Source organism: Variovorax sp. RO1 (assembly GCF_002849325.1).
In the GTDB taxonomy this organism is placed as follows: Bacteria; Pseudomonadota; Gammaproteobacteria; order Burkholderiales; family Burkholderiaceae_C; genus Variovorax.
On record NZ_PKMT01000010.1, the window covers coordinates 55,664 to 111,552 of the forward strand.

Below are 55,889 nucleotides of genomic sequence, written 5' to 3' on the forward strand. Positions count from 1 at the left end.
CGAAATCGACCACGCAGGCGTTGCGGGCGTCGAGGTGGCGCTGCTGCACCGAGGCCATGTCATGCGTGTATTCGACCTTGTGGGTCGCGATGTCGAACACGCGCCGCACCTGCAGGTCGGTGACCATGAGCGTCAGCGCGTGGACCATGCCTTCTTCGATCTCGGCCAGCGGGTCGTCGCTGCCGCCGGGCGCCTCACTCTTGGGCGGCGTTTCCAGAGGCAGGATCACGCGCTCCATCATGGCGTTGAACAGGTCAGCCTTGTCCTTGAAGTGCCAATAGATGGCACCCCGGGTCGCGCCGGCCTGCTGCGCAATCTGCTGCAGCGTGGTCTGCGACACACCTTGCGCCTGAAACAACAGCTCCGCGGCATCGAGCAATCGATGCCGCGTTGCCAGTGCTTCTTCCTTCGTACGACGTGCCACCAAGTCTCCTGATTTGTAAAGCGAACGGCCTTTGCGTATCGTGGGGCCATTGCATGGCTGTCACTATACATCCATGAATGTATGTAAACTAGCGCGCTTCTCGGATGGCCCACCTGCCCGTGCTGGTTTACGGATCTCTCCCGCAAAAGCGCCATCTCCCGTCTTCGCACCAAAGGAATCACATGCCTCTTCTGCATGTCTCGCGTCAACCGTCCTTGTCGTTTTCGCCGCGTCTCGCGACCGTGGCCTTCGTCTCCCTCCTGTTCCTGGCCGCTTGCGGCAAGGGCGAGGCCCCGGCCGGACCGGGCGGCGGTGGCGGTGGCGCCCGTCCGGCGCCTGAGGTCGGCGTGGTGGTGGTCAAGCCCACCGACGTGGGCCTCGTGACCGAGCTGCCCGGCCGCCTCGAAGCCTCGCGCATCGCCCAGGTGCGCGCCCGCACGCCGGGCATCCTGCTCAAGCGCGAGTTCCGCGAAGGCAGCGACGTGAAGGCCGGCCAGCTGCTGTTCCGCATCGACCCCGCACCGCTGGTGGCCGCGACGCAGAACGCCCAGGCCGCACTGGCCCGCGCCGAAGCCAACGCCGTGCAGGCCAAGGCACTGGCCGACCGCTACAAGCCGCTGGTCGAGGCCAACGCGGTGAGCAAGCAGGAATACGCGACGGCCGTGGCCTCCGCCAAGACGGCCGAAGCCGACGTGGCCGCCAACCGCGCGCTGTTGCAGACCGCCAAGATCAACCAGGGCTACGCCGATGTCACGTCGCCCATCGCGGGCCGCATCGGCCGCGCGCTGGTCACCGAAGGCGCACTGGTCGGCCAGGGCGATGCCACCGAGCTGGCCGTGGTGCAGCAGATCAACCCGCTGTACGTGAACTTCACGCAGTCGGCCTCCGACGTGCTCAAGCTGCGCCGCGCCGTGGCCGCCGGCCAGTACAAGCGTGCCAGCGGCGAAGAAGCCGCGAGCATCCGCGTGGTGCTCGAAGACGGCACCGACTACGGGCAGGACGGCAAGCTGCTGTTCTCCGACCTCACGGTCGACCCGACCACGGGCCAGGTCACGCTGCGCGCCGAAATTCCGAACCCCAAGGGCGAGCTGCTGCCCGGCCTGTACGTGCGCGTGAAGCTCGAGCAGGCCCAGGTGACGAACGCCATCACGGTGCCGCAACAGGCCGTCACGCGCACCCAGCAGGGTGACCACGTGACGGTGGTCGCCGCCGACGGCAAGCTGAGCCAGCGCACCGTGAAGATCAGCGCCGCCAAGGACAACCAGTGGGTGGTGCTCGACGGCCTGAAGGCCGGCGAACAGGTGATGGTCGACGGCTTCCAGCGCCTGCAGATGATGCCGCCCGGCACGCCCGTGAAGGCAGTGCCTTGGCAGAAGCCGGCGCCGAACGGCGCGGCTGCACCAGCGGCTGCTGCACCCGCGGCACCGGCAGCGTCTGCTGCCGCGGCACCCGCCGCCAGCCCGGCTTCGGCCCCGGCTGACAAGAAGTAATCAGGAGCGCCTCGCATGGCCAAATTCTTTATCGACCGACCGATCTTCGCGTGGGTGATCGCACTGTTCATCATCGTGGTGGGCGGTGTCGCCATCACGCAGTTGCCGATCTCGCAGTACCCGCCGGTGGCCCCACCGGCCATCGTGATCAACGTCGCCTACCCCGGTGCGTCCGCGCAAACGCTCGAGGACAGCGTGCTGTCCGTGATCGAGCGCGAAATGAACGGTTCGCCCGGCCTGATCTACATGGAATCGGTGGCCCAGGCCGACGGCACCGGCGCCATCACCATCAGCTTCGAGGCCGGCACCAACGAAGACCTCGCGCAGGTGGACGTGCAGAACCGGCTCTCGCGCGCCACGCCGCGGCTGCCCTCGGCCGTGACGCAGCAGGGCGTGCGCGTCGACAAGTCGCGCAACAACTTCCTGCTGTTCGCGATGCTGTCTTCGGACAACCCCGACTTCGACCCGGTGGCGCTCGGTGACTACGCCGCGCGCAACATCGTGCCGGAACTGCAGCGGATCGACGGCGTGGGCCAGGCCCAGCTGTTCGGCTCCGAGAACGCGATGCGCATCTGGATCGACCCGGCGAAGCTGCAAGGCTTCAACCTGTCGTCCAACGACGTCAACACCGCGATCCGCGCGCAGAACGCCCAGGTGGCTTCGGGCACGCTCGGCGACCTGCCGAACATTCCCGGCCAGGCGATCTCCGCCACGGTGACGGTGAACGGCCAGCTCAACAGCGTCGAGCAGTTCCAGAACATCGTGCTGCGCGCCAACACCGACGGCTCGACCGTGCGCCTGAAAGACGTGGCGCGCGTCGAACTCGGCGGCCAGAACTACGCCACCTCGGCGCGCCTGAACGGCGTGCCGGCGGTCGGTATCGGCGTGCAGCCCACGCCGACCGGCAATGCGCTGAAGTCGGCCAAGGCCGTGCGCGCCAAGATGGCCGAGCTGGAGCGCTACTTCCCCAAGGGCGTGAAGTGGGACATTCCGTACGACAGCTCGCGCTTCGTGCAGATCTCGATCACCGAAGTGGTGAAGACGCTGTTCGAAGCCATCGCGCTGGTGTTCCTGGTGATGTTCCTGTTCCTGCAGAACTGGCGCTACACGATCATCCCGACGATCGTGGTGCCGATTGCGCTGCTGGGCACCTTTGCCACGCTGCTCGCGCTGGGCTTCTCGATCAACGTGCTCACCATGTTCGGCATGGTGCTGGTGATCGGTATCGTGGTGGACGATGCCATCGTGGTGGTGGAGAACGTCGAGCGCATCATGAGCGAAGAGGGGCTGTCGCCGCTCGACGCCACGCGCAAGGCGATGCAGCAGATCTCGGGCGCCATCATCGGCGTGACCGTGGTGCTGATCTCGGTGTTCGTGCCGCTCGCGTTCTTCGCGGGTTCGACCGGCAACATCTACCGCCAGTTCTCGGCGGTGATGGTGGCCTCGATCGGCTTCTCGGCCTTCATGGCGCTGTCGCTCACGCCGGCGCTGTGCGCCACGTTGCTCAAGCCGGTGGAAGCCGGCCACCACCATGAGAAGCGCGGCTTCTTCGGCTGGTTCAACCGCGGTTTCTCGCGCACGGCCAAGGGCTACGAAGGCTTTGTCGCGCGCATCCTGCGCCGCGCCGCTCGCTACCTCGTGATCTACGCCGCGATCATCGGCGCCGTTGCGTACTTCTACACGCACCTGCCGAGCTCGTTCCTGCCCGAGGAAGACCAGGGCAACATCATCGTGAACGTGCAACTGCCCCCGGGCGCGACGCAAGAGCGCTCGCTGTCGGTGATGCAGCAGGTCGAAGGCTTCATCCTGAAGCAGCCTGAAGTGCAGAGCATCGTGAGCGTGATGGGCTTCAGCTTCTCGGGCCAGGGCCAGAACGCAGGCCTCGCCTTCGTGACGCTGAAGGACTGGGAAGAGCGCAAGGACCCGGCCCACTCGGCCAGCGCGCTGGCCGGTCGTGCCTTCGGTGCGCTGTCGGGCATCCGCGACGCCTTCATCTACCCACTGAGCCCGCCGCCGATTCCCGAGCTGGGCAACGCCAGCGGCTTCAGCTTCCGGCTGCAAGACCGTGCAGGCGCAGGCCACGAGGCGCTGATCAATGCGCGCAACCAGCTGCTCGGCATGGCCGGGCAGAGCAAGATCCTCGCGCAGGTGCGCCCTGACGGCCTGGAAGACGCGCCGCAGCTCGAGATCGACATCGACCGCGACAAGGCCAACGCCCTGGGCGTGAGCTTCGACGCGATCAACAGTGCGCTGTCGACCTCGCTGGGTTCGAGCTACATCAACGACTTCCCGAACCGCGGTCGCCTGCAGCGCGTGGTGGTGCAGGCCGATGCGCCGGCACGGATGCAGCCGGACGACCTGCTGCGCCTGAACGCCGTCAACACCAAGGGCCAACCGGTGCCGCTGTCGGCTTTTGCGACCACCAAGTGGGTCTCGGGTGCCACGCAGACCGTGCGCTACAACGGCTACCCCGCCATCCGCATCAGCGGTGACGCGGCGCCGGGCCAGAGCACGGGTGCCGCCATGGCCGAGATGGAAAAGCTCGCCGGCCAACTGCCGCAAGGCTTCGGCTTCGAGTGGACCGGCCAGTCGCGTGAAGAAAAGCTCGCCGGCTCGCAGGCCATGATCCTGTACGGCTTCGCGATCCTGGCGGTGTTCCTCTGCCTGGCCGCGCTGTACGAGAGCTGGTCGATCCCGCTGTCGGTGATCCTGGTGGTGCCGCTGGGCGTGCTGGGCGTGCTGGTGGCGACGATGCTGCGCGCCTATTCCAACGACGTGTACTTCCAGGTGGGCCTGATCACGATCATCGGCTTGTCCGCGAAGAACGCGATTCTGATCATCGAGTTCGCGAAAGACCTGCAGGCGCAGGGCCGTGGCGTGGTCGAGGCCGCGCTCGAGGCCGCGCACCTGCGGTTCCGTCCCATCATCATGACCTCGCTGGCCTTCGGCCTGGGCGTGCTGCCGCTGGTCCTGGCTTCGGGCGCAGGCTCGGCAAGCCAGCGTGCCATCGGCACCGGCGTGCTCGGCGGCATGGTGACCGGCACGGTCCTGGCCGTGATCTTCGTTCCGGTGTTCTTCGTGGTGGTGCGCACGCTGTTCAAGGGCAGCGCGCGCCAACGCGAAGCCGACAAGCGGCATGCGGCCGCAGCCGGCATCACGGGAGACCAAACACATGACTAAGAAACCTCTGATTCCTACCGTGCTGGCAGCCGCGATGCTGCTGGCGGGCTGCTCGCTGATTCCGACCTACGAGCGCCCCGCGGCGCCGGTGCCGACCACCTTCCCGGGCGACCCGGCGCAGCCGTCGGGCCAGGCCGCGGCCGCCCTGCCCTGGCAGGACTTCTTCACCGACCCGCGGCTGGCGGGCCTGATCCAGACGGCGCTGGCGAACAACCGCGACCTGCGCGTGTCGGTGCTCAACATCGAGCAGGCACGTGCGCAGTTCCAGATCGAACGCTCGGCGCTGTTCCCGGCGCTCGGCCTCACGGGATCGGGCTCTCGCTCGAGCCCCAACGCCTACCAGGCAATCGATCCGACGCAGGGCAGCGTGGCCTCGCAGTACAGCGTCAACTTCGGCTTCACGGCCTGGGAGCTCGACTTCTTCGGCCGCATCCGCGCGCTGAAGGACCAGGCGCTGTCGCAGTACCTGGCCACCGAAGAGTCGCGCAAGGCCGCGCAGATCAGCCTGATCGCAGCGGTCGCCAACGGCTGGCTCACGCTGCTGGCCGACGACGAGCTGCTCGAGATCACGCGCCAGACCATGGTCACGCGCGACGAGTCGGTGCGCCTGACCAAGCTGCGCTTCGACAACGGCGTCTCGTCCGAGATCGACTTCCAGGCCGCGAATTCGCAGGCCGAGACCGCGCGCGCCGCCTATGCGCAGCAGCAGCGCGCCCGCCTGCAGGACGAGAACGCACTCGCCCTGCTGCTGGGTGCCCCGGTGCCGGCCGAGGCCACTGCCGGTGGTGCCAAGGGACTCGCGGGCATCCGCCCGATGGCCGACGTGCCGGCCGGCCTGCCCTCCGACCTGCTGACCGAGCGGCCCGACATCCGCGCGGCCGAGCAGCAGCTGATTGCGGCCAACGCCAACATCGGCGCGGCGCGCGCGAACTTCTTCCCGCGCGTGTCGCTGACGAGTTCCATCGGCACCGCGAGCAGCGAGTTCTCGAACCTGTTCGATCGCGGCACCAAGGCCTGGAGCTTCGCGCCCACGGTCACGCTGCCGATCTTCGATGCGGGGCGCAACATCGCGGGGCTCAACTCGGCCAAGGCCGGGCGCGAGATCGCCGTGGCGCAGTACGAGAAGTCGGTCCAGACCGCCTTCCGCGAAGTGGCCGATGCACTCGCGGGCCGCGCCACGCTGGGCGAGCAGGCACGTGCGCAAACCGCGCAGGCCGACGCCGAGGCGGTGCGCTACAAGCTCTCCGACCTGCGTTATCGCAACGGCATCGCCAGCGCGCTCGACCTGCTCGACGCGCAGCGCTCGCTGTTCACGGCGCAGCAATCGGCCGTGGCCACACGCCTGCTGCAGCTGCAGAACCAGGTCACGCTGTACAAGACGCTGGGTGGCGGCTGGGCCACACGCAACAACGGTTGAGACACCTGCGCGTCCGATATGGAGAGGTCAATTGCCCGCGCGGGCAAAGGGCCTCTCTATAATCGCCGGTTGGTTAGAAAAAGCCCCCGACGAGCCCCCCGTTATTGAGGACGCCATGAGCGCAGACCCGCACAACCAGGCCACAGAAGAAGCCCACACCGGCCCGATCAAGAACCCGAAGCAACTGCTGCTCGCGGTATTTTTCTCTTTCATCATTCCGATCCTGATCATCGTGGGCCTCGTGTCCTATGTGGTCTCGGGCACCAAGCCCGCCGGTACCGCGGAGGGCGACAACATGTCGCTCTACGGCGTGACCAAGGAATCGCGCGACCGTGAAGTGGCCGAGCGACTGAAGAAGGTCGGCTCCATCGAGATCCGTGACGCCAACCGGCCGCTGGCCGCCGGCGACGCCGTGTTCAAAGCCCAGTGCGTGGCCTGCCACGGCGCTCCCGGCATCCCCGGCGCCCCGCACCTGAACGATGCCGCAGCCTGGGGCCCGCGCATCGGCCAGGGCTACGCAACGCTGCTCGAGCACGCGCTCAAGGGCAAGGGCGCGATGCCCGCCCAGGGCGGTGGCGACTTCGAAGACATCGAAATCGGCCGTGCCGTGGTGTACCTGGCCAACGCCGGTGGCGCCAAGTTCCCGGTGCCGGACCGTCCGGCAGCGGCTGCCGCGCCGGCCGAAGGTGCTTCGGCTGCGGCCAGCGCGCCTGCCAAGTAAGCAATCGACGGCGCCCTGCGCCCATGAAAAAACCGGCCTGCAAGCCGGTTTTTTTACGCCCGGACGATCCGGAATGCTATCTTTTCAATAGCTACGCAGCCGCGCCGTCATGGCGCTCCGCCGGGCTCAGCACATGGCCGAAGCGCCCCGGCAGGTCGGCCGCCTGCACCGGCTCCGGCGTCCAGAGTCCTTGCTCGATCGCTTCGGCGGCGATGCCCACGTCCTGCGTGTGCACCAGCCCGAGCCCCGCCGGCGCGACCAGATAGAGCCGGCCCTCCTCGTCGAGCAGGCAACCGGTCACCTCGGCCGGCGCGCCCGTGTGGGCCGCGACCGAGAAGCCGCCGGCCGCCTCTTGCGCCACGCGCCACACCAGCGGCGCCGCCTCCAGCTCGACATACACGCGCTGCGGTCCGTTCTGGAAGAACCACTGGCCGTCGGCGTCGTGCTCGTAGTTGCGGTGAATGAAGTCGATCAGCTTGTCGTGCCGCAGCATCGAGCCCTTGGCGCTGCGAAACGGGCCCTGCGCCTGCGTGCGGTCGTCGCGCATGTACCAGTTGCCGCGCGCGTCCAGGCCCAGCCAGCCGTAGCAGTGCGGCACGTTCGGCCATTTGGCCAAGGCTTGTTTGACGATGTCATCCATGGGTCGTATTTTGCGCGCGCACCGACGAGAGGTGGTAGGCCAGCCACCCGCCGACGCTCTCGGGCATCCCGCCCACATGCCCCGGCGGCAGGCCGAGCGGAAAACCCACATGCCCGCCGCCCGCGGGCTGCCACAGCGTGACGTGCGAGCCGACCTCGTTCGGCCCCGGCAGGCTGCGGGCCGGAATGAAGGGATCGTTGCGGGCGTTCACCACCAGCGCGGGCACGCGGATCGCGCCCAGCAGCGGCTTGGAGGAGCCGCGCGCCCAGTAGTCGTCGGTGTTGCGAAAACCGTGCAGCGGCGCGGTGAACACGTCGTCGAAGTCGTAGAGATCGCGCGCCGCCATCAGCCGGTCGCGGTCGAACAGGCCGGGGAACTGCGCCAGCTTGGCCAGCGCCTTGGGCTTCATGGTCGCGAGGAACATGCGCGTGTAGACCAGCCGGTTGAAGCCGCGCCCGATCGCCTCGCCGCCCGCCGCGAGGTCGAGCGGCGCGCACACCGACGCCACCGCGTCGACCGAGGCGCGCGCGGTCTCGCCCGCTTCGCAGGCCCAGCGCAGCAGCGCATTGCCACCCAGCGAGACGCCGGCCGCCAGCACCGGCCCGCCGCCGCCCTGCACCACGTGCTGTGCGTGCATGCGCCGCAGGATCCAGTCGATCTCCTCGTAATCGCCCGAGTGGTAGGCACGCGGCGCGAGGTTCAGCTCGCCGCTGCAGCCGCGAAAGTGCGGCACCGCGAAGGCCATGCCGCGCGATGCGGCAAAGGCCGCGAAGGCCTCGGCATAGTGGCTGCGCGACGAGCCCTCGAGCCCATGAAACAGCACCAGCAGCGGCCGGGGCCCGGGCTGCGGCGCGTCGACAAAGTCGACATCGACAAAATCGCCGTCCGGCGCGGTCCAGCGCTCACGGCGGTACACCGGCGCCGGCCCGTCGAAGCGGCGTGCCCCCAGCGCGGCCCAGATGGTCTGCAGGTTGCCGCCGGGCAGCCAGCGCGGCGCGGTGTAACCCATGGCGCCGTGCACGTCGTGCGCAGCGGGCGACGCGGAAGTCGGTGCAAACGAAGAAGAAGGAAAGGGAGAGGCCATCGCTCAGAGGGCTTCAGTGAAGAACCTGCGGCGGATCGTTCGCGTCGTCCGGCTCGCGCGCGCTGCCCGGGCTCGCGTGGTGCGCCACCATGCGCCAGCCCTGCGCGGTCTTGTGATAGACGTTGGTGGCCAGCACGAAGGCATGGCGCGGGCCCTCGGCCGTGAGCACTTCGATGCGCTCCAGCACGTTGTGCACGGCACTCGCGAGCGACTCGATCTTGCGCACGCGCGCCGGCGTCGCATGGATGGCCCCGTTGCCGAACATCTGCTCGAAGGCCGCGCGGATCGCCACTGCGCCCACAAGCCGCGGGCCGCCGGGGTGGACGCAAAACACCTCGTCCTCGTCGGCCCAGCAGGCCATCAGCGCATCGACATCGCCGCGTTGCAGCGCTTCGTAGAAAGCGGCCTCGACATCGTCGGCAGTGCCGCCGATGGCCGCGGCGGCGCGGAAAGGGGTCTTGGGCATGGCGGTGAAGGGCGAGAGCGAAGGGGGTAGACCGGATTTTGCCCTGCCCATGTCACGGCCATGTGGCAGCCGGTGACGGGGCAGTGGGTACCTCGGGGGCAGACGCGGGAATGAGCCACGCGCGCGCCGCCGCCTCGGTGGCGCCCTGCGCGGCCTGCCACACCATCTCGGGCGCGGCCACATGCACGCCGGGCGGCGCCACGCGCAGCGCGAGGTCGACCAGCTCGGCCATCCTGGACGCGCGCACCGGCTGCTCGTTGGCCGGCACCATGAACCGCATGATCGACAGCATCCAGGCCGCCAGCCGCTCGCCCACGTTGGCCAGGCGCACGGCGGTGGGCTTGCGCGCCGAGCGCAGCAGGATCACGCGCTCGAAGCCGCAGGCGACCACGGCCTGCTCGTCGAGGCTGGCCAGTCCGCGCTTGAGCGCCTCGGGCAGCCGGCCGCGGTCGTGCGGCTGCACGATGGCCAGCGTGCGCACGCCGCTGGCGCGCAGCCAGCGCGCCAGTTCGGGTAGGTCGGCAGGGTCGGGGTGCCACAGCGCACGCTCGCGGCCGTGGTACAGGCGCGGCGGATCGAAGGCGACCACCGCGACATCGGCCGCGACCGGCGGCCACTGCGCAATCGGCAGCGCCGGGCACAGAACACTTTCGACACCGGGCAGACCGTCGTGCATCGGTTCGCGCGCCAGCACGCGCGTGCGCCGGAAGCGATGGCGGCCCGCGAGCCGGTGCAGCAACTCCTGCCCGAGCGCGCCGGTCGCGCCCGCAATCAGCAGCGTGCCGACGGGCGGCGCGGCAACGGTCGGCACCGCGCGGTTCGCGGCTTGCAGGGCGTGGAGCGGATCGAGGGCCATGACCCCGTCTATGCTAACTTCGGCCTTCTTCTGCGGAGGTAATGCAAATGATGATGAAGCGCTGGTTCCTGATTCTCGCGGCCGTCCTGTCCCTCAGCGGATGCGGCTACAACGACTTCCAATCCCTCGACGAGGCCAGCAAGTCGGCCTGGAGCGAAGTCCTCAACCAGTACCAGCGGCGTGCCGACCTCGTGCCGAACATCGTCGCCACCGTGAAGGGCGAGGCCAGCTTCGAGCAGGACACGCTCACCAAGGTGATCGAGGCACGCGCCAAGGCCACCTCGATCCAGGTGACGCCCGAGACGCTCAACAACCCCGAAGCCTTCAACAAGTTCCAGCAGGCACAGGGCGAGCTCTCGTCGGCGCTGTCGCGGCTGATGGTGGTGGCCGAGCGCTACCCCGACCTCAAGGCCAACCAGGCCTTCCGCGACCTGCGCGTGACGCTCGAGGGCACCGAGAACCGCATCACCGTGGCGCGCAACCGCTACATCGAGAGCGTGCAGGAGTACAACGTGCTCGCGCGCAGCTTCCCGACCAACCTCACGGCCATGGTCTTCAGCTACAAGCCCAAGGCGAACTTCTCGGTGCAGAACGAAGCCCAGATCTCGACACCGCCCACGGTCGATTTCGGCGCCCCGAAAAAGTAAGAAGCGGCGCCGATGGCCGCTGCCCTGATCCGCCGCGCACTGGCTGCGATCCTTGTCGCAGCCCTCGCGTGGGCCGGCCTGCCCGCACTGGCGCAAAGCCTGCTGCCGATCCCCGCGCTCACCGCGCGCGTGATCGACCAGACCGCCACGCTCGACGCCGCACATCGCTCGGGCCTCGAGACCAAGCTCGCGGCCTTCGAGCAGCGCAAGGGCTCGCAGATCGTGGTGCTGATGGTGCCGACCACGGCGCCCGAAGACATCGCGAGCTACACGCAGCGCGTGGGCGACACCTGGAAAATCGGTCGCAAGGGCGTGGGCGACGGCCTCCTCGTGATCGTCGCCAAGGACGATCGCAAGATGCGCATCGCCACCGCCAAGACGCTCGAAGGCGTGGTGCCCGACCTCGCGGCCGTGCGCATCATCGACGAGGAGATGAAGCCGCGCTTTCGCAACAACGACTTCGCGGGCGGCCTCAACGCGGCGGTCGACCGGCTCATCGGGCTCGTCGACGGCGAGCCGCTGCCCGAGCCTTCACGCAGCAGCAGTAGCAGCGGTTCAAGCAGCAACGACGGCTTCGACTGGGAGAACCTCGCGATCTTCCTGTTCGTCGGTGTCTTCGTCGGCGCGCCGATCGCGCGCGCCATCCTGGGCAAGACCATGGGCTCGGTCGCCATGGGCGGCGGCATCGGCGTGGTCGCGTTCTTCCTCACGACCAGCACGGTCATCGCGGTGATTGCCGGGATGGTCGCGCTCATGGTCTCGCTGTTCTCCGGCCTCGCCGGGTTTGGTCCCGGCCGCGGCGGCAGAGGAGGAGGCGGCGGCGGCGGCTGGAGCAGCGGTGGTGGAGGCGGTGGCTGGGGCGGAGGTGGCGGGGGTGGCGGCGGAGGTTTCAGCTCCGGCGGCGGTGGCAATTTCGGTGGCGGCGGCGCTTCGGGAGACTGGTGAGAAACATGGCAACTGCAGATCCCACGTTCTTCTCGAAGCTGGGCCGCATCTGGCGGCATCTCTGGACCGACGAAGCCGCGGTGCGCCGCGTGCTGCCGACCGACGCAATGGAGCGCCTGGCCGGCCGCGTGGCCGCGAGCGAGCGGCGCCACAGCGGCGAGGTCCGCATCTGCGTCGAAGCCGGCCTGCCGATGTCGTACCTGTGGCGCCACGCATCGCCCCGCGAGCGCGCCGTCGCGATGTTCGGCAAGCTGCGCGTGTGGGACACCGCGCACAACAACGGCGTGCTCATCTACCTGCTGCTGGCCGAGCACGCCATCGAGATCGTGGCCGACCGCGGCATCGACGCCCACGTGGGCAGCGCCGAATGGGCCGCGATGACGCAGCGCATGGGCACGGCCTTTCGCGAAGGCCGCTTCGAGGACGGCATCACGCTGGCGCTGGAAGAGGTGTCGGCGCTGCTGATGACCCACTTCCCGCTGGCCGAGAACCAGCCCGACACCAACGAGCTGCCCGACGCGCCCGTGGTGCTCTGAGGCCCGGCGCCCTGCGCGCCCGTGCCTTGCAATTCGCGCACACGGCCCCTATTTTTCGGGCATGACCGAATCCGAATCGCTGCACATCGTCTGCCCGCACTGCCACACGACCAACCGGGTGCGCACGGTGCAACTGGGCAGCGCGCCCGACTGCGGCAGCTGCCACCGCCCGCTGTTCACCGGCCACTCGACCGCGCTGCCCGACGTGACCACCTTCGACCGCCACATCGCGCGCAACGAGATTCCGGTGCTGGTCGATTTCTGGGCGCCTTGGTGCGGCCCGTGCCGCCAGATGGCGCCGGCCTACGAGCAGGCGGCGACCCAGCTCGAACCGCACGTGCGGCTGGCCAAGGTCGACACCGAGGCGGTGCAGGCGCTGGGCGCGCGCTTCAACATCCGCAGCATTCCGACGCTGGCGCTGTTCAAGGGCGGGCGCGAGGTCGCGCGGCAGGCCGGCGCGATGGGCGCGGCTGACATCGTGCGCTGGGTCAAGGCCAACGGCGCGGGCTGATCCCACAACCGGCGGCGCTCACTTGCGCGGCGGCATCTTCGCCATCGCGTCGAGCAGGTTCATCTTCATGCCGTTGCCCATGACCATGTCGCCCGGCTTCTGGCCGGGCTTGCAGGGGCCGACCCACTTGGCGTCGATGACGCTCGTGCCTTCGGTGCGGCCCATCAGCGGCGGGCTGTAGGTCGACTTGCTCTCCACGCGGTAGGCGCTGCTGAAGTCGCCGCTCATCACGGCGCGCGAGGTCGCGGTGGTGGGGCCGATCTTGCAGTCCGAGTCGATGACGAGCTTCACGCCTTCAAGGCGCAGCTCCTGCTTGGAGCACATGTCCTTGCCCATGCCCTGGCCCATCTCGCGCATCGCCTTGTCGGTGGCCGCGTCGATGCATTGCTGGATCGTCTGGGCCGGCGTCTTGGCCGTGGCCGCGCCGCCCTCACCGGTCTGGATTTCCCACAGGCCCGGCTTGCGCGCGGGGTAGTCGATGGCGAACGCGGGGCCGGCCAGGAGGCAGGCTGCGGCGGCAATGGAGCGCAGGCGAAAGGTCATGGCGGGCTCGGTGAACGGCGATGCCGATTTGTACCGTCGGCGCCTGCGCGGCGGAATACCGCGATCGGTCTACGCCGCGCGCGCCGCGACCGGGGCCAGAGCGGCCGACGGGCGCTCACGCAGCGCGAAGCCCATCGCCAGGCCCAGCCCGAGGCCGCCCAGCACATCGATCAGCACATGCTGGCGCACGGCCATCGTCGAGTACACGATGGCCACGGCCCACACGACATTGAGCAGCCGCAGCCAGCCCGGCGCGCCGGCCTCGCGCAGCTGCCGCACCAGCACAAGACAAGCGAACACCGAGAACGACACATGCAATGACGGAAAGGCGTTGCCCGCCGCATCGAAGGTCTTGAGGAAATGCAGCGACGAGCCCGGTGCGGCATCGATCGCGAAGTTCGGGATCGCCGTGGGCATCCACCAGAACACGGCCAATGCGATCACCGTCATCACGGCGCAGCCGATGGCGATGGTGTTCAGCTCGCGCCGGTCCTTGGCCAGCAGCACCGGCAGCGCGATGTAGGCCCACAGCGTGAGATACACCGGCAGCATCGCCGGCCAGAACGCGATCAGCCGGTCGACGGCCGTGAGCGGCAACACCCACGCCGGCCCGGCGTGGTGCATGACCCAGAAGTACAGCGGAAAGAAGCCCAGCGTGGCGACGGTGTTGCCGGCCAGCTTGAGCAGCCACAGCGTCTGGCAGCGCTGCCAGAGGGCGCGCGGCCAAGGCAGCGGCGAAGGGGCGTCGAAAGAAGAGGAAGAGTGCGTCATGGTGGCCGCTGGTGCCACGCCCTGCCCCGCATGGATCAGCGGGGCCTGTGCGCAGCTACCAGGGCGTCCACTTTAATTCGCTGGCGGCCGATGCCACCGTGCGTTCGATGAAACGCACGCCGCGCGCACCGTCTTCCACGCGCGGATAGTCGGCCGCGAGCGGGTCGGCCACCTGCCCCGCGAGCCGCGCGCGGATGTCCGCTGCCACGCCCGCATAGACGTTCGCGAACGCCTCGATGAAGCCTTCCGGATGGCCGGCCGGCAGGCGGCTCGCGCGCCGCGCCGACTCGCACAGCCAGGGCGCACCGCGCGTGAGCAGGCGCCGGGGCCCGTCGTGCGGCAGGTGCACGAGCTGGCTCGGCTGCTCCTGGCGCCATTCGAGCGTGCCCAGCGTACCGGAGACGCGCAGGCGCAGGTCGTTCTCCAGCCCGGTGTTGATCTGCGAGGCCACCAGCACGCCGCGCGCGCCGCCCCGGAAGCGCAGCAGCAGGCTGCCGTCGTCGTCGAGCATGCGGCCCGGCACCAGTGCGCCGAGGTCGGCGCAGAGGCTTTCGATGTCGAGGCCGGTGACGGTGGCGACGAGGTTCTCGGCATGCGAGCCGATGTCGCCGATGGCGCCCGCCGCGCCGCTGCGTGCGGGGTCGGTGCGCCAGTCGGCCTGCTTGTTGCCGCCCGCGGCTTCCACATGGCTGGCGAGCCAGCCCTGGTTGTATTCGACGACGACCTTGCGGACCTCGCCGATCTCGCCCGTGCGCACCATCTCGCGCGCCTGCCGCACCATCGGGTAGCCGGTGTAGTTGTAGGTGACGCCGAACACCGTGCCCTGCTTCGCCACGGTGGCGACCAGCGCATCGGCTTGGTCGCGCGTGTGCACCAGCGGCTTGTCGCACACCACGTGAAAGCCGGCTTCCGCGAAAGCCTGTGCCACGGGGTAGTGCACGTGGTTGGGCGTGACGATCGAGACGAAGTCGATGCGCTCATCGGCCGGGCGCTTCAGCTCGTCGGCCAGCAGCGCCTGCCAGTCGCCGTGGTTGCGGTCGTCGGCCAGGCCGAGGTCGCGGCCCGAGGCGCGCGCCTTGTCCGGGCTCGACGACAGCGCGCCGGCGACCAGCGCGATCTGGCCATCGAGCGCCATGGCCTTGCGGTGCACGGCGCCGATGAAGGCGTCGCGACCGCCGCCGACCATAGCGCAGCGCAGGGGACGTGAAGCGATCTCGGTCACCTTAGAACGGCGAATTGGGATGGTAGAAATCCTTGGCGTTCTCTTTGGTGATCAGCACCGACGGAATGATCGTCGTCGCCGGCAGCTTCTCGCCCTTCAGGCGCGCTTCGGCCGTGAGCTTGATCGCGTCGTAGATGAACTTGGGCGAGTAGCTCACGTCGGCACCGATGCGCTTGTCCTTGCCGTCCATGATGGTCTTGACCATGTCCTTGGCGCCGGCGCCGCCGAACACGATCTTGATGTCGTCGCGCTTGGCTTGCGAGATGGCCTTGAGCACGCCCACGGCCATGTCGTCGTCGGCGGCCCAGATGGCGTCGATCTGCTTGAAGCGCGTCAGGTAGTCCTGCGTGACCTTGAAGGCGTCGTCGCGGTTCCAGTTGGCGTACTTGGCATCGAGCAGCTTGATGTCGGGGCTGCCCTTGAGCACGGCGTTGAAGGCGTCCATGCGCTCGTTGTCGAGCGTGGTCGCGATGCCGCGCAGAGCAACCACATTGCCCTTGCCGCCGAGCTGCTTGACGATGTACTCGGCCGGGATCCTGCCGAAGGCCGTGTTGTCGCCCGCCACGTAAGCGTCTTGCGCGCTGGTGTCGGTGAGGCCGCGGTCGACCACGGTGACGTACGCGCCCTTGGCCTTGACCTGCGCGACCGGCTTGGTCAGCGCCGCCGATTCAAAGGGGAACACGACGAGCGCGTTGATCTTGGTGACCGTCGACAGGTCTTGCAGCTGGTTGGCCTGCTCGGGCGCATTGGCTGCGGTCTTGATCGTGATCTTCAGGTCCTTGTGCTGCTTCTCGAGGTCCTTCTTCGCCTGGTTGGCCCAGTAGTTGATGCCGCCCATGAAGCTGTGCGTGGCCGCGGGAATCGACACGCCGAGGTTGACCTTTTCCGCGGCAAGCGCGGGCAGGCTGGCGGCGAACGCTGCGGTGGCAACCGCCGTGAGCGCGAGGCGTCGGGTGAAAGTCGTCATGCTGGATGTCTCCTCTTTGGTGGTGGAACGGAACGAACGGAAAACTTGCGGCCGAGCGCCGGGCCGCCCCAAGCCGGCCGCGCCTCCCCCTCGGGGGGTGGAGTTACACGAGCGCAGCGAGTGAAAAGCCGGGGGGCCATCATCTGCGTCCGCGTTGAAGGAACGCGACGACGATGATCACGAAGCCCTGGACAGCAGCGTTCAGGTACACGCTGATGATGCTGGTGAGGTTCAGGATGTTGCTGATGACCGAGAGCAGAATCGCGCCCACCACCGTGCCGGTGATGCTGCCCGCGCCGCCCTTCAACGCGGTGCCGCCGACGATCACCGCGGCGATCGCTTCGAGCTCCCACAGCAGGCCGGTGGTCGGCGAGGCCGAGCCCAGGCGCGGCACGTACAGCAGCGTGGCGATGCCCACGCACACGCCGAGCAGCACGTAGGTGAGGATCTTCACGCGGTCGACGTCCACGGCCGCGTAACGCGCCACCTGCTCGTTGGAACCGATGGCCTGCACGTAGCGCCCGTAGGCCGTGCGGTTGAGGATGACGCCACCGATGATCGCCACGATCACGAACACCCACACCGGCACCGGGATGCCCGCAAGGCTCGCGTAGTACACCGGCGCATAGAGATCGGACAGCTCGTTGTCGAGCGTGAGCGCACCGCCATCGGCAAAGTACGTGAGGTAGGCGCGGAAGATGCCGAGCGTGCCCAGCGTCACGATGAAGGGCTCGATACGGCCCTTGGTGATGAGCAGGCCGTGCGCCAGACCGAACAGTGCACCGAGCACCACGGCGAGCACCGCGCCCATCATCACTGCCATCAGCGGCGAGCCCGAGGCGGGGCCGGCCCAGTTGATGAACATGATCACGCTGCCCGCGATGAGCGCGGCCATCGAACCCACCGACAGGTCGATGCCGCCCGAGATGATCACGAAGCACATGCCCACCGCGATGATGCCGATGAAGGCCGTGCGCGTGAGCACGTTCATCGCGTTGTCGACGGTGGCGAAGTCGCTGTTGAGCAGCGTGCCTGCGATGCACAGCAGCACGAGGCCGATGACCGGACCGAGGCCGTGCAGGCGCTCGGTCCAGCGCGGCTTGGCCTCGCTGCGGTGCGCTGCTGCTGCAGTTGCTGCGGCCGCTTCAGGCTGCGGTGGAGGTGTCTGCGGTTCCGGTGGCATGAGCGATGAGCTCCTCTTCAGTCAGGTGGGTCGCGTCCAGCGTGGCAACGAGCCGGCCCGCGCGCATCACCGCGACGCGGTGGCACAGGCCGATCAGTTCCATCAGCTCGGACGAGACGACGATCACCGCGAGGCCTTCGCGGGCGAGTCGCTGGATCAGGAAATAGATGTCGCGCTTGGCGCCCACGTCGACACCGCGCGTGGGCTCGTCGAGCACCACCACCTTGGGCTGCGGCTGCAGCACCTTGGCGAGCGCGAGCTTCTGCTGGTTGCCGCCCGACAGCGACGAGGCGCGCACGTCGAGCGAGCCGGTGCGGATGCCGTAGTCCTTCACCGCCTCGCCGAGCGCGAGCCGTTCGGCGTCGGGCTTCAGCCAGGGCTGCGCGTAGCGCTCGAGGGCCATCAGCGTGAGGTTCTGGCGCAGGCCGAAGTGCACGTGCAGGCCCTTGCCCTTGCGGTCTTCGCTGAGGTAGGTGAGGCCGTGTTTCGCGGCATCGCGCGGGTTGCGCCAGCCCTTGCCGTGCGGCACGGGCTCGCCGCGCATCTCGACGGTGCCGCTGGCGGGGCGCAGCCCGAGCAGGCCTTCGAACAGCTCGGTGCGGCCCGCACCGACGAGGCCCGCGAAGCCGAGGATTTCGCCGGGGCGCACCTCGAAGCTCGCGTCCTGCGCCCAGCCGGGCACGCTGAAATTGCGCACGCGCAAGGCGGGCTTGTCGGCCGCCACGACGAGGTCGCGCGGCGGGTACAGGTCGGCCAGTTCGCGGCCCACCATGAGGTTCGCCATCTGCTGGCGCGAGACCTCGGGCGTGGGCGCGCGCGCCACGAAGCGGCCGTCGCGCATCACGATCACCTCGTCGGTGACCTGCTCCACTTCGTCGAGCTTGTGCGAGATGTAGACGATGGTCACGCCGTCGGCGCGCAGTTGCGCGATGAGCTTGAACAGGCGCTCGGTCTCGCCGGGCGTGAGCGTGGCGGTGGGCTCGTCCATGACGAGCAGGCGCGCGCGGCGGGCGATGGCTTTCGCGATCTCGACGAGCTGTTTCTCGGCGACGATGAGGCGGCGCACCTTGGTGCGCGGGTCGATGGCCAGGCCGACGGCGGCGAGCGCGGCGGCGGCGTCGCGCTCCATCGCGGCGTCGTCGAGCAGGAACCCCTTTTTCTTTTCGTGGCCGAGGAAGATGTTCTGCGCCACGCTGAGGTCTTCGGCGAGGTTGAACTCCTGGTGGATCAACACGATGCCCAACGCCTCGGCATCGCGCGAGCTCGTGAAGGTTTGCGGCTGGCCGTTGATGCGCAACGTGCCGCTGGTCAGCGACTCGTAGCCCGACAGGATCTTCATCAGCGTGGACTTGCCCGCGCCGTTCTCGCCGAGCAGGCCGTACACGCGACCCGGCGCGAGCGCAAAGCTCACGCCGTGCAGCACCTGCACGGGGCCGAAAGCCTTCACCACGGCATCGAACTCGACGGCCACGCTGCCCTTGATGGTTTCCACGGCGGTCATGGCGCCACCCCTCGGGCCTTGAGCGTTTCCTGCATCGCCAGCACGCCCGCGCCGACGAGGCCGCCCTGCGTACCGAGCGGCGTGTACTGAATCTCGAGGTGCCGCGTCGACAGCGCGAGCGAGCGCTGGTAGACGCTCTGGCGCACCGCCGCGAGAAACAGCGGCCCGATGCGCGTGATGCCGCCTCCGATGAACACGTGCGACGGATTGAAGAAGTTGACGACCGACGCGAGCATCTGCCCGATGAGGCTGCCCGCGCGCTGGATGATGGCGTTGGCCGCCGGGTCGCCGCCGCGGCTGGCTTGGCCCACGTCGAAGGCATCGATGCGCCCGCGCGTGCGCAGGCACTCAGCCAGCGTCGCACTTTCGCCGGCTTCGGCCGCCTGCATCGCCATGCGCGTGATCGCAGGGCCGGCCGCCATCGCCTCGACGCAGCCCAGGTTGCCGCAATGGCAGCGCGGACCTTCCTGGTCGACGCAGATGTGGCCCACGTCGCCGGCCGAACCGGCGGCGCCGCGGTACACCTCGCCGTGGCAGACGATGCCGCAGCCAATGCCGGTGCCGATCTTGATCACGAGGAAATTCGAGAGCGAGCGACGCAGCCGCCACAGTTCGCCGAGCGCCATCAGGTTGACGTCGTTGTCGACGAACACCGGCGCGGCATAGTCTTCACGCAGGTAGTCGCGGATCGAGAAGCTGTCCCACGCCGGCATGAGCGGTGGGTTCACGAGCTGGCCGATCTCGAAGTTGACCGGGCCGGGCACGCCGATGCCGATGCCCATGACGTTGCGTGCGCCCTGCCCGCAACGCGCGAGCAACTCGCGCATCAGCACGCGCACACGGGCCAGCACCACGGCCGGGCCTTCGCGCACGTCGGCGGCTTCTTCGTGCTGGGCCAGCACCGTGAGGTCGGGGCGCAGCACCGCGACGTCGAGGCTGGTGGCGCCGATGTCGATGCCCACGAGCACGCCGAGTTCGCCATTGAGCTGAAGGTTTTCGGCGCGCCGACCGCCCGAGGAGCGCTGCAGGCCGGCTTCGGCCAGCAGGCCTTGGTCGACGAGGCCGGCGATCAGGCCGTTGGCCTTGCTCTTGGAGAAGCCGAGCTGTTCGGCCATGGCATGGCGCGAGCCGCCGGCCGACCAGAAGGTCGATTCCAGCAACCGCATTTCGTCGGTCGTGATGCCGCTCCAGGGTGCCACGCGTTTGTCTCCGCTCTTTTTTGGAAAGGCGCCGGTCGAACGATCAGACGATCGGCCGCCGGGCGAAGGCGAATACTAGGAGCGCATCTTCAGCCGGGCAAGGCTTAACTTCGACCTATTTCAAACCAAACAAGCACGCGATCTGGAAAGGGCGGACGAAAAAAAGCCACCCGAGGGTGGCTTTTTCTTTGCTTCGACCCGAAGGCAGCGGCTTTGATTTACTTCTTCTGGCGGTACTTGCGCAGCGCAGCGATCTGCGCAGCCATCACGGCCAGTTCCGACTGCGCCATCGCGATGTCGATGTCGCTCTTGGCGTTCTTCAGCGCTTCCTCGGCGGCCGCCTTGGCTTGGTTGGCCTTCTCGTCGTCGAGGTCCTTGCCGCGGATTGCGGTGTCGGACAGCACGGTGACGGCGTCAGGCTGCACTTCGAGAATGCCGCCGGCCACGAAGACGAACTCTTCGCCGCCGTCAGCCGTTTCGATGCGCACGGCACCGGGGCGGATGCGCGTGATCAGCGGCGTGTGACGCGGATAGATGCCGAGCTCACCGGCTTCACCGGGCAGCGCGACGAACGTGGCTTCGCCCGAGAAGATCGACTCTTCTGCGCTGACCACATCGACGTGAATGGTGTTGGCCATCTGAGTTCCCATGCCGCCTTAGGCGACCTTCTTGGCTTTTTCGAACGCTTCGTCGATCGTGCCCACCATGTAGAACGCTTGTTCCGGCAGGTGGTCGGCTTCGCCGTTCACGATCATCTTGAAACCACGGATGGTTTCGGCCAGCGACACGTACTTGCCGGGCGAACCGGTGAACACCTCGGCCACGTGGAACGGCTGCGACAGGAAACGCTGGATCTTGCGGGCGCGGGCCACGGCGAGCTTGTCGTCGGGCGCCAGTTCGTCCATGCCCAGAATCGCGATGATGTCGCGCAGTTCCTTGTAGCGCTGCAGGATGCCCTGCACGGCGCGGGCCACGTTGTAGTGCTCTTCGCCGACCACGTTCGGGTCGAGCTGGCGCGAGGTCGAATCCAGCGGGTCCACGGCGGGGTAGATACCCAGCGAAGCGATGTCACGCGACAGCACCACGGTCGAGTCCAAGTGGGCGAAGGTCGTGGCGGGCGACGGATCGGTCAAGTCGTCGGCAGGGACGTACACGGCCTGGATCGAGGTGATCGAGCCGACCTTGGTCGACGTGATCCGCTCTTGCAGGCGGCCCATTTCCTCGGCCAGCGTCGGCTGGTAGCCCACGGCGGAAGGCATACGACCCAGCAGTGCCGACACTTCGGTACCGGCCAGCGTGTAGCGGTAGATGTTGTCCACGAAGAACAGCACGTCACGGCCTTCGTCGCGGAACGACTCGGCGATGGTCAGGCCGGTCAGGGCCACGCGCAGACGGTTGCCCGGGGGCTCGTTCATCTGGCCGTAGACCATGGCGACCTTGGAGTCTTCGAGCTTCTCGAGGTTCACGACGCCGGAGTCGGCCATCTCGTGATAGAAGTCGTTGCCTTCGCGGGTACGTTCGCCCACACCAGCGAACACCGACAGACCCGAGTGAGCCTTGGCGATGTTGTTGATGAGTTCCATCATGTTCACGGTCTTGCCCACGCCGGCACCACCGAACAGGCCCACCTTGCCGCCCTTGGCGAACGGGCACACCAGGTCGATCACCTTGATGCCGGTTTCCAGCAGGTCTTGCGACGGCGACAGCTCGTCGTACGCGGGAGCCTTGCGGTGGATGGAGGCGGTCAGCGTCTGGTCGACCGGACCACGCTCGTCGATGGGCGCGCCCAGCACGTCCATGATGCGGCCCAGCGTCGCCTTGCCCACGGGCACGGTGATGGGGGCTTGCGTGTTGGTCACGATCAGGCCGCGGCGCAGGCCGTCGGAAGAACCCAGCGCAATCGTGCGGACCACGCCGTCGCCGAGCTGCTGCTGGACTTCGAGCGTCAGTGCGCTGCCTTCGAACTTGAGGGCGTCGTAGATCTTGGGCATCTTGTCGCGCGGGAATTCCACGTCGACCACAGCGCCAATACACTGAACGATCTTGCCTTGAACTGCTTCTGCTTGAGCCATGTCTGCTCCGATAAAAATTTAAATCTGTTGAGGTCCGAAGGGCTCAGACACCGGCGGCCGCCGCAGCGCCCGAAACGATTTCCGAGAGCTCCTTGGTGATGCCGGCCTGGCGGGTCTTGTTGTAGACCAGCTTCAGCTCGCTGATCACATTGCCTGCGTTGTCGGTGGCGGCCTTCATGGCCACCATCCGCGCCGAATGCTCGGACGCCATGTTCTCTGCCACGGCCTGGTAGACCAGCGACTCCACATAGCGAACCAGCAGCTCGTCGATCACGCTTTGCGCATCGGGCTCGTAGATGTAATCCCACGAATGCTGGCCTTCCTCGACTTGCAGCGAGTCTTCGGCCAGCGGCAGCAGCTGCTCGACGAGCGGCTCCTGCTTGATCGTGTTGATGAACTTCGTGTAGCACAGGTACACGGCCGAGAGCTTGCCTTCCGCGTAAGCGTCGAGCAGCGTCTTGACCGGGCCGATGAGCTTGTCCAGGTGCGGCGTGTCACCCAGGTGGGTGACATGCGCGACCACGCGGGCGCCGATGCGGTTCAGGAAGCCAAGGCCCTTGCTGCCGATGGCGACCGACTCGATCGCCACGCCAGCGGTCTGCGCTTCACGCAGCTTGGCCGTCACGGCGCGCAGCAGGTTGGTGTTCAAGCCACCGCACAGGCCCTTGTCGCTCGTCACGATGATGAAGCCGATCGCCTTGGCGTCGTTCTTCTTCATGAAGGCGTGCGTGTACTCGGGATTCGCCTTGCCAAGGTTCGCCGCAATGTTGCGGATCTTCTCGCTGTAGGGGCGGGCGGCACGCATGCGCTCTTGCGCCTTGCGCATCTTGGAAACCGAGACCATTTCCATGGCCTTGGTGATCTTCTTGGTGTTTTCCACCGATTTGATCTTGCCGCGGATTTCCTTACCAGCTGCCATATGAACTCCTTCTTGCGTCGGTCAAGGGGTCGATCAGGCGAACGACTTCTTGAACGAGGTGGCGGCAGCCAGCAGTTCGGCTTCGGCGTCCTGGCAAACCTTCTTGAAGGCTTGCTTTTCGGCGCTGTCGTCCGGCTTGGCGGGCTTGACGTCCCACTTGGCACCGTTCTTTTCCATGGTCTCGAGCAGGGCGGCGTGGCTCGTCTTCAGCAGCTGATGGAAGCCGTGTTCGAACGGGAGCACCTTCTTGACGTCGATGTCGTCCATGAAGCCCTTGTTCACTGCGAACAGCGTGGCATTCATCAGCGAGATCGGCAGCGGGCTGTACTGGGTCTGCTTGAGCAGTTCCGTCACGCGCGCACCGCGGTCGAGTTGCTTGCGGGTCGCTTCGTCGAGGTCGGAAGCGAACTGCGCGAACGCGGCCAGTTCACGGTACTGGGCCAGGTCGGTACGGATGCCGCCCGACTGGTTCTTGATCAGGTTGGTCTGCGCCGACGAACCCACGCGCGACACCGAGATACCGGCGTTGATGGCGGGGCGGATGCCGGCGTTGAACAGGCTGGTTTCCAGGAAGATCTGGCCGTCGGTGATCGAGATCACATTGGTCGGAACGAAGGCGGATACGTCGCCGGCTTGCGTTTCGATGATCGGCAGTGCGGTCAGCGAACCGGTCTTGCCCTTGACTTCACCCTTGGTGAAGGCTTCGACGTAGTCGGCGTTCACGCGGGCTGCGCGCTCGAGCAGACGGCTGTGGAGATAGAACACGTCGCCGGGGTAGGCTTCGCGGCCTGGCGGGCGGCGCAGCAGCAGCGACACCTGACGGTAGGCCACGGCTTGCTTGGACAGGTCGTCATAGACGATCAGGGCGTCCTGGCCGCGGTCGCGGAAGTATTCGCCCATCGTGCAGCCCGAGTAGGCCGACACGTACTGCATGGCAGCCGATTCGGAGGCCGATGCGGCCACGACGATGGTGTAGTCCATCGCGCCGGCTTGTTCCAGCGAGCGCACCACGTTCTTGATCGACGAAGCCTTCTGGCCGATCGCAACGTAGACGCAGGTCATGTTCTGACCCTTCTGGTTGATGATCGCGTCGATCGCCACGGCGGTCTTGCCGGTCTGGCGGTCACCGATGATCAGCTCGCGCTGGCCACGGCCGACGGGCACCATCGAGTCGATGGACTTCAGGCCGGTCTGCATCGGCTGGTCGACGGACTTCCGTGCGATCACGCCGGGAGCGACCTTTTCGATCACGTCGGTCATCTTGGCGTTGATCGGACCCTTGCCGTCGATCGGCTGGCCCAGTGCGTTCACCACGCGGCCGATGAGCTCGGGGCCCACGGGCACTTCCAGAATGCGGCCCGTGCACTTCACGGTGTCGCCTTCGGAGATGTGCTCGTACTCGCCCAGAATCACGGCGCCGACCGAGTCGCGCTCGAGGTTCAGCGCCAGGCCGAACGACGGCGTGCCGTCAGCCGTGGGCGGGAACTCGAGCATTTCGCCCTGCATCGCGTCCGACAGGCCGTGCACGCGCACGATGCCGTCGGTCACCGAGACCACGGTGCCCTGGTTGCGGATGTCGGCGCTGACGCCAAGGCCTTCGATACGGCTCTTGATCAGTTCGGAAATTTCTGCGGGATTGAGTTGCATGACTCTTTCCTTCTTTCAATAAATAGGGCCAACCGCGGCTCGCCGCCTCAGGCGGTGAGCGCTGCTTTCATTTGTTCGAGACGCGCCTTGACGGAGGTGTCGAGGACTTCGTCCCCCACCACCACACGAATGCCGCCGATCAGCGAAGGATCGGATTCCACACGCGTGTTCAGCGGACGACCGAAACGGCGCTGCAGCGCCGCGCCGACTTCGGCGAGACTCGCCGCGTCGATCGGGAAGGCGCTGTAGATCACCGCGTCGGACGTACCGCTCTTGGCGTTCTTGAGCTCGCGGTACTGGGCCGCGACTTCGGGCAATGCAGCGAGCCGGCCGTTGTCGATCACCGTGCGCAAGAAGTTCTTGCCGGCGTTCGGCAAGGCTTGCGGCAGGAGGCCGGAAATCAGGTCGAAGACCTGTTCCTGCGACACCTTCGGGTCGGCAGCGAACTGCAGGAGCTGCGGATCGGCAGCGATGGCGGCCAGCTGGCCGATCCATCCGGCCGTGCCTTCGAGGTCGCTCGAAGTAGCCTCGAAGAGCGCGTCCGCGTAGGGGCGGGCAATGGTCGCAAGTTCGGCCATATCGTCCTCAGAGCTCGGTCTTCAGGCGCTGGAGCAGGTCGGCGTGGACACCGGCATTGACTTCCTTGCGGAGAATCTGCTCGGCACCCTTGACGGCCAGTGCAGCAACCTGCTCACGCAGGGCCTCACGGGCACGCACGGACTGCTGTTCGGCTTCGGCGTGCGCGTCGGCCACGATCTTGTTGGCCTCCACAGTTGCACGGCCCTTGGCCTCTTCGATGATCTGCTGGGCGCGGCGCTCGGCATCGGCCAGACGGCTGGTGGTCTCGTTGCGAGACTGAACCAGTTCCTGCTCGACGCGCTGGTTGGCGGAAGCGAGTTCAGCCTTGGCCTTCTCGGCGGCCGCCAGGCCCGCAGCGATCTTTTGTGCGCGTTCATCCAAGGCCTTTGCGATGGGCGGCCACACGAATTTCATCGTGAACAGCACCAGCAGCAAGAAGACGATGGCCTGAACGAACAGGGTCGCGTTGATACTCACGGCAACACCTTTCTGGAGTGGCGTTGAACCGGCTTACTTGGGCAGGTTGGCCAGCAGGGTCGCGGCGAACGGGTTGGCGAAGGCGAACAGCAGAGCGATGGCCACGCCGATCAGGAAGGCCGCGTCGATCAGACCCGCCAAGATGAACATCTTGGTCTGCAGGTCGTTCATCAGCTCAGGTTGACGGGCCGACGATTCCAGGAACTTGCCACCCATCAGCGCGATGCCGATGGAAGCACCGATGGCGCCGAGACCGACGATCAGACCACAAGCGAGAGCGACGAGACCGAGAATGTTTTCCATGATGATGACTCCTTAGAACAGATTTAAAGCAAACGAAAAGAAAAAGGGAAACTCAATGCGCCTCATGCGCCTGGCCCAGATAGATCAGGGTCAGCATCATGAAGATGAAAGCCTGCAGCGTGATCACCAGGATGTGGAAGATCGCCCAGACAGTGCCGGCAATGATGTGCCCGATGGGCAGCAACACACCGGAGAACGAGGCCGCCATGGCACCGCCCATGAGGGCGATGAGCATGAAGACGAGCTCGCCTGCATACATGTTGCCGAACAACCGCATGCCGTGTGAAACCGTCTTGGCCAGGTACTCGATGACCTGCATCAGCAGGTTGATGGGCCACAGCAGCGGGTGGGCACCGAAGGGCGCGGTGATCAGCTCGTGGCCCCAGCCGCCCAGGCCCTTGACCTTGACGCTGTAGAAGAGGCACAGAAGCAGCACGGAGGTGGAAAGACCGAGCGTGGTCGAGAGGTCGGCGGTCGGCACGGCACGCATGTAAGCGTGGTGCGGATCGTGGCCCATGGCCGAATACACCTGGGTCCAGATGGCCGGCAGCAGGTCGACCGGCAGCATGTCCATCGCGTTCAGCAGGAAGATCCAGACGAACACGGTGAGCGCCAGCGGGGCAATGAACTTGCGGCTCGCGGCGTTGTGGATGTTGGCCTTGGCCTGGTTGTCGACCATCTCGACCAGGATTTCGACCGCCGCCTGGAAACGGCCGGGCACGCCGGGCGTTGCCTTGCGGGCAGCCAGCCACAGCACGAAGCAGCCCAATGCGCCGACGATCAGCGCGTAAAGCACCGAGTCGAGGTTGATGACGTTGAAGTCAACAATGGCGGATTGAACGACGGGCTTGAGGCTCCAGTCGACTTGCCAGTGCTGGAGGTGGTGAACGATGTATTCACTCGCGGTCGGGGCGTGTCCTTCGGCGGCCATCTTTCAGCGTCTCTCTTCCAAAACAGTCAAATCCGGTTCAAAAATTTGGGCCGCACCAACAGTGCCACCCAGTACATCTTCATGGCGACCACCACGCCAGCCACCATGGCCAGCCAGACGAGCCCCCCGATCAGCCACGGCGCCGCGGCCAGCAAGGCTACGGTCAACGCGATCTTGATCATCTCCCACACAAAAAACCTCAACATGACAGCCTGCGACGGCATGCCCGGCTTGCGCCGGACACCGCGGACAAACAAGGCCGCGGGGATCGCTACTGTCATGGCTCCATAAAACGCCGAGATTGCAGCCTCGGATCGCGCCGTCCAGATCCACGCCAGGCAAGCTACCACCACACCTGCAGCCACTTGGGCTGCGATCACCCACCAGGGTGACAGCTCGGGGTTTTGCTCGCGCAACTTCTGGGCCTCTTCGGCCGTCAGTGGCTTGAAATCGGATTCTTCGGCGTCAACCTCAGGGACAGGGGCGTTGGTTGTCATTCGAATGCACCCCGTGTTTGTCCCCGGAGAATTTTACAAAGCCATTGATTATAAGTAAAACCTAGCGGGGTCCCGACATAACGTGACACTTCGTCCACAGTTCTGCACCGAGTGTGGCGTCCGCCCATAATTTGCGGATGCAAGACATCACCTCGGCACTGCCCGACACGCCGTGTTTTCTCAACGGCGAATTCACCCCGCTGCGCGACGCGAAGATCAGCGTCCTCGACCGCGGCTTCATCTTCGGCGACGGCATCTACGAAGTCATCCCTGTGTACTTCGGAGTGCCCTTCTGCTTCGACGAGCACATCGCGCGCCTCGAGCGTTCGCTGGCCGAGCTGCAGATCGACAACCCCTACTCCCGCGACGAATGGCGCGCCATTGCGATGCAGCTTGCCGCACCGCAAGGCAACGCACCGCAGGCGATCTACTTCCAGGTCTCGCGCGGTGTCGCACCACGTGACCACGCCATGGTGCGCGGCCTGCGCCCCACGGTGTTCGCGATGGTGAACCCCCTGCCGCCGGTGGCCGATGCGGTGCGCGCCAAGGGCGTGACCTGCGTCACGGCCGACGATTTCCGCTGGCAGAAGGCCCACATCAAGAGCACCAGCCTGCTGGGCGCGGTGCTCGCGCGGCAGATCAGCGTCGAGGCCGGTGCGACCGAAACCGTGATGTTCCGCGGCGACTCGCTCAGCGAGGCTTCGTCGAGCAACGTGTGGATCGTGAAGGACGGCACGCTCATCGGCCCACCGAAAGACAACCTCGTGCTCACCGGCATCCGCTACGGCCTGCTCGAGCGTCTGTGCCAGGACAGCGGCATTCCCTTCACGCTGCGGCGCGTGTCGCGTGACGAAGTGTTCGGCGCCGACGAACTGCTGCTTTCTTCCGCCACCAAAGAGGTGCTGCCCGTCGTCACACTCGACGGCCAGACCATTGGCAATGGCCGTCCCGGCCCCATCTACCAAAGCTTGTATGCCGCCTACCAACAGGCCAAGCAACGCAACGCTGAGAAGCCAGGAGCCCTTGCATGACCGACAACACCACGCCCCCGACCGATACCACAGACGACACGGCCCCGATCCCCGATCCGCGCAAGGAATCGCTGATCGAGTACCCCTCGCAGTTCCCGATCAAGGTGATGGGCGCCAAGACCGAAGGCCTGGTGCACGCCATCACGCAGATCGCCGAGCGCTTCGACCCCAACTTCGACGCCACCACCGTCGAGCTGCGCGACAGCAAGGCCGGCAACTACCTGGGCGTGACGATCACCGTCACCGCCACCAGCCGCGAGCAGCTCGACGACCTGTATCGCGCCCTGTCGTCGCACCCGTCGGTCAAGGTCGTTCTTTGACCATCGAAGCGCAGTCGCTCGGCCGGGCCGACTATCTCGCCACCTATGCGGCGATGCAGCGCTTCACGCAGGAGCGCACGCCCGAGAGCCCCGACGCGCTATGGATTTGCGAGCACGACCCCGTGTTCACCCAAGGGCTCGCGGGCAAGACCGACCACATCCTGGCCCCCGGCCCGATCCCGGTCGTGCAGACCGACCGGGGCGGGCAGGTCACCTTCCACGGCCCCGGCCAGGTGGTGGCGTACCCGCTCATCGACCTGCGGCGCGCCGGCTACTACGTCAAGGAATACGTCTACCGCATCGAGGAATCGGTGCTGCGCACGCTCGCCCATTTCGGCGTGACCGGCCACCGCGTACCCGGCGCCCCGGGCATCTACGTGCGCCTGGACGACCCGTTTTCGCACGCCGCACTCACCGGCCCGATGCCCGGCGCCGACCCGTTCCGGGGCCTGGGCAAGATCGCCGCGCTGGGCATCAAGGTGAGCCGCCACGCTACCTACCACGGTGTGTCGCTCAATGTCGCGATGGACCTCGAACCCTTCTCGCGCATCAACCCTTGCGGCTACGCCGGGCTGAAAACGGTCGACCTTTCTACAATCGGCGTCCAAACCACATGGGAAGAAGCTGCCGGCGTGCTGGGCCAGAAGCTCATCACCTTCCTGGCACCGTAGCAATCCAATGAGCACCACCGAAGTCGTCCGCGACGCCCAGAGCGCCGAAAACTACAACCCCCTGGCCAAGCAGAAGGCCGCGGCCAAGCTGTCGCGCATCCCCGTCAAGGTGGTGCAGACCGGCGAAGTGCTCAAGAAGCCCGAGTGGATCCGCGTCAAGGCCGGCAGCCCGACCACGCGCTTCTACGAGATCAAGCAGATCCTGCGCGAAAGCAACCTGCACACGGTCTGCGAAGAAGCCTCGTGCCCGAACATCGGCGAATGCTTCGGCAACGGCACGGCCACCTTCATGATCATGGGCGACAAGTGCACGCGCCGTTGCCCGTTCTGCGACGTGGGCCACGGCCGCCCCGACCCGCTCGACAAGGACGAGCCGCTCAACCTGGCCAAGACCATCGCCAAGCTGCGCTTGAAGTACGTGGTGATCACCAGCGTCGACCGCGACGACCTGCGCGACGGCGGCAGCCAGCACTTCGTCGACTGCATCACCAACATCCGCGAGCTCTCGCCGATGACGCAGATCGAGATCCTCGTGCCCGACTTCCGCGGCCGCGACGACCGCGCCCTCGAGATCCTCAAGGCCGCGCCGCCCGACGTGATGAACCACAACCTGGAAACCGCGCCGCGCCTGTACAAGGAAGCGCGTCCGGGCAGCGACTACCAGTTCAGCCTGAACCTGCTGAAGAAGTTCAAGGCGCTGCACCCGAAGGTGCCGACCAAGAGCGGCATCATGGTCGGCCTGGGCGAAACCGACGAAGAGATCCTGCAGGTGATGCGCGACATGCGCGCCCACGACATCGACATGCTGACCATCGGCCAGTACCTGTCGCCGTCGGGCTCGCACCTGCCGGTGCGCCGCTACGTGCACCCCGACACCTTCAAGATGTTCGAGGAAGAGGCCTACAAGATGGGCTTCAGCCACGCGGCTGTCGGCGCCATGGTGCGTTCCAGCTACCACGCCGACCAGCAGGCGCACGCCGCCGGCGTCTGACGACGCCCCGCCCGACCGCCCGCCACGCACGGGCCTCGGCGCACTCCCTCTCTCCCTGACCTCGCCCCCGCAGCCGTTTCCGAACGGCCGCGGCGACGGTCGCGCGCGCCTGCCGCGCCTTCCAAAAAACTGATTAGAACCTCCGGGGGAAATAACCCGGGGTATCAAAAAATTTGCGACGGCATTCGCTTGCGCCTGCCAATTCCATCCCCTACGCTGACCTCCTGATTTCGTCCGACTCGAAATTAAAAAACAGAGTCGACTCGTTTTTCAGATTCCCACGGAGGCTTTGACAAGGAAATTGAACGATCAATTTCCAAGGCATTGTTTTGCCCAAAAATAATTAGATCCGCATCGCACGAAGAATTCATTCATCACGGCCCGCGCGTTTCCATCCCCACGGAGAAACTGGAATGCATGCCTTGCTCGAAGCCATCGACTCGCCTCATTCGCTGCGCCAGCTCGGCATCGCGCAATTGCCGGGCCTTGCGGATGAACTGCGGACCTTCATCGTCGACAGCGTGTCCCGCACGGGCGGCCACTTCGCCTCCAACCTCGGCACCGTCGAGCTGACGGTCGCCCTGCACTACGTGTTCGACACCCCGCGCGACCGCATCGTGTGGGACGTGGGCCACCAGAGCTACGCCCACAAGATCCTGACCGGCCGGCGCCAGGGCATGGCCACCTTGCGCCAATTCGGCGGTATTTCCGGATTTCCGCGCCGCACCGAATCCGAGCACGACCATTTCGGCACCGCGCATTCCAGCACGTCAATTTCCGCCGCCCTGGGATTTGCACAGGCCGCCCGAATTTCCAATTCAACCGAGCACGCCATTGCAGTGATCGGCGACGGCGCTTTGAGCGCCGGCATGGCCTTCGAGGCCATGAACAATACGCAGGCTTGCGGCCGTTTATTGGTGATATTGAACGACAACGACATGTCGATTTCACCGCCCGTCGGCATGCTGCGCCTTTATCTGGGCGGATTGATTTCAGAGCGTGCTTATGCCAGCGCCAATGAAGCCTGCCGGCAAAGATTGCGTGCCATGCGCCCGTCGCTGGCCCCCTGCGAGCCCTCGGACCTCGGCCTGTCACCCGCCACCCTGTTCGAGCAATTCGGCTTCCACTACACCGGCCCCATCGACGGCCACGACCTGGGCGCTCTCGTCCCCGCCCTGCAGCGGTTGCAGGCGCAGCCCGGCCCGCAGCTGCTGCACATCGTCACGCAGAAGGGCCACGGCTACCGCCCGGCGGAGCAGGACCCGGTCCTCTACCACGGCCCCGGCAAGTTCGACCCCGCCGTCGGCATCAAGACCGCCCCGGCCACCACGCCTGCGAAGCCGACCTACGCCCAGGTCTTCAGCGATTGGCTCTGCGACGAGGCCGACGCCGATGCGCGCGTGGTCGCCATCACGCCGGCCATGCGCGAGGGCTCGGCCCTGATGGACTTCGAGCGCCGCTTCCCCGAGCGTTATTTCGACGTCGGCATCGCCGAACAGCACGCCGTGACCTTCGCTGCGGGGCTGGCAGCGGCGGGGATGCGACCCGTGGTCGCTATCTACTCGACCTTCCTGCAGCGCGCCTACGACCAGCTGATCCACGACGTGGCCTTGCAGAACCTGCCGGTCGTGTTCGCGGTCGACCGCGCCGGCATCGTCGGTGCCGACGGCGCGACCCACATGGGCGCCTTCGACATCGCCTACCTGCGCTGCATTCCGAACCTCGTCGTGATGGCCGCGTCCGACGAGAACGAGTGCCGCCAGATGCTGCACACCGCGCTGCGCCACGACGGCCCCGCCGCCGTGCGCTACCCGCGCGGCAGCGGGCCCGGCGCGCTGCCCGTGCGGCAGATGCAGCCGCTGCCCATCGGCCGCGGCCACGTGCGGCGCGAGTCGACGCAGCCCATGGGCGCACGCATCGCCATCCTCGCCTTCGGCACCATGGTCGCGCCCAGCCTGGCCGCCGCCGAACGGCTCGACGCCACCGTCGCCAACATGCGCTTCATCAAGCCGCTCGATGCTGGTCTGGTGCTGTCGCTCGCCGAGACGCACGACGTGCTCGTCACCGTCGAAGAAGGCTGCGTGATGGGAGGCGCCGGCGCCGCCTGCCTCGAGTCGCTCGCGGCGCAAGGCGTGCTGATTCCGTCGCTGCAACTCGGCCTGCCCGACCAGTTCGTCGAGCACGGCGACTGCGCCAAGTTGCTTGCTGCCCACGGCCTCGACGCCGACGGGCTGGTGCAGTCGATCCAGGCGTTCTTCGATGCCAACGCCCCCGCGTTCCGCACGGCTCGCATGAGCCTCGTTTCCTGAAAGAAAACCCACCGTTCCCTTCGTTGAAATCGCCACAGGAGAACCCGATGAGCACAGCCACCGCCCGCCGTATCGATACGCCCGCCCCGCCCTCGCTGCGCGTGATCCGCGGCACCGAGGTCAGCGCCTACCAGGCCAAGGTCGAATACACCTATCAGGACAACCCCGAGGACTGGCGCAAGGCCATCGGCGACTGCCTGCTGTTCCAGTTCGGCGTGTACGACGACCCCGAATCGCCGCAGCCGATCTCGCTGGACGAATCGGGCATCAAGTACTTCGACCGGCAGCTGAAGCTGGCGGGGCTGACCGGCCCCGACCGCCGCCCCGTCCACCGCATCCTGGACATCGGCTGCGGCTGGGGCTACATCCTCAAGCACCTGGCCACGCGCTTCCCGGAATGCCAGCGCCTCGAAGGCGTGAACGTCAGCCGCTCCCAGCTGGAGCACTGCGCGCGCTTCCACACCGAGCAGGGCCTCACCGACCGCATCACGCTCTACCAGTGCAACGCACAGGACGTCGACCTGCTGCCCGACCCGCAGGTGCCCTACGACCTGGTGATCATCCGCGGGGTGATCTCGCACTTTCCGGACGACCTGTACGAACGCACGATGAAGAAGCTCGCCACGCGCGTGCGTCCCGGCGGGCAGGTGATCATTTCGGACAACCTCTACAACGTGGCGCCGGACAACTACAAGTCGGACACCTCCGACGAGGTCGACCGCCTGGCCTGCAAGCACCGCAAGACGCCCGCGTACTTCCGCCAGGTGCTGGAAGACAACGGCTTTCCGGTACAGGACATGCAGGTGCTGCCGTCCAACATCGACGTGGCGCACTGGCTCATGGACTCCAAGGCCAACATCGAGCGCCACTTCACCGCCAACAACATCCCCGCGCCACTCGAAGAGCTGCGCGTGCTGGCCGAGAACTGGTCCGTGGCGCTGATCAAGAACAAGGTGTCGACGTACAGCGTGATTGCGCGCAGGTCCGCGTCCTGAACCGGTGCGCATTGCGCCGTCCCTTCGGAAGGAACCCGGTGAACCCCATGAGAACCTTGATCACGCTTCCCCCGATGTACTGCCCGTTCCAGCACGTCATGCATCCCAAGGTGGCGCAGTTCGACAAGGACACCGCGGACTGGCTCGAACACTGGGAGCTCTACTGGGACGAGCCCCAGAAGCGCCGCATGGTGCGCGCAGGCTGGGGGCGCCTGGCCGCGCTGGCCTATCCGACCGGCACCGACGCGCTCATCCAGATCGCGTCCGACTGGATGGCCTGGGCCTTCGCCTACGACGACGAATGGTGCGACGAAGCGCCCGTCACGAAGAAGCCGGAAGCCATGATCATGGCCGCCGCACGCATGAGCCGTGCCCTCGAGTGCCCCGAGTACCCGGTCGATCCGACGGACCGCTACAGCCTGTCGATGCAGGAACTGCGCATCCGCCTCGAGCGCCATGCCACGCCGGTGCAGGTAGGGCGCGTGATCGAGGCGCAGAAGGGGTACTTCATGGCCGAGATGGTGAAGGCCGCCTGCATGTCTCCGACCCTGAGCGAATGCGTCCTGCTGCGCCTCACCGGCGGCGGCGGCATGATCTTTCCGGTGCTGCGGCACGTGGTGGCCGGCATCGACATCGACCAGACCACCTACCTTGACCGCAGGATCGTGGCCATGACCGAAATGGCCGCCACGCTGGTGGTCTGGGAAAACGAGTTCTTCTCCTATGCCAAGGAGAGCATGCGCGCCAGCCTGGACACGCGCGGCCACAACGTGATCGACGCCGTCCGGCGCGAGTTCGGGTGCGACGGCATGCAGGCGCTGACCTGGCTCAACGCCATGCACGACCGCGTCATGGGTCTGTTCGTGCGGCTGCGCGAGCAGTTGCTGCAAGACGCCACGCCGGAGATCGCACGCTACATCGAGGCGCTGATCCACTACCAGACCGGCATCCTCGAATGGCACCGGATCGACGAGCGCTACCGCTGCCTCAGCGCGGAAGACACGGCCCCTTGCTTCGACGGCGGCGGGCCGGCCGCGCCCGCCTCGGCGGGCTGAATGCAGGAGACCGCAATGACTCCTGAAGCGCTGTTGCAAGACAAAGCCTGCGAGGTCCCGGCGTCGGACGACGGCCCGGCCGGCACCTTCGACCTCTGGACGCGCGACACCGTCCGGCGCACCGAGCACGCGCTCGCCGCGCTGCTGCCGGCCTCCGACACCTTGCCCGCGCGCCTGCACGAGGCGTTGCGCTATGCCGCACTCGGTGGCGGCAAGCGCATCCGCCCTTTGTTGTGCCAGGCCGCGGGCGCACTGGCTGATGCGCCGCAAGACGCGCTCGACGCCACAGGCGCGGCGATCGAGATGGTCCACGTCTACTCGCTCGTGCACGACGACCTGCCCGCGATGGATGACGACGACTTGCGCCGCGGCAAGCCGACCGTGCATGTGGCCTACGACGAGGCCACGGCCATCCTCGTGGGCGATGCGCTGCAGGCGCAGGCCTTCCTAACCTTGAGCGAGCTGTCGCTGCCGGCCGAGCGCCGCATCGCGCTGGTGCGCGAGCTGGCGGAGGCGGCCGGCTCGCGCCAACTCGTGGGCGGCCAGGCCATCGATTTGCAAAGCGCGGGCCGGTCATTGAGCCAGCCCGCGCTCGAGCAGATGCACCGCATGAAGACCGGCGCCCTGATTCGCGCGGCGGTGCGCATGGGCGCGCTGTGCGGCGTGGCCGACGTGCCGTCGAACGCTGCGCTGTACCGCGCGCTCGACGACTACAGCCACGCGGTCGGCCTGGCCTTCCAGGTCGTCGACGACATCCTCGATGCAACCGCCGACACGGCCACGCTGGGCAAGACCGCAGGCAAGGACGCATACGACGACAAGCCGACCTGCGTGTCGATGCTCGGCCTCGACGCCTCGCGCGCGCTGGCCGCCGAATTGCGCGAGCAGGCCCATGTCGCGCTCGCGCCATTCGGGCCGCATGCCCGGCGCCTCGCACAACTGGTCGACCTGGTCGTCCACCGCGCGCACTGAACTTCCACCGTCCTGCGCGCATGCCGCGCATCACTTCTTGAAAGACCCTCCATGAAGCCCGTCCGACTGCCAGAAATTGCGTGCCCGCTCCCCTTCGCCGTCTATCCCGACAGCCCGAAGTTCGACGCGGCCACCGCCGCATGGATGATCAAGTGGAAGCTCTACAGCGACGACGCGCATTGCGAGCGCCTGACCCACACCGAGTGCGGCCGCCTCGCCGCCCTCATGTACCCGACGGCGAAATCCGACGCCCTGCTGCAGGTCATGGCCGACTACACCATCTGGGCCTTCGCCTTCGATGACGAGTACTGCGACGAAGGCGAGATGAGCCGCAGGCCCGCGGACTCCACCCTCGCCATGCACCGCATGCAGCGCGCCATCGAGTGCCCCGAATACACCATCGACCCCAACGACAAGTTCGCCCTGGCGCTGCGCGACCTGCGCCGGCGCATGGACGCCCTGGCATCGCCGCTGCATGGTGCGCGGTTCGTCAATGCCCAGCGCGGCTACTTTTTCGTCGAAATGAACAAGCTGGCGCACGACGCGCCGCGCGAGTTCAACGACTGCGCGACGCTGCGGCTGGCCTCCGGCGGCGGCATCGTCTTTCCGACGCTGGCGCACATCGCGTCGGTCAACGCCATCAGCCAGCAGGACATGGAGAGCCGCCGCATGATGGCCATGATGGAGATGGCGGCGATGCTCATCGTCTGGGACAGCGACATCTACTCCTACGGCAAGGAACTGGCGCGCGAACCCGACGGTCGCCAGCACAGCCTCTGCGCGTGGATCCATCACCGCCGCGGCCTCGCGCAGGAAGACACGATCCGCGAGGCCATCGGGCTGCGCAACAGCGTCTTCAGCCTGTACCTGCGGCTGCGGGAAGACATGCTCTCGGACGCGGCACCCGAAGTCCGCGACTACATCCGCGGGCTCGACGGCTACGTGCGCGGCGGATTCCACTGGATCCAGAACAACGACCGCTACCGCTTCAGGAACGGCGTGAGCGGCGAACGCGCCTACGAAGGCGGCGACCTGGCGAGCGCCCTGCCACCCGACGACGGCACGCCGATCCCGGTGCCGGCGCTGGCCTGGTGGTGGGAGCACGACCCGTTGCGGCGCGGTGCCGGACGCCAAGCGCACCGCCTCCAGGAAACGGTTCCGGCCGGCGCCTGAGCGTGCCGACGCACCGTCCGAATGTCATCGACCCCGGAGCTGCCGCCATGTCCGAATCGACCATCCATGTCATGAGGGAATCGCCCTTGCGCAGGGTGCATCCCGCCGGCGACGAGTCCCCGCCCGCCGCCCTGAGCAGCCGCCCGCCGATGACCGCGCACATGAAGTCCCTGCCCGGTGACGCGCGTGCGGTGCTGCCCGACCCGAACGGGTGGTTCGCCGTCTGCTTCAGCCACGAACTCCAGCGCGGTGCGGTGCTGGTCAAGCCGCTGATGGGTCGCGACATCGTCCTCTACCGCACGCAATCGGGCCTCGCCCGCGTGGTCGAGCCCTACTGTCCCCACATGGGCGCGCACCTGGGGCACGGCGGCCGGGTCGAGGGAGACAACCTGGTGTGCCCCTTCCATCACATGCAGTTCGGTCCCGAGGGCGGCTGCGTGCACACGGGCCGCGCCGGGGCCGTGCCCCGCATGGCGCTGACCGCACGGCACATGCGGGAGCGCAACGGTGTCATCTTCACCTGGGTGCATCAGGAAGGACTCGCCCCCTCATGGGAGCCGCCGACGCACGACCTGACCGGCTGGAGCCGGCCGGCCTGGGTGCACCAGGAACATGGCGGGTATTTCCAGAACTCGGGAGAAAACAGCGTCGACCTGGTCCACTTCGACACGATCCACAACTTCCGGCAACCGCAGATGTCGGCCGACGTCGTCGACAACCTGCTGGTGGTCCGGTTTTCCGCCAGGTTGCTGGGCAGGCCCTTCTTTCTGCATCTCACCAACTACGACGCGGGCAACCTGTACGGGCACTTCACGCTGCCTTCGCTCGGCCTGGAGCTCTGCGTACTGGGATATGCGACACCCGATGCGCATTTGCGCTGGTCCCTGCGCATGGTCACGGCCATGAGAGTCGAGCGCTTTGCGCGCTGGCCTGCAGCGATTCAGTCGCCGCTCTATGCGCTGATGAGACTGGTCGCGGGCGTGTGGGCCGACCGCACGGCGGGCCAGGACACGAGCGTCTGGGAGCACCGGGGCCATCCGGGAAGCTTCAGGCTGATGGCCGAGGAACGGCCTGCCGCGCTGTACCAACGCTGGGTGCAGCAGTTCTATTCGTACGACTTTCCGGGCGTGAAGCCTTCGGCCACGGACCGGCCTGCGCAGGAGGACGCGCGATGACCTCCCCCGTCGCCCATTCAACCTTTCGAGGAAACCCACCATGCGCGTCATCCTTGCCCAGCCCCGTGGTTTCTGCGCCGGCGTCGTGCGGGCCATCGACACGGTGGAACACGCGCTGCGGCGCCACGGCACGCCCGTCTACGTGCGCCACGAGATCGTCCACAACAAGCACGTCGTCGACGACCTGAAGGCACAAGGCGCGGTGTTCGTCGAAGAGCTCGCCGAGGTGCCCGCCGACGCCGTCGCGATCTTCAGTGCGCACGGTGTGAGCCACGCGGTGGAAGTCGAAGCACGCGAACGCGGCCTGCGTGCGATCGACGCGACCTGCCCGCTCGTCACCAAGGTGCACGAACAGGGGCGTCGCTATGCCGCCAAGGGCTATGCGCTGATCCTCATCGGCCACGCTGGGCACCCCGAGGTGACGGGCACGCTCGGGCAGATTCCCGCGCCGGTCAGGCTGGTGCAGACCGAGGCCGACGTGGACGCGCTGCCGCTCGATGCCGACACGCCGCTGGCCTACATCACGCAGACCACGCTGTCGGTGGACGACACGCGCGGCATCATCGATGCGCTGCAGCGGCGCTTTCCGCAGATCGTGGGGCCCGACACGCGCGACATCTGCTACGCCACGCAGAACCGGCAGACGGCTGTGCGCGAGCTGAGCCAGCAGGTCGACGTGGTGCTGGTGGTCGGCGCGCAGAACAGCTCCAACTCGCAGCGCCTGCGCGAGATCGCGGCGCAGGCCGGCGTGCGCAGCTACCTCATCGCACAAGGCAGCGAACTCAAGCCCGACTGGGTGCGCGACGCCGCCGCGGTGGGCGTCACGGCCGGCGCGTCGGCACCCGAGACCATGGTGCAGGACGTGGTCGCCGCGCTGCGCCGACTGGCCGACGTGGAACTGATGACGCTGCCCGGGCGCGAGGAGCACGTGGTGTTCCGGCTGCCGGCCGAACTCGCGCCTGAAGCGGTCACGCCATGAAACCGCCGGTCGCACGCCGCCTCTCGCGGCAGGTGCGCGTCGGCACCGTGCGCATCGGCGGCGACGCGCCCGTGGCCGTGCAGGCCATGACCAACACCGATACCGCCGACGCGGCCGCCACCGTGGCGCAAGTGGCCGCGCTCGCGCGTGCGGGGGCCGAGCTGGTGCGCCTCACGGTCAACAACGAAGAGGCCGCCGTGCAGGTCGCGCCGATCCGCGATGCGCTCGCGCGCCAGCAGGTGCATGTGCCGCTGGTGGGCGACTTTCATTTCAACGGCCACCGCCTGCTCGCGCAGTACCCCGACTGCGCGCAGGCACTGGCCAAGTACCGCATCAACCCCGGCAATGTCGGCCGGGGCGCCAAGCGCGACGAACAGTTCTGTCAGCTCATCGAGATCGCCTGCCGCCACGACAAGCCGGTGCGCATCGGCGTGAACTGGGGCAGCCTCGACCCCGCGCTGCTGGCGCGCATGATGGACGCGAACGCGCAGGCCGCGCAGCCGCAACCCGCCGACGAGGTGATGCGCCAGGCGCTCATCGTCTCGGCGCTGGAGAACGCGGCACGCGCCGAAGACGTCGGCCTGCCGCGCGACCGCATCGTGCTGTCGGCCAAGGTGAGCCAGGGGCAAGACCTCATCGCCGTGTACCGCGAACTCGCCGCGCGCTGCGACTACCCGCTGCACCTGGGCCTGACCGAAGCGGGCATGGGCTCCAAGGGCATCGTCGCCTCGGCCACCGCGATGGGCGTGCTGTTGCAGCAGGGCATCGGCGACACGATCCGCGTGTCGCTCACGCCCGAGCCGAACGGCGATCGCACGCGCGAGGTGCTGGTGGCACAACAAATTTTGCAGTCGATGGGGCTGCGCGCCTTCACGCCCAGCGTGACGGCCTGCCCCGGCTGCGGGCGCACCACGAGCACTTTCTTCCAGTCGCTGGCCAGCCAGATCGAAGGCTGGCTGCACGCGCAGGCGCCGGCCTGGCGCGTGCGCTTTCCGGGCGTGGAAGACATGCACGTGGCGGTGATGGGCTGCGTGGTCAACGGCCCCGGCGAGAGCCGGCTCGCGCACCTGGGCATCTCGCTGCCGGGCTCGGGCGAGCAGCCCGTGGCGCCGGTCTACATCGACGGCGAACGCGCGCTGACGCTCAAGGGCGAGCACATCGCCGACGACTTCACGCGGCTGGTCGAGACCTACGTGGCTGCGCGCTACGGCGCCGATGCCGAGGCGGGCCAGCGGCTGCGCGCGTGGATGAAGCCGGTGCCGTCGCACGAGCGCGTCGTGCCGATTGCTGCCGTGTGAAGGCATCGCCATGACCACGCAACGCCTCACCCTGCTCGGTGCCACCGGATCGATCGGCGACAGCACGCTCGACCTCGTGGCGCGCCACCCCGATCGCTTCGCGGTGCACGCGCTGACGGCGCACCGCAACCTCGACAAGCTCTTCACGCGCTGCGTCGCCTTCCGCCCCGACGTCGCGGTGGTCGACGATGCGCAAGATGCGGTGCAGCTGCAAGCCCGTCTGCGCGCGGCCGGCCTGCGCACCGAGGTCATGCACGGACCGCAGGCGCTGTGCGAGGTGGCGCAGTCGGCGGGCTGCGACACGGTGGTCGCGGCCATCGTCGGTGCGGCGGGTTTGTTGTCGTCGCTGGCGGCGGCGCGCGCGGGCAAGAAGATCCTGCTCGCGAACAAGGAGGCACTCGTGATGTCCGGCGCGCTGTTCATGCGCACGGTCGCCGCGCACGGCGCCACGTTGTTGCCGCTGGACAGCGAGCACAACGCGATCTTCCAGTGCCTGGCGAGCGCACCGGTCCGTGGCGCGGGCGTCGAGCGGCTGGTGCTCACCGCGTCCGGCGGGCCGTTCCTGCACCGGCCGCTCGAAGCGCTGGACCGCGTGACGCCCGACGAGGCCTGCGCGCATCCCACCTGGCGCATGGGCCGCAAGATCTCGGTCGACTCCGCGACGATGATGAACAAGGGGCTCGAAACCATCGAGGCACGCTGGCTGTTCGCGATGCCGCCCGAGCGCATCGAAGTCGTGATTCATCCGCAGAGCGTGATCCATTCGATGGTGGCCTATGCCGACCAGTCGGTGCTGGCCCAACTGGGCCGCCCCGACATGCGCACGCCGATCGCGCATGCGATGGCCTGGCCTGAACGCATCGACTCCGGCGTGGCGCCGTTGGACTTCCTGCAGCTCGCCCATCTGAGCTTCGCAGCACCCGAGCTGAAACGCTTTCCCTGCCTGCGCCTGGCGCTGGAGGTGCTGCGCAGCGGCTGTGCGGCGAGCGTCACGCTCAATGCCGCGAACGAAGCGGCGGTCGACGCGTTCCTGAACGGGCGCCTGCGCTACACCGACATCGCTTGCGTGGTGGAAGACTGCTTGCAGCACGCGCCCGCATCGGCGCACGAGACCCTCGACGACATCCTCGCGGCTGACGCGCATGCGCGCGTATTAGCGGCTCAGGCGATCCAGCGTGCAGCAGTGCGATCTGCATCGCCTGTGGTCTCGCCTTCCGTGTCGACCACCTTGGACGAAGGCGCAGGCGTTCGGCTGTAGCGCGACAGCCACTTGGCCGCCACGGCCAGCGCCATCGGCGGTGGCCGTGGGGTCTCACGCACGGCGCGCGATGCGCCATGCGCCTCGTGCGCCGCGCCGGTCACCATGGCAGCGAGTAGGTCTTGGTGTTGGTGAAGCTCTTCATGGCTTCGAGCACGCCTTCCTTGTAGCCCAGGCCCGAGTCCTTGATGCCGCCGAAGGGCGTGAGCTCCAGGCGGTAGCCCGGCACCTCGCGCACGTTCACGCTGCCCACGTTCAGCTCGCGGATGAAGCGCGTGATGTAGTCCAGCCGGTTGGTGCAGATCGACGACGACAACCCATAGGCCGTGCCGTTCGAGATGCGGATCGCCTCGTCGATGTTCTTGAAGCGGATGACCGGCGACACGGGGCCGAAGGTCTCTTGCTTGGCAACGGTCATCTCGGGGTCGACGTGGTCGAGCACGGTGGGCGAGTACAGCGCGCCGCGGCGTTCGTTGCCGTACAGGAGCTTGGCGCCGGCTGCGATGGCCTCGTTCACGACGGCTTCGAATTGCTTGGCCGCCGCTTCGTCGATCACGGTGCCCATGTCGGTGTCGGGGTCCATCGGGTCGCCGTACTTCAGCGCGCGGGTCTTGGCGACCAGGAGTTCGACGAACTGATCCGCGACCGACTCGTGCACCAGCATGCGCTTCACCGCTGTGCAGCGCTGGCCCGAGTTCTTGTACGAACCGTTGGCAGCCAGCGTCGCAGCCTCCTCAATGTCCGCGTCTTCCATCACGATGATCGGGTCGTTGCCGCCCAGCTCCAGGATCTGGCGCTTGTAGGTGGCCTTGCCCGCGATGTACTTGCCGATGGGCACGCCGCCGGTGAAGGTGACGAGGTCGACGTCGGCATTGGTGAGCAGCTCGTCGGCAATCTCCTTCGGGTCGCCCGTGAGCACCGACAGCATCTGCGGTGGCAGGCCTGCCTCGTACAGGATGTCGGCCAGCAGGAAGGCCGTGAGCGGCGTCTTCTCGCTGGGCTTGAGCACGATGCGGTTGTTGGTCGCAATGGCCGGCGCCACCTTGTGGATCACCTGGTTCAGCGGATGGTTGAACGGCGTGATGGCGGTGATGGCGCCCAACAGCGGCTCGCGCATCGTGTAGACCTTGCGGCTCTTGCCGTGGTGCGTGAGGTCGCACGAGAACACCTGGCCGTCGTCGACCAGCGCCTGGTTGGCGGCGAACAGCAGCACGTCGGAGGCGCGACCCACTTCGTACAGCGAGTCCTTGCGCGACAGGCCCGACTCGAGCGTGATGGTGCGCGACATTTCATCCAGGCGCGAGGCGATGATCTCGCCGGCGCGCATGAGGATCTTGTAGCGCTCGTAGCGCGTGAGCGTGGGCTTGTAGTCGCGGGCGATGCGCAGGGCGTTGCGCACGTCGTCCAGCGTGGCCTTGGGCACGGTGGCGATCACTTCGCCGGTGTACGGGTAGGTGACGTCGATGGTGCGGTCGCGGTGGACTTTCTCGCCGGCGATGCGCAGCGCTTCGCGGTACACGGTGCCGGGCTTCAGGGCGGAATGGTCAGACTTGCTCATGGAATGCTCCGTCAAAAGGGGTCAGGCGGCGGCCAACAGCGGGCCTTGGGCGTGGTTCAGTGCGAGGTCGAGTGCATCGAAGTTGCGCAGCCGGCGCGTGCTCGCCACGCCCGCGACGGGGCGGTTGCAGATCAGGGGCACCTTCTGCTCGGACACACCACCGTGCGAACGCAGCGGCACTTCGAGCGCCGAGAGGTCGTGGCGCGTGGCCGAGGTACCGATGACGGTGCTCTGCTCGCTCACCACCACGATGTCGCCGATGCGGTCCGGCGGCAGCTCGAAGCGCTGTGCGGCCTCCTTGCGCGAGAGCACGAACTCCATGCCGGGGATGCGCTGGATGCGGTCGATCCAGCCGGGCACCTGGTTCTCGTCGGGCACGTACACGGTCGCGAAGGAGCCGAGCGCGCCGTGGTGCACCACGTACGGGTCGGTGATCGGCAGGATCACGCGGGCGCGGCCCGGGCCGTACCAGTCGTCGAGCACGTCCTGCAGATAGATCACGTTGGGCGAACCGTCAGCACCGTGCTTGTCGTTCATGCCGTGGTCGGCCGTGAGCACGATGGTGGCGCCCAGTGCATCGAGCTGCGCGAGGTAGCCGTCCATCATTTGATAGAACGCGTTGGCGGCGGGGCTGCCCGGCGCGGCCTTGTGCTGCACGTAGTCGGTGGTCGACAGGTACATCAGGTCGGGGCGCTGCGACTCCATCAGCTTCACACCGGCGGCGAACACGAACTCCGACAGCTCGGCGCTGTAGACCGAAGGCACCGGCATGCCGACCATGTCGAGCACGTTGTCGATGCCGTTCTCTTCCATCGTCACCTGATCCGACTTCTCCGACGAGAAGCAGATGCCCTTCATCTTGTGACCCAGCAGCTTGCGCAGCTTGTCCTTGGCGGTGATCACTGCGAGCTTGGCGCCTGCATCGGCGAACGCAGCCAGCACGGTGCCGGCGCGCAGGTACTTGGGGTCGTTCATCATCACTTCCTGGCCCAGCTCGCGGTCGAAGAAGTAGTTGCCGCAGATGCCGTGCACCGCGGGCGGTGCGCCGGTCACGATCGACAGGTTGTTGGGGTTGGTGAACGAGGGCACGACGCAGTCGGCGAGCAGGTCGGCGCCGCCCTTGCGCATGGTGTCGAGGTAGGGCGCGACGCCGGCGGCAATGGCCGCATCGAGGTAGGCCGGCTCGCAGCCGTCGACGCAGACGACGACGACCGGGCGGACCATCCAGCGGTAGCTGCGGCCGTTCACTTCGAGGGAATCGGATTTCATGAAGGGGTACTCCTTGGCAAGTTGTGTGTAGGGGTGCGACGGCTTCAGCGGCGGATGAACAGCGCGATGAAGGCGCTGATGAGGCAGCTGCCCGCGACGATGGGGAACACCACCGAGGTGCTGCCCGAGTGGTCCAGCATCCGGCCGATCAGCGGTTCGCCCAGGCCGGCCAGCAGGTACGAGAAGAAGTTCATGACACCGGTGGCGGTGCCGGCACGCTTGGCACCCACGAGGTCGGGGCACAGGGCCCAGAACGACGAGGCCGGGCCGTAGACGAAGAAGCCAGCGAGGAACAGCAGCCCCAGGCCGAAGATGCTGGTGGGCAGCAGGTACATGCCCATCGAGGCGACGGCGCCCAGCAGCATGTACAGCACGATGGCCTTGTAGCGCTTGGAGCCGAACACCTTGTCGGAGATCCAGCCGTTGGTGAGCGCACCGAAGGCCATGCCCACGGGCAGCGCCACCGAGATCCAGGCCGGATCGATCATGCCGTCGGCGGCCTTGGCCCAGTCCTTGCCCAGGAAGTGCACCGGCACCCAGACGATGAGGCCGTAGCGTGCGGCGTTCTGGAAGCCGATGGCCAGCGCGGCGATCATCAGCTTGGGGTTGCTGAGCACGGCCTTGTAGCGCGACCACGAGCTTTCTTGCGGCTCGCCGTCGGCCACGGCGGCCTGGGCTTCCTGCGGATTGTTGTTGGCCACGCCGGTGTCGGGCGACTTGAAGCCCATGTCTTCGGGCCGTTCACGGGCGATCAGGTAGAAGGCGATGCCGCCCACCAGCATCAGCAGCACGGGAAGCCGGAAGATCCAGCGCCAGTCGAGGTGCAGCACGTTGACGACGATGATCGACGTGACGAACGACAGCACCGAGGCGCAGCCGGCAGCGAACACGTAGAAGCCGTAGACCTTGCCGCGCTCGCCCGCGCCCCACCAGTTCGACAGCAGCCGGCTGCCCGGCGCCCAGCCCAGGGCCTGGAAGTAGCCGTTGATGCCCCACGGAATCGCCAGGCTCTTGAAGCCGACCGCGAAGCTCACGACCCAGTTGGCGGCGCACGAGAGGATGGCGCCGGCCGTCATCACGCGGCGTCCGCCGAACTTGTCGCCCAGGTTGCCGTTGATGGCCTGCCCGACGGCATAGCACCACAGCAGCGAGGTCGAGGCCCAGCCGAGCATTTCCTTCGAGAGGCCGAACTCCTTCTGGATGCCGGGGATGGCGAAGCCGAAGGTCTGCCGCCCCGTATAGAAGAAGAAGTAGCAGAACATGGCCGCGAGCAGCATCCGCCACTGCGCCTTGCGGAACGAATTGTCGAGGGGGGACGCGTAGGTGCCCGCCTGCAGGATGGGATTGGCCGCTTGCATGGTATGTCTCCTTGTCTTGACGGGCGTGGGGCCCGTGGGGCCGGCTCGAAATGGCCGGCATCGCTGTCTGTCTTGCCTTACTGACTCTCTTGTCTCGCTGCGCAGTCCCTGCCTGTCAGGCCAACGCCGCCGCGCCGATGAAGTTCTTGCCGCGCGCGCCGTCCATGGCACGCGCGATCATGGCCGCCGCTTCGCTGTCCGCCACGCCATAGTCGGCAAACTCGGTCTTCACGCCAAGCCCCTGCAGGAATGCCCGCAGGCGCTGTGTGGCGGTGGCCAGGTCGGGGCCGAAGATCAGCTGCAGCGTCTGGTCGCGGTCGGGCGAGCGGGCCCAGGCTTTCTCCAGCACGAGCGGCAGCGTGAACGAGCACGCGATGCCATGGGCCAGGCCGTGGCGCAGCGTCATCTCGTAGGAGATGGAATGCGCCAGCGCCGTCTTGGTGTTGGAAAACGCCATGCCGGCCTTCAGCGCGGCCAGCGCCATGCGCTCGCGCAGGTCGAGGTTGCCCAGGTCTTTCAGCAGCGCCGGCAGGCAGTCGAAGATGTCGCGCACGGCCGAGACGGCGAAGGTGTCGGAGACCGGGTTGGCGTTGACGTTCCAGATCGCTTCGAGCGCGTGCGACAGCGCGTCGAGCCCCGTCGACACGGTGGTGCCCGCCGGCACCGAGAGCATGAGCTCGGGGTCGACGATGGCGGCCTCGGGCCAGGTGGCGTCCAGGTGCAGCGAATATTTCTTCTGGTTGCCGGCGTCCCAGATGGTGGCCCAGGGCGTCACCTCGCTGCCGGTGCCGGCGGTGGTCGGCACGGCGATCAGCGGCTTGACGCTGGCAGGCACGAAGGGCTTGCCGGTGGCCAGCAGCGCGACGAGCTCGTCGAACTGCCCGTTGGCCGTGCCCACCATCAGGGCCTTGGCCGTGTCGATGGCGCTGCCGCCGCCCACCGCGACGATGGCGTCGCAGGGCGCGTCCGATTGCCAGAAGCGGTTGTACAGGTCGCGCAGGTGGGCGACATCGGGGTTGGGACGCACGTCGTCGATCACGGTGACGAGGGCATCGCCCAAGAGCGCCTGCAGGCGGTCGACCAGGCCGAGCCCGCGGGCTTCGGGGAAGGTGACGAGCGCGACGCGGCGGCCCGCCAGGAGCGAGGGCAGCCGTTCGAGGCTGCCTCGCCCGGAATGAATGGACACGGGGTTGCGGTAAGCGTGGGGCATGTTTTTTGTCTCCGGTTTCTGTCTGGCCGCAGTGTCGAAGCGGCGCGCCGGAGCGTCCAATCGCATTTCGCGCGTGCAACCGGTCCAAAACCGATGGATGCCTTGGGGTAAGCCTGCATAGGCGCAGGCGCCGAATCTGAGAGAGGCTCGGTGCACGCCCCCGGCACCGACGCCCCTCACGACCGCCCCATGTTTCACCAGTACTACAAGTGGATCCGCTGCTTCCACGCCGTCGCCAAGACCGGCGGTTTCACCACGGCCGCGCGCTACCTGCACATCGGCCAGCCCACCGTGACCGACCAGGTCAAGGCGCTCGAGGAGCGCTTCAACGTCGAGCTGTTCTTGCGCAGCGGGCGCGCCGTGCGGCTCACGGCCGCGGGTGAGCAGCTGTATGCGATCACGCAGGGCCTGTTCGGGCAGGAAGAAGAAGCGATGCAGTTCCTGCAGCGCGCCCACAAGCTGCGCACGGGGCTGGTGCGCGTGGGCGCGGTGTCGCCGCCCATTGCGCTGGAGCTGGCGCGCAGCTTCAAGCGCAGCCACGCCGGGCTCGACCTGACGGTGTCGATCGGCTCCGAAGCTTCCACGCTCAGCGGGCTGCAGGACTTCGACATCGACGTCGGCATCCTCGTCGAACCGCCCGAGATCGAGGGCCTGCACCAGGTGCCGTACCGCGTGGAGCGCATCGTGGCCGTGGTGCCGGCGAAGCACCCGTGGGCCAAGAAACGCACCATCGCCACGCGCGACATCGCGGGCGAGCCCGTGATCCTGCGCGAGCCCGGCTCCAAGACGCGCCACCGCGTCGAGCGCGCCTGCGCGCAGCAGGGCGTGCAGATGAACTGCGTGATGGAGATCAACAGCCGCGAGGCCATCCTGCACGCCGTGGCCAACGGCATGGGCGTGGGCTTCGTGACGCAGATCGAATGCATTCCGCTGCCCGGCCTGAAGGTGGTGGAGATCGATGACGCCGAGCTCTCGATCAGCTACTCGCTGTGCTGCCTCGCGGTGCGCAAGGACCGGCCGCTGATCCGCGCGCTGTTCGACGTGGCGCAGCAGGGCGACGACACCGGGGATTGAGCGGGGTTTCGTCGCGGGCGGCACACCCCGCGGCGGGCTTCTTCGCTATCCTGCCGTCTGGCCTCAGACGAAGGATCGACCTTGAACTTGCACCCCGCCCTCCAGGACGCCGCCGCGCGCGATTTCGGCACGCTCGCCGACCTGGTCCGCCTCCACGCCCAGCACACGCCCGATCGCCCCGCGCTGGCCGATGCCCAGCAGACGCTCGACTACCGCGCGCTCGACGCGCTCATGGACCGCATCGCCGCCGCCCTGCAGCGCGACGGCCTGCGCGCCGGCGACGCCATTGCGGTCTGCGCCGCCTCGTCGGTGCCCTATGCCGCCGTGTTCCTCGGCGCGCTGCGCGCGGGCGTCGCGGTGGCCCCGCTGGCCCCCGGCTCCGCGCCCGCCAGCCTGGCGCGCATGATCTCCGACGCCGACGCGCGCCTGCTGTTCACCGACGCCTCGGCCGCCGAGGTGGTGGGCGCCGCACAGGCCACGGGCCTGCCGCACATCGCGCTCGACGGCTCCGACGTCGGCCGCGCCCTCGACGACTGGCTCGCGGCGCCCGGCGCGAAGCCGGAGCCCGTCGACGTGCAGCCCGGCTGGGCCTTCAACATCATCTATTCGTCGGGCACCACCGGCGAGCCCAAGGGCATCGTGCAGGGCCACGGCATGCGCTGGTCGCATATCCAGCGCGGCGCCAAGTACGAGTACGGCCCCGAGACGGTCACGCTGCTGTCGACGCCGCTGTACTCCAACACCACGCTGGTGGTGTTCTTCCCCACGATCGCCTTCGGCGGCTGCGTGGTGCTGATGCCCAAGTTCGACGCGCTGGGCTACCTGCAGCTGGCCGTGCAGCACCACGTGACGCACACCATGCTCGTGCCGGTGCAGTACCAGCGCCTGATGGCGCACCCGCGCTTCGACGCGCACGACCTCTCGACCTTCCGCCACAAGTTCAGCACCAGCGCGCCCTTCAACGCGGCGCTCAAGGCCGACGTGCTCAAGCGCTGGCCTGGCGGGTTGGTCGAGTTCTACGGCATGACCGAAGGCGGCGGCACCTGCATCCTCGAGGCGCACCTGAACCCGACCAAGCTGCACACCGTGGGCCAGCCCGCGCCGGGCAGCGACATCCGCCTGATCGACGAAGAAGGCAACGAGCTGCCGCGCGGCGACACCGACGTGGCCGGCGAGGTCGTGGGCCATTCGGCCGGCATGATGACCGGCTACCACCGCCAGCCCGAGAAGACGCGCGAGGCCGAATGGTTCGACGCCACCGGCAAGCGCTTCATCCGCACCGGCGACGTGGGCCGCTTCGACGCCGACGGCTTCCTCACGCTGTTCGACCGCAAGAAGGACATGATCATCAGCGGCGGTTTCAACATCTACCCGAGCGACCTCGAAGGCGTGCTGCGCGGCCACGCGGCGGTGGCCGACGTGGCGGTGGTCGGCGTGCCGTCCGAGCAGTGGGGCGAGACGCCCGTGGCCTTCGTGGTGCGCCGGGAAGGCGACGCCACCCCCGAAGACGCGCTGCTGCAGTGGGCCAACGCGCAGGTCGGCAAGACGCAACGGCTGGCGCGCCTGCGCTTCATCGACGAGCTGCCGCGCAGCGCGATCGGCAAGGTGCTCAAGCGCGAGCTGCGCGACCTGAGTGCCTGACCGAGTGAGCGCCGCAAGCACCGACACCGCGCCGCCGGAACAAGGCGGCGGCAACGGCCTGCTGTGGGTGCTGGTGGCCGTCGCCGTCGTGTTCGCCTTCGTGCGCCCGCGCGCGCCGATGGACTGGCTGCAGCTGGTCGACTGGCAGACCGTGGGCGCGCTCGCGGGCCTGCTCGCCATCACGCAGGGCGTCGAGAAGAGCGGCATGCTGCAGGCCGCCGCGCGGCGCCTGCTGGCGCACACGCACAGCGAGCGCGGCCTGGCCATGGCGCTCACGGCCACGGCCGCGCTGCTGTCGGCGCTGGTGACCAACGACGTGAGCCTGTTCCTGCTGGTGCCGCTCACGCGCGTGCTGGCCGTGCAGGCACACCTGCCGCTGGCGCGGCTGGTGGTGCTGCAGGCGCTGGCCGTCAATGCGGGCTCGGCGCTCACGCCCATCGGCAACCCGCAGAACCTGTACCTGTGGCACCGCTCGGGCGAGAGTTTCTTCGGCTTCATGGCCATGATGGGCCCGACCGTGGCGATCATGGGGTTCTGGCTGTTCGTCGCCGTGTGGTGGCTGGTGCCGCGCACGCCGATCGCGCTGCGCGAGGAGACCGAGGCCGCGCCCGTGCAGCCGCGCCTGCTGGCGCTGGCCGGCGTGCTGTTCGTCGGCTTCGTGGTCGCGCTCGACCGCCACTGGCTGCTGCCCGGCCTGGGCGTGGTGTTCGGCGTGCTGCTGCTCACCTACCCGCGCGTGCTGCGCGGCATCGACTGGGCGCTGCTGGCGATCATTGCGCTGATGTTCGTCGACCTGCGCCAGGCCGCCGAGCTGCCCGCCGTGGCGGGGCTGCTGGGCCACTGGCCGATCGCCGAAGGCTGGCGTGCCTACCTCGCGGCCATTGCGGCCTCGCAGATCATCAGCAATGTGCCGGCGGCGATCCTGCTCGACCGCTACGTGCACGACCTGCCCGCACTGGCGGCCGGCGTGAGCGTGGGCGGCTTCGGCTGCGTGCTGGGCTCGCTGGCCAACCTCATTGCGCTGCGGCTGGCCAAACTGCCGCACGGGCTGCGCGAGTTCCACCGCATCAGCATTCCCTTCCTGCTGGTGTGCGCGGCCTCGGCGCTGCTGCTGCGGCTGGGGTGATGACAGGCGGCGGGGCGGCGCGGACAATCGCTCCCGCCATGCACACACCCGCTCCTGTCCTCTCGCTGCGCGACTACACCCAGTCTCGCGGCAGCCACGCGCACGACCACTTCCAGGTGCTGCTCGGGCTCGACGGCGTGCTCGAGATCGAAGTCGAAGGCCGCGGCTCGGGCATCGGCACGGGCCAGGCCCAGGTGGTCGCACCCGGCGACCGTCACGACTTCGAAGCCCGGCGCGGCGGCAGCGTCTGCCTGGTGCTCGACACGCCGCATGCCCCGTGGGCGCGCTGTGTCGAACAGCCGCCGTCCGACGCGCCCCGATTGCACGCGCTGGCCCGCTACCTTGCGCACTGCCTGCAGCAGCCGCAGCACGCGGCCCTCGCCCTGCAGCACGGCCCGGCCCTGCTGCTCGAGGCCTGGGGCGTTGTCGCCCCTTCGGTCGCGGACACGCGCCGCCGCCGCATCGATTGGCCGGCCCTCGCAGCCTGGGCCCAGGCGAACTGGCACCGGCCGCTGGGCGTCGCCGACCTCGCCGAGGTCGCCTGCCTGAGCCCCAGCCAGTTCGCACAGCGCTGCCGCGAGGAACAGGGCCAGAGCGCGATGCTCTGGCTGCGCACGCTGCGGCTGGCCCACGCGCGCGAGCTGCGGCTCGAAGGCCTGAGCGTGGCCGAGACGGCGCGCCGCACGGGCTACCGGTCGCCGTCGGCGCTGACCGCCGCACTGCGCCGCTGACTTTGTCTTTGCATGTCTCCCTCCCCCGCTGGGGGAGGGCAGGGGTGGGGGCACGACGGCCTCCGAAAAAAGCGCGGCGCCTCATCGAAGGCCTGCCCCCATCCCCACCTTCCCCCAGCGGGGGAAGGTGCAACACCAGACCGTCGTTGCGCGACGATGTGCAGTCATCGCGCGACGACCGCCTCACGTAGCCTCGGCTCCATGCCCGCCACCTTCTACGCCCTGCTCGCCATCGCGCTGTGGGCCACGCTCGCCGCCTTCGGCACCGCGCTGTCGCACCTGCCGCCGTTCTTGCTGACCGGGCTGGCGCTGATCATCGGCAGCGTGCCGAGCTGGCCGCTGGTGCTGCGCGACCGCCGTGCATGGCGCGTGCCGCCGCGCACGCTGGCGCTCGGGGTGTACGGCCTCTTCGGTTTTCACTTCCTGCTGTTCATCGCGCTGCGGCACGCGCCGCCGGTCGAGGCCAACCTCGTGAACTACCTCTGGCCGCTGCTCATGGTGGTGCTCGCGCCGGTGCTGCTGCCGGGCGTGTCACTGCGCCCGCTGCACGTGGTGGCGGCGCTGCTGGGCTTCGCAGGCGCGGCCATCGCGATCCTCGGTGCGCGCAGCGGTGGCGCTGCGCTTCCGGGTGCGCCCGCCACGTACTGGGGCTTCCTGCCCGCGGCCGGCTCGGCCTTCATCTGGGCCAGCTATTCGCTGTGGACGAAGCGCGTCACGCCCTTCCCGACCTCGGCCATCGGCCTGTTCGGCCTGGTGTCGGGCATGCTCTCGCTGGCCTGCCATGCGCTGCTGGAGCCGTCGGTGCCGCTGTCGGCCAAAGACTGGCTGCTGGTCGCGCTGTGCGGCCTCGGCCCCTTGGGCGCGGCCTTCTTCGTGTGGGACATGGCGCTCAAGCGCGGCGATGCGCGGCAGATCGGCATCCTCAGCTACCTCACGCCGCTGGCCTCCACCGCGCTGCTGCTGGCCGTGACCGGCCGGGCACTCACGGCCAGCATCGCGCTGGCGGCGGCACTCATCATCTCGGCCGCCGTGATGGGCACGCGTGCGAAATGAGACAAATCAGGGCGATGCCGGACAGAGCTTGTCGTTTTTTGTGGCTAGAGTGGAGGCTCAGGAAAAAGGAGTCACCCCCATGGATCAGAAGAACAAAAAGACCGAGGATTTCGAGATCACGCCCAAGCTGGTGTTCGACATGAACCTGGCGCTGTACCTCGACCTGGTGGCCGCGCTGGAGGGCGCAGGCGCCGTCACCTACCGGCAGATGGCGGCGCGGGTCCTGAACATCAGCATGGACGCCCGCACCGACGGCGACACCAACCTGTCGACCGTGCTCGAAGGCATCGCCCAGGGCTTCGCAGGCCATGGCGACGGCCTCTCCATCGAACTGCTGAAGGCCGCACGCGGGCTGCGGGAGGACGATGCGATGGGGGATATTCCGATGCGGCCTGTCGACGATTGAGGTTCGGGGCGCCGCGGCGCCCCTTTCAGTTACTCCTCGGCGACCTGGAGGACCAGCTTGCCGAAGTTCTCCCCCGCGAACAGCTTGTTGAGCGACTCGGGGAAGGTGTCGAGCCCCTTCACGATGTCTTCCTTGCTCTTCATGCGGCCGTCCTTCAGGTAGCCGGCCATCTCGGCGATGGCGATGGGGTAGCGGTCGGCGTAGTCGAACACCACGATGCCTTCCATGCGCGCGCGGTTCACGAGCAGGCTCAGGTAGTTCTTCGGGCCGGCGGCCGGCATGCTGTTGGCGTTGTTGTACTGGCTGATGGCGCCGCAGATGATCACGCGGGCCTTGCGCGCCAGGCGTGCCAGCACCGCATCCAGGATGTCGCCGCCGACGTTGTCGAAGTAGATGTCCACGCCCTTCGGGCAGTGGGCCTTGAGGCCTTCGCGCACGGCGCCCGCGCCGGCCTTGTAGTCGATGCAGGCATCAAAGCCCAACTCTTTCACGACCCAGTCGCACTTGGCGGCGCCGCCGGCGATGCCGACCACGCGGCAGCCCTTGATCTTGGCGAGCTGGCCGACGGTCTGGCCCACGGCGCCGGCTGCGCCCGAGACGACGACGGTTTCGCCTGCCTGGGGCATGCCCACGTCCATCAGGCCGAAGTAGCCGGTCATGCCGGGCATGCCCAGCACGTTGAGCCACTGGGTGATGGTGCCCACGCGCAGGTCGATCTTCACGAGGCCGTTGCGCTTGATCTGGTCTTGCGGCACGAGCATGTATTCCTGCACGCCGAGCGTGCCGTACACGGTGTCGCCCACGGCGAACTGCGAGTTCTTCGAGGCCACCACGCGGCCGATGCCGCCGGCGCGCATCACCTCGTCGATGGCCACGGGCGGGATGTAGCTCTTGGCGTCGTTGAGCCAGCCGCGCATGGCGGGGTCGAGCGACAGCGACAGCGTCTTGACCAGCACGCCGCCTTCGTCGGGCTGGGCCACAGGCTCGGTGCTGAAACGCCAGTGCTCGCGCGTGGCCGTCCCCTCGGGGCGCTTGGCAAGACGGACCTGGTGGTTGGTGAGGGGGCTGCTCATGGTGTCTGTCTCCTTGACGTGGATGTGCCGGGCGTCGGCGATGCAGGCGCATCGTAGTCGCGGGGCAAGGCCCCGCGCGTAGCGCAGGCGACAGCCCGCCGGGCCCCTTCCGCGGCCCTGCTATGGAAGCAGGAGCAGCCCGTACACCGCCGCCGTGGCGACGCCCAGCACCGAGGCCACGGCGCCGATGCGCCGCGCCCAGGCGGGCCGGTAACTCACGAGGCCGACCACCACGAGCGCGGCGGCCGTGAGCGCGCCCAGCCACAGCACCCAGCCCATGGCCAGCCCGCGCAGGCGCAGCGCGGCGACCAGCGAAAGGAGGAGCAGCGCCGCCCCACCCAGCTGCTGCCAGGGCCGCGACGGGCCCGGCGTGTGGCCGCGCCCGTGGGCGTCTTCGTAATGCCGATCCATCGCCAGGCTCAGCGTGACGAAGCCGCCGAGCGCCGACGCGAACAGGGCGCACACCAGCGCGAAGGTGCTCATTGCAAGCACCTCCGCGCCGGAAGCCCCGCCCTCACCGGACGACGAAGCTCAGCGTGGCGACGTGGCGCGTCTGCGTGTAGGGCTTGCCGTCCCAGGTGCCCTTGCCGTCCTTGTCGGTGTGGTTCACCTCGACCACGTATTGGCCGGGCCAGGGCGTCTGCAGCGTGACCTTGCCGGCGTCGTCGGTGGTGAACTTCTTCTCCCACTTGGGCGGGCCGAACACGACCACTTCGGCCTTGGGCAGGGGCTTGCCCGCGAGCAGCAGCGTGAAGCTGTTGCTGTTGGCGGCCTGCGGCACGAGCTCGAGCGTGTGGCGCGCGACGGTCTCGGTGCGGCCGGTGCGTGCCTGGTAGAGGCTCGCCACGCCCTTGTCGCTGACGTAGGCGCCCACGAGGCGCGCGTCGCCGCTGGCGTCAGCCTTGACCACGAAGTGATCGGCATGGCGCGTAGCGGGCGTCTCCTTGCCGTCGGCCGCAATGCCGCGCGGCGCACTGACCAGCTTCAGGTGACCCGACTCGGTCTCGCGCAGGTCTTCGGCCCATTCGCCGAAGTAGGCCTTGGCCTCGCCGCCCGCGGCGGGTTCGAGCCAGACGAAGTGGGCGTGCGCGGCGCCCGAGAAAACGAACGCGGCCGCCGCGAGGGTGGCAAGGGAGAACAGGGGTTTCTTCATGGTCGATGCTCCTAGGTTGGTTGATGGCATGGTTGAGACGGAATGGAAGGCGGGGTGTTCAGAACTTGGCGCGCAGGGTGACGCTCACGTTGCGCGGCTCGCCCCAGAACACGCTGTCGTAGAAGCCCACGTTGCGGTAGTACTTCTTGTCGAAGACGTTGCGGATGTTCAGCTGCGCCGTGAGGTTCTTGTGGATCTCGTAGCTGGCCATGAGGCTGAACACCGCGTACGACTTCTGCGAGATGCGCGGCAGCGGGTCCTTCATGCTGAACAGCGGCGGCT

Annotated in this window: 56 protein-coding genes (2 of these 56 running past the window's edge); 27 read left to right on the forward strand and 29 right to left on the reverse strand. The window is 67.6% G+C overall.

Annotated features, from left to right (window positions below; genetic code table 11):
* Window positions 1-427, reverse strand: partial view of a TetR family transcriptional regulator gene (locus CY658_RS30980; RefSeq protein WP_101493817.1) — the 5' portion only. It extends 248 nt beyond the left edge of the window; 427 of the gene's 675 nt are visible here — the first part of the coding sequence; it begins with the start codon at window positions 425-427; its stop codon lies off the left edge, out of view.
* Window positions 428-606: 179 nt separating this feature from the next.
* Between CY658_RS30980 and CY658_RS30985 the strand changes: the two genes are divergently transcribed.
* From CY658_RS30985 to CY658_RS31000, 4 genes are all read left to right on the forward strand, one after another.
* Window positions 607-1,914 carry an efflux RND transporter periplasmic adaptor subunit gene (locus CY658_RS30985; protein WP_101493818.1) on the forward strand — a complete coding sequence of 436 codons (1,308 nt, stop codon included), beginning with the start codon at window positions 607-609 and terminating at the stop codon, window positions 1,912-1,914.
* Window positions 1,915-1,929: 15 nt separating this feature from the next.
* A complete protein-coding gene (locus tag CY658_RS30990; RefSeq protein ID WP_101493819.1) occupies window positions 1,930-5,094 on the forward strand; it encodes an efflux RND transporter permease subunit in 3,165 nt (1,054 codons plus the stop codon).
* A complete protein-coding gene (locus CY658_RS30995) occupies window positions 5,087-6,511 on the forward strand; it encodes an efflux transporter outer membrane subunit (RefSeq protein WP_101493820.1) in 1,425 nt (474 codons plus the stop codon). Before CY658_RS30990 ends, CY658_RS30995 begins: the two co-directional genes overlap by 8 nt.
* Before the next feature lie 115 nt (window positions 6,512-6,626).
* Window positions 6,627-7,232 carry a c-type cytochrome gene (locus tag CY658_RS31000; protein WP_101493821.1) on the forward strand — a complete coding sequence of 202 codons (606 nt, stop codon included), beginning with the start codon at window positions 6,627-6,629 and terminating at the stop codon, window positions 7,230-7,232.
* Between the two features lie 91 nt (window positions 7,233-7,323).
* Here the strand turns inward: CY658_RS31000 and CY658_RS31005 are convergent, their stop codons facing one another.
* The 4 genes from CY658_RS31005 to CY658_RS31020 all read right to left on the reverse strand — a co-directional run bounded on the left by CY658_RS31005 (window position 7,324) and on the right by CY658_RS31020 (window position 10,278).
* Window positions 7,324-7,872, reverse strand: a complete 549-nt coding sequence (locus CY658_RS31005; protein ID WP_101493822.1) for a DUF2946 family protein — start codon at window positions 7,870-7,872, stop codon at window positions 7,324-7,326.
* Complete coding sequence (locus tag CY658_RS31010; protein WP_101493884.1) at window positions 7,865-8,881, reverse strand: YheT family hydrolase; 1,017 nt, start codon at window positions 8,879-8,881, stop codon at window positions 7,865-7,867. The genes CY658_RS31005 and CY658_RS31010 overlap by 8 nt, the downstream gene beginning before the upstream one ends.
* An 88-nt stretch (window positions 8,882-8,969) precedes the next feature.
* Entirely contained in the window at window positions 8,970-9,422 is a 453-nt protein-coding gene (locus CY658_RS31015) for a YybH family protein (protein ID WP_101493823.1), read from the reverse strand.
* A 52-nt stretch (window positions 9,423-9,474) separates the two neighbouring features.
* A complete protein-coding gene (locus tag CY658_RS31020; protein ID WP_101493824.1) occupies window positions 9,475-10,278 on the reverse strand; it encodes a hypothetical protein in 804 nt (267 codons plus the stop codon).
* A gap of 47 nt (window positions 10,279-10,325) precedes the next feature.
* Here CY658_RS31020 and CY658_RS31025 point away from each other — a divergent pair, with 47 nt between their 5' ends.
* The 4 genes from CY658_RS31025 to trxC all read left to right on the forward strand — a co-directional run bounded on the left by CY658_RS31025 (window position 10,326) and on the right by trxC (window position 12,917).
* Window positions 10,326-10,925 (forward strand): LemA family protein, encoded by a 600-nt coding sequence (locus CY658_RS31025; RefSeq protein WP_180839092.1) that lies wholly within the window; start codon window positions 10,326-10,328, stop codon window positions 10,923-10,925.
* Between the two features lie 12 nt (window positions 10,926-10,937).
* A complete protein-coding gene (locus tag CY658_RS31030) occupies window positions 10,938-11,870 on the forward strand; it encodes a TPM domain-containing protein (protein WP_101493825.1) in 933 nt (310 codons plus the stop codon).
* Between the two features lie 5 nt (window positions 11,871-11,875).
* The gene (locus CY658_RS31035; RefSeq protein WP_101493826.1) at window positions 11,876-12,406 is read left to right on the forward strand and encodes a TPM domain-containing protein; all 531 of its coding nucleotides are present in this window, start codon (window positions 11,876-11,878) and stop codon (window positions 12,404-12,406) included.
* Between the two features lie 61 nt (window positions 12,407-12,467).
* Entirely contained in the window at window positions 12,468-12,917 is a 450-nt protein-coding gene (gene trxC, locus CY658_RS31040; protein ID WP_101493827.1) for a thioredoxin TrxC, read from the forward strand.
* Window positions 12,918-12,935: 18 nt separating this feature from the next.
* On the opposite strand, the gene CY658_RS31045 is transcribed toward trxC, so the two are convergent.
* The 16 genes from CY658_RS31045 to CY658_RS31120 all read right to left on the reverse strand — a co-directional run bounded on the left by CY658_RS31045 (window position 12,936) and on the right by CY658_RS31120 (window position 27,728).
* On the reverse strand, window positions 12,936-13,460 hold the full coding sequence (locus CY658_RS31045) for a DUF3617 domain-containing protein (RefSeq protein ID WP_101493828.1): 525 nt from the start codon (window positions 13,458-13,460) through the stop codon (window positions 12,936-12,938).
* A gap of 69 nt (window positions 13,461-13,529) precedes the next feature.
* A complete protein-coding gene (locus CY658_RS31050; protein WP_101493829.1) occupies window positions 13,530-14,231 on the reverse strand; it encodes a phosphatase PAP2 family protein in 702 nt (233 codons plus the stop codon).
* Window positions 14,232-14,286: 55 nt separating this feature from the next.
* On the reverse strand, window positions 14,287-15,417 hold the full coding sequence (locus tag CY658_RS31055; RefSeq protein ID WP_180839098.1) for a Gfo/Idh/MocA family protein: 1,131 nt from the start codon (window positions 15,415-15,417) through the stop codon (window positions 14,287-14,289).
* A gap of 37 nt (window positions 15,418-15,454) precedes the next feature.
* Window positions 15,455-16,420, reverse strand: a complete 966-nt coding sequence (locus CY658_RS31060; RefSeq protein ID WP_101493831.1) for a substrate-binding domain-containing protein — start codon at window positions 16,418-16,420, stop codon at window positions 15,455-15,457.
* Between the two features lie 139 nt (window positions 16,421-16,559).
* Window positions 16,560-17,603 (reverse strand): ABC transporter permease, encoded by a 1,044-nt coding sequence (locus tag CY658_RS31065; RefSeq protein ID WP_101493832.1) that lies wholly within the window; start codon window positions 17,601-17,603, stop codon window positions 16,560-16,562.
* Window positions 17,566-19,104 (reverse strand): sugar ABC transporter ATP-binding protein, encoded by a 1,539-nt coding sequence (locus CY658_RS31070; RefSeq protein WP_101493833.1) that lies wholly within the window; start codon window positions 19,102-19,104, stop codon window positions 17,566-17,568. Before CY658_RS31070 ends, CY658_RS31065 begins: the two co-directional genes overlap by 38 nt.
* Window positions 19,101-20,270, reverse strand: a complete 1,170-nt coding sequence (locus CY658_RS31075) for an ROK family protein (protein WP_101493886.1) — start codon at window positions 20,268-20,270, stop codon at window positions 19,101-19,103. The genes CY658_RS31070 and CY658_RS31075 overlap by 4 nt, the downstream gene beginning before the upstream one ends.
* Before the next feature lie 251 nt (window positions 20,271-20,521).
* Window positions 20,522-20,941 (reverse strand): F0F1 ATP synthase subunit epsilon, encoded by a 420-nt coding sequence (locus tag CY658_RS31080; protein ID WP_056576453.1) that lies wholly within the window; start codon window positions 20,939-20,941, stop codon window positions 20,522-20,524.
* Between the two features lie 18 nt (window positions 20,942-20,959).
* Window positions 20,960-22,375, reverse strand: a complete 1,416-nt coding sequence (gene atpD, locus CY658_RS31085; RefSeq protein WP_099793418.1) for a F0F1 ATP synthase subunit beta — start codon at window positions 22,373-22,375, stop codon at window positions 20,960-20,962.
* 43 nt (window positions 22,376-22,418) lie between these two features.
* Entirely contained in the window at window positions 22,419-23,294 is an 876-nt protein-coding gene (gene atpG / locus CY658_RS31090; protein ID WP_101493834.1) for a F0F1 ATP synthase subunit gamma, read from the reverse strand.
* A gap of 33 nt (window positions 23,295-23,327) precedes the next feature.
* Window positions 23,328-24,941 carry a F0F1 ATP synthase subunit alpha gene (atpA, locus tag CY658_RS31095; RefSeq protein WP_101493835.1) on the reverse strand — a complete coding sequence of 538 codons (1,614 nt, stop codon included), beginning with the start codon at window positions 24,939-24,941 and terminating at the stop codon, window positions 23,328-23,330.
* A gap of 47 nt (window positions 24,942-24,988) precedes the next feature.
* Window positions 24,989-25,519, reverse strand: coding sequence for a F0F1 ATP synthase subunit delta (locus tag CY658_RS31100; RefSeq protein WP_101493836.1), 531 nt, complete (start codon window positions 25,517-25,519; stop codon window positions 24,989-24,991).
* 7 nt (window positions 25,520-25,526) lie between these two features.
* Window positions 25,527-25,997 carry a F0F1 ATP synthase subunit B gene (locus CY658_RS31105; RefSeq protein ID WP_062480176.1) on the reverse strand — a complete coding sequence of 157 codons (471 nt, stop codon included), beginning with the start codon at window positions 25,995-25,997 and terminating at the stop codon, window positions 25,527-25,529.
* Window positions 25,998-26,030: 33 nt separating this feature from the next.
* Entirely contained in the window at window positions 26,031-26,300 is a 270-nt protein-coding gene (atpE, locus tag CY658_RS31110; RefSeq protein WP_056576471.1) for a F0F1 ATP synthase subunit C, read from the reverse strand.
* 52 nt (window positions 26,301-26,352) lie between these two features.
* Window positions 26,353-27,231 (reverse strand): F0F1 ATP synthase subunit A, encoded by an 879-nt coding sequence (gene atpB / locus CY658_RS31115; RefSeq protein ID WP_101493837.1) that lies wholly within the window; start codon window positions 27,229-27,231, stop codon window positions 26,353-26,355.
* A gap of 26 nt (window positions 27,232-27,257) precedes the next feature.
* Window positions 27,258-27,728 (reverse strand): ATP synthase subunit I, encoded by a 471-nt coding sequence (locus tag CY658_RS31120; protein ID WP_056576477.1) that lies wholly within the window; start codon window positions 27,726-27,728, stop codon window positions 27,258-27,260.
* Window positions 27,729-27,865: 137 nt separating this feature from the next.
* Between CY658_RS31120 and CY658_RS31125 the strand changes: the two genes are divergently transcribed.
* The 13 genes from CY658_RS31125 to ispC all read left to right on the forward strand — a co-directional run bounded on the left by CY658_RS31125 (window position 27,866) and on the right by ispC (window position 41,955).
* Entirely contained in the window at window positions 27,866-28,759 is an 894-nt protein-coding gene (locus CY658_RS31125) for a D-amino acid aminotransferase (protein ID WP_101493838.1), read from the forward strand.
* Entirely contained in the window at window positions 28,756-29,079 is a 324-nt protein-coding gene (locus CY658_RS31130; protein WP_101493839.1) for a YbeD family protein, read from the forward strand. Before CY658_RS31125 ends, CY658_RS31130 begins: the two co-directional genes overlap by 4 nt.
* Window positions 29,076-29,750, forward strand: coding sequence for a lipoyl(octanoyl) transferase LipB (gene lipB / locus CY658_RS31135; RefSeq protein WP_101493840.1), 675 nt, complete (start codon window positions 29,076-29,078; stop codon window positions 29,748-29,750). Before CY658_RS31130 ends, lipB begins: the two co-directional genes overlap by 4 nt.
* A gap of 7 nt (window positions 29,751-29,757) precedes the next feature.
* Window positions 29,758-30,741, forward strand: coding sequence for a lipoyl synthase (lipA, locus tag CY658_RS31140; RefSeq protein ID WP_099793436.1), 984 nt, complete (start codon window positions 29,758-29,760; stop codon window positions 30,739-30,741).
* 413 nt (window positions 30,742-31,154) lie between these two features.
* Complete coding sequence (gene dxs, locus CY658_RS31145; protein ID WP_101493841.1) at window positions 31,155-33,050, forward strand: 1-deoxy-D-xylulose-5-phosphate synthase; 1,896 nt, start codon at window positions 31,155-31,157, stop codon at window positions 33,048-33,050.
* A 47-nt stretch (window positions 33,051-33,097) separates the two neighbouring features.
* Window positions 33,098-34,045, forward strand: a complete 948-nt coding sequence (locus tag CY658_RS31150; protein ID WP_101493842.1) for an SAM-dependent methyltransferase — start codon at window positions 33,098-33,100, stop codon at window positions 34,043-34,045.
* Between the two features lie 47 nt (window positions 34,046-34,092).
* A complete protein-coding gene (locus CY658_RS31155; RefSeq protein WP_180839093.1) occupies window positions 34,093-35,100 on the forward strand; it encodes a terpene synthase family protein in 1,008 nt (335 codons plus the stop codon).
* A 15-nt stretch (window positions 35,101-35,115) separates the two neighbouring features.
* On the forward strand, window positions 35,116-36,072 hold the full coding sequence (locus CY658_RS31160; RefSeq protein ID WP_101493843.1) for a polyprenyl synthetase family protein: 957 nt from the start codon (window positions 35,116-35,118) through the stop codon (window positions 36,070-36,072).
* Window positions 36,073-36,123: 51 nt separating this feature from the next.
* Window positions 36,124-37,245, forward strand: a complete 1,122-nt coding sequence (locus CY658_RS31165; RefSeq protein WP_101493844.1) for a terpene synthase family protein — start codon at window positions 36,124-36,126, stop codon at window positions 37,243-37,245.
* Window positions 37,246-37,406: 161 nt separating this feature from the next.
* Window positions 37,407-38,420 carry a Rieske 2Fe-2S domain-containing protein gene (locus CY658_RS31170; RefSeq protein ID WP_180839094.1) on the forward strand — a complete coding sequence of 338 codons (1,014 nt, stop codon included), beginning with the start codon at window positions 37,407-37,409 and terminating at the stop codon, window positions 38,418-38,420.
* 40 nt (window positions 38,421-38,460) lie between these two features.
* Window positions 38,461-39,399: a 4-hydroxy-3-methylbut-2-enyl diphosphate reductase gene (gene ispH, locus CY658_RS31175; protein ID WP_101493846.1), complete on the forward strand. Its 939-nt coding sequence runs from the start codon at window positions 38,461-38,463 to the stop codon at window positions 39,397-39,399.
* Window positions 39,396-40,697, forward strand: a complete 1,302-nt coding sequence (gene ispG / locus CY658_RS31180; protein WP_101493847.1) for a flavodoxin-dependent (E)-4-hydroxy-3-methylbut-2-enyl-diphosphate synthase — start codon at window positions 39,396-39,398, stop codon at window positions 40,695-40,697. Before ispH ends, ispG begins: the two co-directional genes overlap by 4 nt.
* Before the next feature lie 10 nt (window positions 40,698-40,707).
* On the forward strand, window positions 40,708-41,955 hold the full coding sequence (gene ispC / locus CY658_RS31185) for a 1-deoxy-D-xylulose-5-phosphate reductoisomerase (protein ID WP_101493848.1): 1,248 nt from the start codon (window positions 40,708-40,710) through the stop codon (window positions 41,953-41,955).
* A gap of 100 nt (window positions 41,956-42,055) precedes the next feature.
* Here the strand turns inward: ispC and phnY are convergent, their stop codons facing one another.
* The 4 genes from phnY to psrA all read right to left on the reverse strand — a co-directional run bounded on the left by phnY (window position 42,056) and on the right by psrA (window position 47,350).
* Complete coding sequence (phnY, locus tag CY658_RS31190; RefSeq protein ID WP_101493849.1) at window positions 42,056-43,513, reverse strand: phosphonoacetaldehyde dehydrogenase; 1,458 nt, start codon at window positions 43,511-43,513, stop codon at window positions 42,056-42,058.
* 21 nt (window positions 43,514-43,534) lie between these two features.
* Window positions 43,535-44,782, reverse strand: a complete 1,248-nt coding sequence (gene phnA / locus CY658_RS31195) for a phosphonoacetate hydrolase (RefSeq protein ID WP_101493850.1) — start codon at window positions 44,780-44,782, stop codon at window positions 43,535-43,537.
* Between the two features lie 44 nt (window positions 44,783-44,826).
* Window positions 44,827-46,140: an MFS transporter gene (locus CY658_RS31200; RefSeq protein ID WP_101493851.1), complete on the reverse strand. Its 1,314-nt coding sequence runs from the start codon at window positions 46,138-46,140 to the stop codon at window positions 44,827-44,829.
* A 115-nt stretch (window positions 46,141-46,255) separates the two neighbouring features.
* Window positions 46,256-47,350 (reverse strand): iron-containing alcohol dehydrogenase PsrA, encoded by a 1,095-nt coding sequence (psrA, locus tag CY658_RS31205; RefSeq protein WP_101493852.1) that lies wholly within the window; start codon window positions 47,348-47,350, stop codon window positions 46,256-46,258.
* A 189-nt stretch (window positions 47,351-47,539) separates the two neighbouring features.
* Between psrA and CY658_RS31210 the strand changes: the two genes are divergently transcribed.
* From CY658_RS31210 to CY658_RS31235, 6 genes are all read left to right on the forward strand, one after another.
* Window positions 47,540-48,424 carry a LysR substrate-binding domain-containing protein gene (locus CY658_RS31210; protein WP_101493853.1) on the forward strand — a complete coding sequence of 295 codons (885 nt, stop codon included), beginning with the start codon at window positions 47,540-47,542 and terminating at the stop codon, window positions 48,422-48,424.
* An 87-nt stretch (window positions 48,425-48,511) separates the two neighbouring features.
* The gene (locus tag CY658_RS31215; RefSeq protein WP_101493887.1) at window positions 48,512-50,065 is read left to right on the forward strand and encodes a class I adenylate-forming enzyme family protein; all 1,554 of its coding nucleotides are present in this window, start codon (window positions 48,512-48,514) and stop codon (window positions 50,063-50,065) included.
* 4 nt (window positions 50,066-50,069) lie between these two features.
* Window positions 50,070-51,191, forward strand: coding sequence for an SLC13 family permease (locus CY658_RS31220; RefSeq protein ID WP_257885037.1), 1,122 nt, complete (start codon window positions 50,070-50,072; stop codon window positions 51,189-51,191).
* 38 nt (window positions 51,192-51,229) lie between these two features.
* Window positions 51,230-51,922 carry a helix-turn-helix domain-containing protein gene (locus CY658_RS31225; protein WP_101493855.1) on the forward strand — a complete coding sequence of 231 codons (693 nt, stop codon included), beginning with the start codon at window positions 51,230-51,232 and terminating at the stop codon, window positions 51,920-51,922.
* A gap of 201 nt (window positions 51,923-52,123) precedes the next feature.
* Window positions 52,124-52,975 (forward strand): DMT family transporter, encoded by an 852-nt coding sequence (locus CY658_RS31230; protein ID WP_101493856.1) that lies wholly within the window; start codon window positions 52,124-52,126, stop codon window positions 52,973-52,975.
* A gap of 79 nt (window positions 52,976-53,054) precedes the next feature.
* Window positions 53,055-53,381 (forward strand): hypothetical protein, encoded by a 327-nt coding sequence (locus tag CY658_RS31235; protein ID WP_101493857.1) that lies wholly within the window; start codon window positions 53,055-53,057, stop codon window positions 53,379-53,381.
* Between the two features lie 29 nt (window positions 53,382-53,410).
* Here the strand turns inward: CY658_RS31235 and CY658_RS31240 are convergent, their stop codons facing one another.
* From CY658_RS31240 to CY658_RS31255, 4 genes are all read right to left on the reverse strand, one after another.
* Window positions 53,411-54,454: an NADP-dependent oxidoreductase gene (locus CY658_RS31240; RefSeq protein WP_101493858.1), complete on the reverse strand. Its 1,044-nt coding sequence runs from the start codon at window positions 54,452-54,454 to the stop codon at window positions 53,411-53,413.
* 120 nt (window positions 54,455-54,574) lie between these two features.
* Window positions 54,575-54,937 carry a DUF3325 domain-containing protein gene (locus tag CY658_RS31245; protein ID WP_101493859.1) on the reverse strand — a complete coding sequence of 121 codons (363 nt, stop codon included), beginning with the start codon at window positions 54,935-54,937 and terminating at the stop codon, window positions 54,575-54,577.
* A gap of 31 nt (window positions 54,938-54,968) precedes the next feature.
* Entirely contained in the window at window positions 54,969-55,607 is a 639-nt protein-coding gene (locus CY658_RS31250; protein WP_101493860.1) for a DUF4198 domain-containing protein, read from the reverse strand.
* A 58-nt stretch (window positions 55,608-55,665) separates the two neighbouring features.
* Window positions 55,666-55,889, reverse strand: partial view of a TonB-dependent siderophore receptor gene (locus CY658_RS31255; protein ID WP_180839095.1) — the final stretch only. Its footprint extends 1,957 nt past the window's final position; the window shows 224 of its 2,181 coding nt (coding positions 1,958-2,181); its start codon lies beyond the right edge, outside the window; the stop codon is at window positions 55,666-55,668.

Bases quoted from the DNA above. Each gene is read 5' to 3' on its own strand.
- CY658_RS30985 (WP_101493818.1), top strand. From the start codon at position 607: ATGCCTCTTCTGCATGTCTCGCGTCAACCGTCCTTGTCGTTTTCGCCG.
- CY658_RS31030 (WP_101493825.1), top strand. From the start codon at position 10,938: ATGGCCGCTGCCCTGATCCGCCGCGCACTGGCTGCGATCCTTGTCGCA.
- atpE (WP_056576471.1), bottom strand. From the start codon at position 26,300: ATGGAAAACATTCTCGGTCTCGTCGCTCTCGCTTGTGGTCTGATCGTC.
- CY658_RS31020 (WP_101493824.1), bottom strand. From the start codon at position 10,278: ATGGCCCTCGATCCGCTCCACGCCCTGCAAGCCGCGAACCGCGCGGTG.
- CY658_RS31130 (WP_101493839.1), top strand. From the start codon at position 28,756: ATGACCGACAACACCACGCCCCCGACCGATACCACAGACGACACGGCC.
- CY658_RS31210 (WP_101493853.1), top strand. From the start codon at position 47,540: ATGTTTCACCAGTACTACAAGTGGATCCGCTGCTTCCACGCCGTCGCC.
- atpD (WP_099793418.1), bottom strand. From the start codon at position 22,375: ATGGCTCAAGCAGAAGCAGTTCAAGGCAAGATCGTTCAGTGTATTGGC.
- CY658_RS30990 (WP_101493819.1), top strand. From the start codon at position 1,930: ATGGCCAAATTCTTTATCGACCGACCGATCTTCGCGTGGGTGATCGCA.
- CY658_RS31250 (WP_101493860.1), bottom strand. From the start codon at position 55,607: ATGAAGAAACCCCTGTTCTCCCTTGCCACCCTCGCGGCGGCCGCGTTC.
- CY658_RS31240 (WP_101493858.1), bottom strand. From the start codon at position 54,454: ATGAGCAGCCCCCTCACCAACCACCAGGTCCGTCTTGCCAAGCGCCCC.
- phnY (WP_101493849.1), bottom strand. From the start codon at position 43,513: ATGAGCAAGTCTGACCATTCCGCCCTGAAGCCCGGCACCGTGTACCGC.
- CY658_RS31060 (WP_101493831.1), bottom strand. From the start codon at position 16,420: ATGACGACTTTCACCCGACGCCTCGCGCTCACGGCGGTTGCCACCGCA.
- CY658_RS31035 (WP_101493826.1), top strand. From the start codon at position 11,876: ATGGCAACTGCAGATCCCACGTTCTTCTCGAAGCTGGGCCGCATCTGG.
- CY658_RS31120 (WP_056576477.1), bottom strand. From the start codon at position 27,728: ATGACAACCAACGCCCCTGTCCCTGAGGTTGACGCCGAAGAATCCGAT.
- CY658_RS31005 (WP_101493822.1), bottom strand. From the start codon at position 7,872: ATGGATGACATCGTCAAACAAGCCTTGGCCAAATGGCCGAACGTGCCG.
- ispH (WP_101493846.1), top strand. From the start codon at position 38,461: ATGCGCGTCATCCTTGCCCAGCCCCGTGGTTTCTGCGCCGGCGTCGTG.
- CY658_RS31075 (WP_101493886.1), bottom strand. From the start codon at position 20,270: ATGCGGTTGCTGGAATCGACCTTCTGGTCGGCCGGCGGCTCGCGCCAT.
- CY658_RS31025 (WP_180839092.1), top strand. From the start codon at position 10,326: ATGATGATGAAGCGCTGGTTCCTGATTCTCGCGGCCGTCCTGTCCCTC.
- CY658_RS31065 (WP_101493832.1), bottom strand. From the start codon at position 17,603: ATGCCACCGGAACCGCAGACACCTCCACCGCAGCCTGAAGCGGCCGCA.
- phnA (WP_101493850.1), bottom strand. From the start codon at position 44,782: ATGAAATCCGATTCCCTCGAAGTGAACGGCCGCAGCTACCGCTGGATG.
- atpG (WP_101493834.1), bottom strand. From the start codon at position 23,294: ATGGCAGCTGGTAAGGAAATCCGCGGCAAGATCAAATCGGTGGAAAAC.
- CY658_RS31100 (WP_101493836.1), bottom strand. From the start codon at position 25,519: ATGGCCGAACTTGCGACCATTGCCCGCCCCTACGCGGACGCGCTCTTC.
- CY658_RS31235 (WP_101493857.1), top strand. From the start codon at position 53,055: ATGGATCAGAAGAACAAAAAGACCGAGGATTTCGAGATCACGCCCAAG.
- ispC (WP_101493848.1), top strand. From the start codon at position 40,708: ATGACCACGCAACGCCTCACCCTGCTCGGTGCCACCGGATCGATCGGC.
- atpB (WP_101493837.1), bottom strand. From the start codon at position 27,231: ATGGCCGCCGAAGGACACGCCCCGACCGCGAGTGAATACATCGTTCAC.
- CY658_RS31125 (WP_101493838.1), top strand. From the start codon at position 27,866: ATGCAAGACATCACCTCGGCACTGCCCGACACGCCGTGTTTTCTCAAC.
- CY658_RS31245 (WP_101493859.1), bottom strand. From the start codon at position 54,937: ATGAGCACCTTCGCGCTGGTGTGCGCCCTGTTCGCGTCGGCGCTCGGC.
- dxs (WP_101493841.1), top strand. From the start codon at position 31,155: ATGCATGCCTTGCTCGAAGCCATCGACTCGCCTCATTCGCTGCGCCAG.
- CY658_RS31045 (WP_101493828.1), bottom strand. From the start codon at position 13,460: ATGACCTTTCGCCTGCGCTCCATTGCCGCCGCAGCCTGCCTCCTGGCC.
- CY658_RS30995 (WP_101493820.1), top strand. From the start codon at position 5,087: ATGACTAAGAAACCTCTGATTCCTACCGTGCTGGCAGCCGCGATGCTG.
- CY658_RS31015 (WP_101493823.1), bottom strand. From the start codon at position 9,422: ATGCCCAAGACCCCTTTCCGCGCCGCCGCGGCCATCGGCGGCACTGCC.
- lipA (WP_099793436.1), top strand. From the start codon at position 29,758: ATGAGCACCACCGAAGTCGTCCGCGACGCCCAGAGCGCCGAAAACTAC.
- psrA (WP_101493852.1), bottom strand. From the start codon at position 47,350: ATGCCCCACGCTTACCGCAACCCCGTGTCCATTCATTCCGGGCGAGGC.
- trxC (WP_101493827.1), top strand. From the start codon at position 12,468: ATGACCGAATCCGAATCGCTGCACATCGTCTGCCCGCACTGCCACACG.
- CY658_RS31165 (WP_101493844.1), top strand. From the start codon at position 36,124: ATGAAGCCCGTCCGACTGCCAGAAATTGCGTGCCCGCTCCCCTTCGCC.
- CY658_RS31200 (WP_101493851.1), bottom strand. From the start codon at position 46,140: ATGCAAGCGGCCAATCCCATCCTGCAGGCGGGCACCTACGCGTCCCCC.
- CY658_RS31155 (WP_180839093.1), top strand. From the start codon at position 34,093: ATGAGAACCTTGATCACGCTTCCCCCGATGTACTGCCCGTTCCAGCAC.
- CY658_RS31160 (WP_101493843.1), top strand. From the start codon at position 35,116: ATGACTCCTGAAGCGCTGTTGCAAGACAAAGCCTGCGAGGTCCCGGCG.
- CY658_RS31080 (WP_056576453.1), bottom strand. From the start codon at position 20,941: ATGGCCAACACCATTCACGTCGATGTGGTCAGCGCAGAAGAGTCGATC.
- CY658_RS31150 (WP_101493842.1), top strand. From the start codon at position 33,098: ATGAGCACAGCCACCGCCCGCCGTATCGATACGCCCGCCCCGCCCTCG.
- atpA (WP_101493835.1), bottom strand. From the start codon at position 24,941: ATGCAACTCAATCCCGCAGAAATTTCCGAACTGATCAAGAGCCGTATC.
- ispG (WP_101493847.1), top strand. From the start codon at position 39,396: ATGAAACCGCCGGTCGCACGCCGCCTCTCGCGGCAGGTGCGCGTCGGC.
- CY658_RS31070 (WP_101493833.1), bottom strand. From the start codon at position 19,104: ATGACCGCCGTGGAAACCATCAAGGGCAGCGTGGCCGTCGAGTTCGAT.
- CY658_RS31170 (WP_180839094.1), top strand. From the start codon at position 37,407: ATGAAGTCCCTGCCCGGTGACGCGCGTGCGGTGCTGCCCGACCCGAAC.
- CY658_RS31225 (WP_101493855.1), top strand. From the start codon at position 51,230: ATGCACACACCCGCTCCTGTCCTCTCGCTGCGCGACTACACCCAGTCT.
- CY658_RS31000 (WP_101493821.1), top strand. From the start codon at position 6,627: ATGAGCGCAGACCCGCACAACCAGGCCACAGAAGAAGCCCACACCGGC.
- CY658_RS31010 (WP_101493884.1), bottom strand. From the start codon at position 8,881: ATGGGTTACACCGCGCCGCGCTGGCTGCCCGGCGGCAACCTGCAGACC.
- CY658_RS31055 (WP_180839098.1), bottom strand. From the start codon at position 15,417: ATGGTCGGCGGCGGTCGCGACGCCTTCATCGGCGCCGTGCACCGCAAG.
- CY658_RS31050 (WP_101493829.1), bottom strand. From the start codon at position 14,231: ATGACGCACTCTTCCTCTTCTTTCGACGCCCCTTCGCCGCTGCCTTGG.
- CY658_RS31230 (WP_101493856.1), top strand. From the start codon at position 52,124: ATGCCCGCCACCTTCTACGCCCTGCTCGCCATCGCGCTGTGGGCCACG.